This window comes from Paracoccus seriniphilus, assembly GCF_028553745.1.
Taxonomy (GTDB): Bacteria; Pseudomonadota; Alphaproteobacteria; order Rhodobacterales; family Rhodobacteraceae; genus Paracoccus; species Paracoccus seriniphilus.
This window is the reverse complement of record NZ_CP067131.1, coordinates 115344-173014: the sequence shown is the minus strand read 5'-3', so window position 1 is coordinate 173014 and position 57671 is coordinate 115344. Positions and strand designations below refer to the sequence as shown.

Here is a 57671-nt window from a genome sequence, read left to right as displayed (position 1 = left end):
TCTGCATCCTGACCGCCATATGTGCCCGCCGGAATGACAACCTGGATCACATACGGCTTTTCGGCCATCATCTCTTTGACGACGTCATCATCCCATGAAATGACCTTGGCGTCGCAGGTGCTGGTGGCTTCGAGGATCGAGGCCGCGCCGACTGCGGTCGGATAGACAAAAGCGTCGATCTTGCCATCACACAGCGCCTGAGACTGCTCTTTCGAGGTCAGCTTGGTCTCCTGCTTGAAGAAGCTGTCCGCCTCCACACCGTAATAGCCGAGCATTTCATGGACCTGCGCCTCGGTGCCCGAACCCGCGTTTCCGGTATTCACGACCTTGCCTTCAAGATCCGCAAAGGTTTCGATGCCGGCATCGGCTCGTGTGACGATATGTGCGGCATCGGCATGCAGCGAGAACAGGAAGCGCAGCTTTTCGTTCTTGCCGTCTTCGGTAAACTGGTCGGTGCCATTCCAGGAATGGAACTGCCAGGCGGACATGGCGATGCCCACTTCCAGATCACCGACCTGAATCGAGCGCATATTGGCCACCGAGCCACCTGTCGATTCCACCGTGCAGCGGATATTGTGACCGTTGGCCTTGCGGCTCTTGTTCAGCACATTGCAGATGAAGCCTCCGGTCGGATAATAGCCGCCCCCGATCCCGGCGGTGCCGATATTGACATACTGGCGCTCCTGCGCGGCAGCACCTGTCGCGACAGTTGCGACCAGACTGGCCGCTGCAGCGAATTTTGTCAGTTTTCCCATGTTGGAAGGTCCTTTTCTGTTTTCTTGAATCGGAAGGTCGGGTCGTTCAGGCGCCTCTTCTCAGAAAGGCTGCGACCTCTTTTTGTGATGCTTCGATATGTTGACGCAGCGCCTGCACGGCGCCCTGGACATCCTGCTGTTCGCAAGCCTCCAGAATGACGTCATGCTCGCGCATCGGGCGTTCAAGACCGCTGGCCGTGGACACCAGCAGGCGCAGATACTGCCCAAGTCGATCCTGAAGGTCATTGATCATCGCCAGCAATGGCGGATTCCCGCAGGGCTCGTAGAGCATGTGGTGGAAACGCGCATTCATCGCGCTCCATTCCTCGACTTCGGTCCGCTGCGCATAGTCAGCCAGCAATTTGCGCATGTCGCGAAAATCGGAATCGATCATGTTGGGGATGGCAAGTTCCAGCGCCCGGCTCTCCAGGGCGACACGGATATCCAACAGCTGCAGGATTTCCTTCTCGGAATACTGCCGCACGGACGCGCCCTTGTTCTTTTCGAAAGTGACAAGGTTTTCGACCTGCAGTCGCCGAAGCGCCTCACGCACCGGGATCTTGCTGACACCGAACCGCTTGGCAAGCTCGTCCTGGCGAAGCGGTGACCCCGGCTTGATCTCGCCAGACAGGATCAGGGCTCGAACCTCATCATAAATGGGATCTGCGGCACTTGAGGGCATGTAGGCTCCACGACAAAAGCGACAACTTCGGATTTCATCCTTGCAAATCGTATACTATTTTGTCAACTTATAATCCGAAGTGATTGCAGCCAATCCGCCTGACCCTTTGCGAACGGCCTGAAAAACCTGGGATAATTGTCCAATGAGCTCTCCATCCACCATCGTCATCGGCACCGGAATTGTCGGGATCGCCACCGCCTATTATCTTGCAAAAAACCATGGGCAGACCGCGATAACCCTGATCGACCGCGACCAGCCAATGGCGTTTACATCGGCTCAATCCGGGGAAAACTATCGCAACTGGTGGCCGCATCCGACGATGGTGGCCTTTACCAATCGCAGCACCGATCTGATGGAAGAGATCGCCCGCGACAGCGGCAATCGCATCAACATGAACCGCCGGGGCTATGCGCTGGCGACCCGCAGCGCTGATATTGATGAACTGGTGACCCAGTTGCATGACGGGCTGGGCGATCGTGCCAAAGACCTGCTGCGCTATCATACCGCCGATCATTCGGCGACCTATGCGCCCTTTGACAAATCCGACTGGGAAGAGGTGCCCGATGGGGTCGATATCGTTCAGAACCAGACCCTGATCCGTGAACGTTTTTCCAGCTATGATCCGGAAATCCGCAGTGTCATTCACATCCGGCGTGGCGGAGATATCAGCGGGCAACAATTGGGCATGTATATGCTGGACTACCTCAATTCGGTCGGCGTGAAGCGCGTCATCGGAGAGGTTCGCGATATTGCGCATCAGGACGGATATCAGGTCGAGCTGGCAACCCCTTCGGGGAACTCGACCCTGACAGCAGATCAGGTCGTCAATGCGGCCGGTCCATTTGCGGACAGGATTGCCAAGATGCTGGGCATCGATCTTCCGGTTAACAATGTCTTCCAGCAAAAGATCGCCTTTGAAGACCGAAAGGGCGTCATACCCCGTTCCATGCCGTTTTCCATCGATCTGGACGGCCAGAAGATCGACTGGACCGACACTGAACGCGACATGCTTCTGGAAGACCCGGATTTCGCCTGGTTGGCGGGCGACATGCCGGGCGCCATCCATTGCCGTCCCGACGGTGGTGACAATGGCAAATGGGTGAAGCTCGGCTGGGCCTATAATGAAACCCCGGCCACGGCCACCTGGGAGCAGCAGCTTGACGAGAACTTTCCCGATATCGTGTTGCGCGGCGCGGCGCGGCTGAACCCGGCGCTGAAGGCCTATTACGGTCAGTTGCCGCGCAACATGCATCATTACGGCGGCTGGTACACGATGACCGAGGAAAACTGGCCGCTGATCGGTCGCATGGGCCCCGAAGGAACCTTCATGAACTGTGCCCTGTCCGGATTTGGTACCATGGCAGCCTGCGCGGCGGGCGAGCTTTGTGCAGCTACCATTGCCGGGGCCGCCCTACCTGATTATGCGGCGGATTTTTCGATGGCCCGCTATGACGACAAAGATCTGATGACAGCCCTGCGTGCCGCCAACAAAGGGGTGCTGTGATGCAGGTGATCCTGCTTGCCGGTGCGGGTCGCATGGGCTCCGCCCTGTTGCGTGGCTGGATCGAGACCATGGGGGCCGGCTATCACTTTGTCGCCCTTGATCCCCATGCCGGCCCGTCCCTTGCCGATATCGGCGCAGAACCTGCGCCCGGCAGCCGTTTCAGCCATGCCTCTACAATTCGGGACCTGCCTTCCGGTTTGCGCCCGCAAGTGATCGTCCTGGCCACCAAACCGCAATCAATCGGCGATGTCATCGCAGATCTGAGAGACCGTATTGATGCCGAAACCGTCCTGGTTTCCATTGCAGCAGGCAGATCGATCCGGTCGATCAGCAAGGCCGCCGGGACGGGATCGCCGGTCATCCGTGTCATGCCCAATATCGGTGCATCGGTCGCCCGCGCCGTCTCGGCCGGTTTTGCATCGACAGGGACGACATCCCGGCAGAAGACACTTGTCGAAAGGCTCTTTACCTCGGTGGGCCAGATGACATGGCTTGAAAAGGAAGAGCATCTGCATCTGGTGACGGCGGTATCGGGCAGTGGTCCGGCCTATTATTTCGCCTTTTGCGAGGCCATGATCGCAGCGGCTGAAGCCGAAGGACTCTCATCCGAGACTGCCCGTGCGCTCGCCATCGGCACGGTGACTTCAGCGGGCCAATTGCTGGCCTGCCACCCCGACCCGGCGCATCTGAGGGCAACCGTCACCAGCCCGAACGGCACCACCGCTGCGGGATTGGCCAGCCTGCTGTCTCATGGAGTGCTGGAGAAGCTGTCACGAGATACGATCAGCGCCGCCGCCCGGCGCTCGCGAGAATTGTCCCAGGACCCTGAAAAAAGAGGAAACTGCGAATGAAGGTACTTGTACCGGTAAAGCGGGTCATTGATTACAACGTCAAGGCCCGTGTCAAGGCTGACGGATCGGGTGTTGATCTTGCGAATGTGAAGATGTCGATGAACCCGTTTGACGAGATTGCCGTGGAAGAGGCGATCCGTCTGAAGGAGAAGGGCGTCGCCACGGAGGTTGTCGCGGTCAGCATCGGCGTCAAGCAGGCGGCCGAGACCCTGCGCACGGCCCTTGCGATGGGGGCCGACCGTGCCATCCTGGTGATTGCGGCCGATGACGTGCATACCGATATCGAGCCTCTGGCGGTGGCCAAGATCCTCAAGGCGGTGATCGACGAAGAGGCACCGGGCCTGGTGATCGCCGGCAAGCAGGCGATCGACAACGACATGAACGCGACCGGCCAGATGCTGGCGGCGCTGCTGGGCTGGGGTCAGGCGACCTTTGCCAGCAAGCTGGAGATCGAGGGCGATGCCGCCAGGGTCACCCGCGAGGTCGATGGCGGCCTGCAGACCATCGAGGTCCGGCTTCCGGCCATCGTCACCGCCGACCTGCGCCTGAACGAGCCGCGCTATGCCAGCCTGCCCAACATCATGAAGGCCAAGAAGAAGCCGCTGGAGGAAAAGACCGCCGCGGATCTGGGCGTCGATGTGACCCCGCGCCTTGCCGTGGTCAACACGCGCGAGCCCGAGGGCCGCAAGGCCGGCATCAAGGTCGGCTCGGTCGATGAACTGGTATCGAAACTGAAAGAAGCGGGGGTTGTGTGATGGCTGTTCTGTTGCTGGGTGAAGTCACGAATGGCGAGCTGAACCGCGATGCCACCGCCAAGGCGGTCGGCGCGCTGAAATCCCTGGGCGATGTGACGGTGCTCTGCGCCGGGGCCTCGGCACAGGCCGCGGGCGAGGCGGCTGCCACGATCGAGGGCGTGGCAAAGGTCCTGGTGGCCGAGGATGCGCTCTATGGTCATCGCCTGGCCGAGCCCGCCGCCGCGCTGCTGGTCAGCCTTGCGGGTGATTACGACCATATCGCCGCACCGGCCACGACCGATGCCAAGAACATCATGCCCCGCGTCGCGGCGCTGCTGGACGTGATGGTGATCTCGGATGTCTCGGGCGTGGTGGATGGCGAGACCTTCGAGCGCCTGGTCTATGCCGGCAATGCCATCCAGACGGTGAAATCGGCGGATGCGAAGAAGGTTCTGACCGTGCGCACGGCCAGCTTTGACGCCGCCGGTGACGGCAGCGCGGCGCCGGTCGAAGCCGTGGCCGCGGCGGGCGATCCGGGCCTGTCCAACTGGGTTGCCGACGAGGTGGTCACCAGTGACCGCCCCGAGCTGACCTCGGCGGGTCGCGTGGTGTCGGGCGGTCGCGGCGTCGGCTCGAAAGAGGATTTCGCGATCATCGAGAAACTGGCCGACAAGCTGGGCGCGGCGGTCGGTGCCTCGCGCGCGGCGGTCGATTCCGGCTATGCGCCCAATGATTATCAGGTCGGCCAGACCGGCAAGGTCGTCGCCCCCGAGCTTTACGTCGCCGTGGGCATCTCGGGCGCGATCCAGCACCTGGCGGGCATGAAGGACAGCAAGGTCATCGTCGCCATCAACAAGGACGAAGAAGCCCCGATCTTCCAGGTCGCGGACTACGGACTCGTCGGTGACCTCTTCTCGACTGTCCCGGAACTGACCGACAAGCTGTAAACAGCCGATCAATCCGGCATTTCAACCGCCCCGATGTTTCGGGGCGGTTTTGCATTGCGACGACCCGCGCCCCGCCCACCCGACAACCGTCGGGAAAGCCGCAACAACTGATCAGTCCGGATGACCTTTGGATCTGCCGATGTCTGCAAATTCTCTCTGGATACCCGACTCTTCTTGCCACAAACGGGCAAGGATCGGGGCCAATGCCAACAGGCGACGACACGCGCCGCAGTGATACGCACCCGTCCTTCCGGCCGGGCATTTTTCCTGCGGCGGCCAGCGGTCACCTGCGCTGCACAAACAGTCCGGGCATGCGACAAGCCCCGATCATGAACTCCAGACGTCGAAACTTCCCTTTCACATGAACCGGGGCCCCATGCATGGGCTGCTTCACGATCGATATCTGGCTGGTATTTTGGTCCTGCAGTCCGCCTGCAGGACCAATTGGAGATCAATCCCACAGGGGAGCGAGCGTTTCAGGGTTGACCATCCTTCCATCAGGGGCGCCGAGGGCATCGATTCTGGAGACCTCGCCTGCGCTCAGCACGATTTCGGCGGCACGGAGGTTGCCGGCCAGCCGGTTCTTGTTGCTCGTCCGGGGAAGCGCGATGCTCATCGGGCGCGTCAGGATCCAGGCCAGGGCAATCTGGGCCGGGCTTGCATCATGCGCGGCGGCAATCTCGCGCAGGGTGCTGTTTTCCATGACCTTGCCTTGTGCCAGTGGCGAGTAGGCTTCGACCGGTATGCCCTTGCTGGCGAGGTGGGCGATCATCCGTGTCTGGTCGATCAGCGGATGCAGTTCGATCTGGTTGGCGGCCAGTGGCGTGTTCAAGGCAGTCTGCGCCTGATCGACCATGTCGATGGTGAAATTCGACACGCCCCCATGGCGGACCTTGCCCGCAGCGATCAGATCGTTCAGCGCGCCGATGGTGTCGGAAATCGGGACTTCTTTTGAGGGCCAGTGCAGGAGCAGCAGGTCCACATAGTCTGTTCCCAGTCGTTTCAGAGATGCATCGGCGGCAGCGATGAAAGCCTTCGGCGCAAAGTGCTCGGGCAGGATCTTGGTGGTGAGGAACACTTCATCGCGGCGGATATCGGCGCGGCGCAAACCTTCGCCGACCTGCGTTTCGTTGTCATAGGCTTGAGCGGTGTCGATATGGCGGAACCCTTCGGAAAGGGCCGCGGCGACCATGTCGGCCACGGTATCTTGCGCAAGTTGAAAGGTGCCGAAACCCATGGACGGTATCTTGGCGGGGCCGACAAGAGTGATACACATTGTGCTGTCTCCATTGTATTTTCTTGCGCGAACTCTGGCATGACCTGTTCGGACATCTCGGTCAGAACGTCTTCGATTTCGCGTTGCGATTGGCGCAGGTTGAAGGCGATGTGGGCGACCCCTGCAGCGTGCAGGGAACGCACGTGAGTAGTGAGAGCATTGCGGCCGATGCAGCCCCCGAACTGGATCGGCCGGAAGGGCGCGTCGGGATCAGGATCAAGGTCCAGATGCATGGCGGTCAGAACCGGCGCGGGGGGAAGGCCCGCATCGTTGCGGGCCTGACGCCACATCGACAGGCGGCGTTCGGCCTGATCAGGAGGACCGGGATAGGTGAACCAGCCGTCCAATGTGCGGGCGATCCATTGCAGGCTTTGCTGGCCCATTCCGGCCATGACCATCGGGATGCCCTCCGGCACATAGGGGCGCACGGTAACGGGGCCTTGCGGCCCTTGCAGTGCATTGCCTGCCCAGAGGTTGCGCATCTGGGCAACGCGATCGCGCAGGGTGGCTCCGCGGGCCTCATAGTCGAGCCCCATGAGCGGGTATTCCACCGGACGGTCGCCCGACGCGATACCAAGGATAAACCTCCCGCCAGACAGATGGTGCAGGCTGGCCGTCATCTTGGCCAGCAGGATCGGATCGCGCAGCGGCAGGACGATACCGGCAGTGCCAAGCGCAATGCGCCGCGTGCGGCCTGCAAGAAAGCCGAGATAGGGAAACGGGTCGAAAACCTGCCCTGCATCCCCGAAGCCCGGATCGTGAACCGGCACGTCCCGCAGCCAGACGGCATCAAAGCCAAGGCTCTCGGCCAGTTCCACGCCCTTGGCGGGGGCCGAGATGTCAGGCACGCCGAAGGGGCGGCCTTCGATGCGGGCGCGGCGTTGCCCGGCTTCAGTCCAGTCGCGATCCAGTGGCAATTCAATGCCAAAGCTCATGCGGTCTTTGCAGATCAATTTTAGCGCAGACATGATACGAACCTCCAGTTCAATGATTTGTCCCGCCGGACCAAAGATGCGGCGGGGCAAGCGAGGTCATTCAGCAGCGACTGCTTGGGGCACTGCCGCGTTCAGGCGACCTGAAAGGCGCACGAGGACGATCCCGACAACCACCACTCCGGCAGCGATGTAAGGGGCAGCGGCAAGGCCGATGCCTTCGACCACAAGTCCACCGACCCATGCGCCCCCGGCAATGCCAAGGTTGAAGGCACCGATGTTCAGACCCGAGGCCACATCGACCGCTCCGGGCGAGACTTCACGCGCGATTTGCACGACATAGGATTGCAGCGGCGGCACATTGGCGAAGGCAAAGCCACCCCAGAAGGCCGCAACCGCGATGGCCGCAATCGGACTGGTGAGAAACGCCCCGAGTGCAACAAGCGATACGGCCAGACCTGCAAAGATGATGGTTAGTGCAGGCACGGCACCGATACGATCGGAGAGCTTGCCACCCGCGATATTGCCCACGGCAACAGAAGCCCCATAGAGCAGCATCACAAAGCTGATGGCACCTGCGGAAAGGCCGGTGACTTCGCTCAGCATCGGCGCCAGGAAGGTAAAGGCGATGAAGTTGCCGCCATATCCGATAGCCGTGATCAGATAGACCAGCAGAAGCCGTGGCGAGGTCAGCACCTGCAACTGCGCTTTGATGCCTGCCGATGCGGCCTTGGTCAGATTGGCCGGCACCAGCACAGCAGAGGCGATGAAACCGATCACGCCAAGCGCGACAACGCCGAGGAAGGTCGATTGCCAACCGAAGTTCTGGCCGATGAATGTCCCCAGGGGCACACCAGTCACCAGCGCGACCGTCAGGCCCAGGAACACCAGCGCAATGGCCGAGCTTTCCTTCTCGGGCTCCACAAGATCGGTGGCAATCGTCGAGGCGATGGCAAAGAACACCCCATGCGCCAGGCCGGTGATGAAGCGTGCGGCGACAAGGCTGCCGTAGTCCGGCGCAAAGGCCGCATAGCCATTGCCGAGGATGAACAGCCCCAGCAATAGCAGCAAGAGCGTCTTGCGCGGTATCCGGTCGGCCATGGCCGTCAGCACCGGCGCACCAATGGTCACGCCAAGGGCATAAAGGCTGACCAGCAGGCCGGCCGAAGGGATCGACACGCCCAGATCGGCGGCGATGGTGGGAAGCAGACCGACGATAACGAACTCGGTTGTTCCGACGGCGAAAGCGCTGATGGTCAGCGCCCATAAGGCAAGTGGCATCGGTTCTCTCCATGAATTTGATGTCGACGCCGTATATGCCAGCCGCTATCTTTTGCGAGAACAGACAGGTTTGGAATGGATCATTGCAGAAACTGCACGAATTGCCGCGTATCGCAGATCTCGCTGCCTTTGTCGGGATTGTCGATGATGGCGGTTTTGCCGAATCCGCCCGGCGCAGGGGGGTGTCGGCCTCGACGCTCAGCCGGTCCGTCACGCGGCTGGAAGAGCAGTTGAAAGTCACTTTGCTGCGGCGCACAACGCGCTCCATCGAGATCACGCCCGAAGGCGCTGCCGTGCTGGCCGCGGCGCGCGAGATCCTGGACCGCAGCGAAGCCCTGCAAGAGATCGCAACCAGTGGACAGGCCCCCGCGGGACCTTTGCGCGTGAATGCGCCTGTGCCCTATGTCCTGCATGTCCTTGCGCCGCGCCTTGCCGAGTTCCGCGCGAAATACCCCGACATCCAGTTGTCCATCGACATGACCGATACGCTGGTGGATCTGATCGGAAGCCATGCGGATGTTGCCATCCGGCTGGGCCAGCTACCCGACAGCGACATGTTGCACCGCCACTTGGGGCGTGCGGCCTGGAAACTGGTGGCCTCTCCGGACTATCTGGATCGCAAGGGCTGGCCCAAAACGCCGGCCGACCTTGCACAGCTGGAGCAGGTGCGCTTCGCGGCACCAGATCATATCAACACGCTGCGCTTTGCTGGTCTGCCCACCCCCGTGACGGTGCCCCCCGCCGTAACCGCGAGCAATGGAGAGGCCGTGCGCCAAATGGTGCTGGGCGGCCTGGGCATCGCGCGGTTTTCCGATTTCATGATCGCAGACGACATCGAGGCCGGGCGTTTGGTTGAGCTGTTTCCCGGCCAGCTCGACGTTTCCCCTTTGAATATCTCAGCGCTGTACCTTACCCGCGTCTCGGGCCTTCGGCGACTGGGGGTCTTTCTTGATTGGATAAGGACGATTAGTAGAGGTTGAGTTAGGCGAGTGCCCTTTCAGCATGGGCATTGCCACATTGACACGGTCCCGTTGGAAGCGTTGGAGATTTTGCGCAGTTGCTGCGCATGAGCATGATCACCAGCGATAAGCGCCACCGTTTTCCACCAGAGATCATCGCGCACGGGGTTTGGCTGTACGTCCGTTTCAGCCCCTCCTTGCGCGAAGTCGAGGAAATTCTCCTGAAGCGTGGCATTGATGTTTCCTGCGAAACGATCCGGCGTTGGGTGGCGAAATTCGCCCCGCAGATCGCCCGAAACCTGCGCCGGCGGCAGGTGCCTCCGGGGGATGTCTGACATCTCGACGAAGTTGTGGCGATGATCTCGGGGCGGAAATCCTGGCTCTGGTGCGCGGTTGACCAAGAGGGGTTCGTTCTGGAGGAAATCCTGTAATCCAAGCGCGACAAGCGTGCCGCAAAGCGTCTGTTGAAAGCGCTGATCAAGCGGTTCGGCCTGCCCGAACGGATCGTCACGGCCAAGCTGCGCTCCTTCGGTGCGGCCAGACGCGAGATCGCGCCCGGACTTGAACATCGCTCCCACAAAGGCCTGAACAATCGGGCCGAGAACAGCCATTTGCCGTTTCGAAAACGAGCGCGGTGCATGCAAGGCTTACGCTCTCCGGGCGGGTTGCAACGGTTTGTGACATGCCAGTCTGCCGCCAGAAACCGCTTCTCAATGCCTGCCCGCCGCCGCTTCGCGATCTGCGACCCGAATTTGTCCACCCATGCCCGGATCGCCTCATAGCTCACCACGATATGGGGCATGATCGGCGAAAAGTTTGCAACACCACCTCACAAAGCCCGTATAGGATAGGTCTGTCACGAGCAAGAGGACGTCCGCTCAGACCCCGATTTGCGCAACAAGGTCATCGAACAATGATGTTACGGTGCGTATTCACTCCATCAAGGTCAATTCTTCCGCAAAGCGCTTCCAGTTTGAGACATAGTTGCTGGCTGGTTTCTTGAGAGCCTCCATGGCCCCGGGAGACAAGGGACGAATCACCTTTGCCGGGCTGCCCATGACCAGAGATCCGTCGGGAATTTCCTTTCCTTCGGTGACCAGAGCCCCCGCGCCGATCAGGCAGTTTTTCCCGATCCTTGCACCGTTCAAGACAATCGAGCCCATGCCTATCAACGTGCCGTCACCGATCGTGCAGCCATGAACGATTGCGCGATGACCTACTGTAACGCGGGTGCCGATGATGACGGGGAAACCGGGGTCGGCATGAACCATTGCATGTTCTTGAATGTTCGAGCCATCGCCGATGATCAGCGGTTCCTTGTCGCCGCGCAACACGGCGCCGAACCAGATGCCGACATCACGGCCCAGGCTGACATCGCCGATCACATGGGCTGACGGCGCGATCCAATATGTATCGGGACCGGCGGTGCGGGGACTTGTCTGTCCAAGGGAATATAGCGGCATCAGATCGGCTTCCTTTCGGTTGTTCCGAGGTTTGGGTCAGATGAATGCGGGTCAAGGCGCATGAATGCCGACAGGTCGGGGCGAGCCAGGCTTCGATTGATCACCTTGTCCTGCCCGTCGACGCGGGGGTTTGATAGCATGACACAGGAATATTATATTCAACATATATATGTTTATATTTCATCAATCCTTGGCATCGCCGGATGCATCCGGGTTGACCGGACGGCGCCCTGTCGGCTTTCGCCGTGCCGGCACATGGCAGAACAGCGCAATCAGGCCCTTGCTGGCCCATGCAACTGTCCCGCCAGGCGATATTTTCGAACTGTTCCGGCGATCAGTTGACGATCGTGGCCGTTGTTGCGTTGCGCAATTCTTCCTCGGTGACGCCATCGGCCAGTTCGACGATCTTCAGGCCGCCCTCGACGACATCCAGGACGCCCAGATTGGTGATGATGCGATCGACGACGCCCTTGCCGGTCAGCGGCAGGGTGCATTCCTTCAGCAGCTTGGATTCGCCGGCCTTGTTGGTGTGGTCCATCACCACGATCACGCGCTTGACGCCCGCGACCAGATCCATCGCGCCGCCCATGCCCTTGACCAGCTTGCCCGGGATCATCCAGTTCGCCAGATCACCGTTTTCGGCCACTTCCATCGCGCCCAGGATCGCCGCCGCGATCTTGCCGCCGCGGATCATGCCAAAGCTGGTGGCGCTGTCGAAATAGGAGGTGCGCGGCAGCTCGGTGATGGTCTGCTTGCCGGCATTGATCAGGTCGGGATCCTCTTCGCCCTCATAGGGAAAGGGCCCCATGCCCAGCATGCCGTTTTCCGACTGCAGGGTGATGTCCTTGTCGCCGGTATAATTGGCCACCAGCGTCGGAATGCCGATGCCCAGGTTCACATACATGCCGTCTTCAAGTTCCTCGGCGGCGCGGGCCGCCATCTGGTCACGATCCCATGCCATATCAGGCCTCCTCACGCTTGCGGGTGGTGACTTTCTCGATCCGCTTCTCATGCTCGCCCTGAATGATGCGATGCACATAGATGCCGGGCAGATGGATGTGGTCGGGGTCAAGGCTGCCGGGCTTGACGATCTCTTCGACCTCGACCACGCAGACCTTGCCGGACATCGCGGCGGGCGGGTTGAAGTTGCGCGCGGTCTTGCGGAACACCAGGTTGCCGGTCTCATCGGCCTTCCAGGCCTTGACGATGGCCAGATCGGCGACGATCCCGCGTTCAAGGATATATTCCTCGCCGTCGAAGATCTTGACTTCCTTGCCCTCGGCGATCTGCGTGCCGACGCCGGTCTTGGTGTAGAAACCGGGGATGCCGCAGCCGCCGGCGCGCATGCGTTCGGCCAGAGTGCCCTGGGGGTTGAATTCCAGCTCCAGCTCGCCCGAAAGATACTGGCGCATGAATTCGGCGTTCTCACCCACATAGGACGAGATCATCTTCTTGATCTGCTTGGTGTCCAGCAGCTTGCCCAGTCCGAAACCGTCAACACCACAGTTGTTGCTGGCGATCGTCAGATCCTTCACGCCGCTGTCGACAATGGCATCGATCAGCAATTCCGGGATGCCACAAAGGCCGAACCCTCCGGCCGAGATGAACATCCCGTCCTTCAAGAGACCATCAAGGGCCGTATCAGGACTTGCGTAAATCTTGTTCATGCGATTTCTTTTCCTTCAGTTTCAGTCATTGGTCTTTTCGCGTTGATCGGCTCGACCGGGGCATATCGCGCTGTCCGATATCCTCCGTCGGGCGCATGGAGATGTTGCCGGTGGCCTAGAGGCCGGACGTGTCCATGACGACGTCTGCAAGATCCGATGCCTATCGGTATGGAATTGTATCGCCATCCTATCCTGCGCCCCGCCCCTGAGATCCATGCGGGCCGCCCGGGCCGAATCAGACATATGCTGCGCAGGGGTTGCCGTCGTGGCAAACAAGGACCTATATATATATAGGTTTTGATCTTTCCTGAACTGAGCGAGGTATGCGGTGGTGTCCCTGCAATCCATGCGACGGGCGAATGTGCCCCTGCACGTCGAGGTCGCGTCGCTGTTGCGACACAGGATCCTCAGCGGTGAATTGACGGCCGGAGAAAGGCTGCCGTCGCTGGTCGAGCTTGCCAAGACCTTTGGCGTGACCAGCCTGACGGTGCGGCAAGCCATGAACACGCTGGACGAAGAGGGGCTGATCGAACGCGCCTCGGGCCGTGGCACCTTCGTCAAGAAGGTCGAGATCAAGCCGCGACGGGTCTTTTCGGTCAAGTCGGATCTGTCACAGCTGATGGGTGGAGACAAACCCCTGGAGGTCGTGCTGAGCACAGATACCAGTTTCGATGACGATGTCATCGTCGATGGCACCCGCTTCAAGCGCCTGAAACGGCGGCATGAGGTTGGCGGAAAGCCCTTCTGCATGCTGGATGTGCATCTGAACAAGGACATTTACGAAATTGCTCCCGAGCGGTTCGACAAGGAATTGATTGTCCTTGCACTGAAAGATCTTGGCATTGCCCTTGGCTCGGCCACCCAGACGGTCGCACTGTCGTCTGCCGATCTGGAAATGGCCGAGGGCCTGGACGTCGATGTGAACTCTCCGGTGTTCAAGGTCGTCCGAAAGGTGAATGATCAAGAAGGTCGGCTGATCTATTTCGCCGATCTGATCTACCCCGGTGATGCATTGGAGTTCCGGATCGACTTCACCGGACAATGACCGGCGGCGTCATGACACAGTCATGCCGCCATCAATCACAATCGTCTGGCCGGTGATCATCGGAGCGCCTGTCAGCAAATAGACGATGGTCTGGGCGACATCTTCGGCCTGAACGTGCCGCTTGATCAGCATCTTGTTCAGCGCCGCCTGCTTGCGCTCTTCGGGCCAGTTCTGGGTCCAGGGGGTCGCGACCTGCCCCGGCGCGACGGCATTCACGCGCACATCCGGTGCCAGTCCCCGCGCCAGCGACCGCGTCACGCTCACCACGCCCGACTTGCTGGCGGCATAGGGGGTGCTGCTGCCCTGCAGGCCCATCCCGGCGGTCGAGGCGGTGTTGACGATGGCACCGCCCGCCGCACGCAACGCAGGGGCCGCCGCCTTGGCACAGCGAAAGACCCCGATCAGATTTGTGTTCAGCAGTGCCATCCACAAGCCTTCGCTGATCTGGTCCAGATCGGACGGTGGAATCGGGTCACGGGTGCCCGAGATCCCGGCATTGTTCACCAGATAGTCCAGCCGCCCCAGTTCCTTTACCGCGGCATGCACCATGTCTTCGGCACCGCCCGGCTCCGAAACATTGCCCGGTGCCGAGATCACGTCCAGACCTTGATCGCGCAGGCGCTGAACCTGTTCAGGTCCCTGAGGGTCTTCCTCAAGGTGGTTCATCGCCACCCGGATTCCCATTCGCGCCAGCCTGGTGACCGTGGCCAGGCCGATGCCGGACGCCCCCCCGGTGACCAGGGCGGTCCGTCCGGTTTCTACTAGATTGGTCATCGTCTTCTCCCATTTTCGGAATGCAGTGGAACCAGCCGGGCCAGAGGGCGGTGCGCGGCAAAAACATGCGGTTCGCCCGTCTGCCCGTTTGACAAACATTAAAACATATAGTAGTTTATAACAACAACAATTTGAAGGCTGTGCAGATCTTCAGGATCTGCGCCACCCCAACCAAGGACGCCGGCGCATGCGCGGCGAAGAAAAGGACGAACGTCTTGGCCAAGAAAACCATTATGACCTGCGCCGTGACCGGAAATGGCACCATGCCGTCCCAGAACGAGAACCTGCCGGTCACTCCGGTCGGCATCGCGCAAGCCGCCATCGACGCGGGCAAGGCCGGGGCCGCGATCGCGCACATCCATGTGCGCGACCCGGAAACCGCGAAAGGCTCGATGGATCTGAACCTTTACCGCGAAGTTGTGGGCCGCATCCGCGACGCGGGATCTGACATCGTGATCAACCTGACCACCGGCGAGGGCCAGCGCTTTGTTCCCAGCGAAGAAGACCCCAGCATTGCCGGGCCGGGCACCACGCTGTGTCACCCCAGCCTGCGATCCGCACATGTAAAGGCGCTGCGACCCGAAATCTGCACGCTGGATTTCAACACCATGGTCAACAAGACCTGGACCGTCATCAACACACCCCCGACGCTGAAGGTGATGGCCGATATCGCAAATGAAGCCGGCACCAAGCCCGAGATCGAAATCTTCGATTCAGGCGACCTGAACATGGCCAAGGATTTCATCGCCAAGGGCATCCTGAAATCACCCGCCATGTTTCAGTTCGTCATGGGCATCAATTTCGGCGCGGCGGCGAATTATCAGACCCTTGCCTATCTGATCTCGCAACTGCCCGAGAACAGCGAATGGGCTGCCTTCGGCATCGGCAAGAACGCCTTTCGCATGATGGCGCTGTCCTATCTGATGGGCGGGCATGTCCGCGTCGGCATGGAGGACACGGTCTATATCGACAAGGGCGAGCTGTGCAAAAGCAATGCGCAACTGGTCGAAAAGGGAATCGGCATCGTCGAATCCCTTGGCGGCACGATGGCGACTCCCGCCGAGGCGCGCGAGATCCTTGGGCTGAAACAGCTTTGAGATTGGCGGGCCCCGCCTGACATGGGGCCCATCATTTTCCAATCAGCTTCGGGGAGAGCATATGGAAGCGGATTTCATCATCGTCGGCGCGGGATCTTCGGGCTGCGTTCTGGCCAATCGTCTGAGTCAGAACCCCAACAACAAGGTCCTGTTGGTAGAGGCGGGCGGGCGCGACAGCTATCCCTGGATTCACGTGCCTGCAGGATATTTCAAGACCATGAACAACCCCGGCTATGACTGGTGCTACAAGACCGAGCCCGTGCCGGGCCTGAAGCGCAAGGTCATCAACTGGCCGCGCGGCAAGGTGCTGGGCGGATCCTCGGCGCTGAACGGTCTGCTGTATGTGCGCGGGCAGGCACAGGATTACGACCGCTGGCGGCAGATGGGCAATATCGGCTGGGGCTGGGACGATGTTCTGCCCTATTTCAAGCGCGCCGAGGGCAACGAACGTGGCGGTGATGCGCTGCATGGTGGCGATGGGCCACTGGCGGTGTCCGACCCGCGCTATACCCATCCGATCTGTGACGCCTGGATCGCAGCGGCGCAACAGGCGGGCTATCGGGCGAATGACGACATCAACGGCATCACGCAGGAAGGTGTCGGCTATTACCAGCTGACCGTCCGCAACGGGCGTCGTTGCAGTGCCGCCGTCGCCTATCTGCAACCGATCCGGCGCCGCCCCAATCTGAACATTCTGACCCGCGCCCAGGTGCACAAGATCGTGCTCGAGGGCAAGCGCGCCGTCGGTGTTGAAATCACTGATCGGGCGGGGCAGGTCCAAACGCTGACGGCACGCCGCGAGGTGATCCTGTCATCGGGTGCTGTCGGCTCGCCCCAGATCCTGATGCTGTCGGGAATCGGCGATGACGCGGAACTGCGCAAGGCTGGCGTCCGGCCCCACCATCACCTGCCGGGCGTCGGCAAGAACCTGCAGGACCATCTGCAGGCCCGCACGACCTTCAAGACCCGCAACAAGACCGTCAATGACGAGGTGCGCAGCCTTGTCGCCAAGATGAAGACGGCGGCGCGATACGGGTTGAAGCGGAACGGCCCGATGACAATGGGCGCCAGCATGGTCGCAGGCTTCCTGCGCAGTTCGCCCGATGAAGAGACGCCCGATATCCAGTTCCACATCAACCCATGGTCGGCCGACAGCCCCGCCGAGGGCGTGCATCCCTTTTCGGCATTCACTGCCACGGTCTGCGTGCTGCGCCCGAGCAGCAAGGGCGAGATCACGTTGGCCGGCCCCGATCCGCTGGCCGCGCCAAAGATTCAGCCAAACTATCTGGCGACCGAGGATGACTGCCGCCGCACTGTCGAGGGGGTGCGCATCTCCCGCAGGATCGCCCGGCAGGCAGCGCTGGCATCGGAGATCATCGAGGAATTCCGTCCGCCGCAGGATTTGGACCTGGACGATTACGACGCGGCACTGGACTGGGTGCGCGGGAATTCGACCACCGTTTATCACCCTGCAGGCACCTGCAAGATGGGCAAGGACCAGACCTCCGTCGTCGATGAACGCCTGCGGGTGCATGGCATCCAGGGGCTTCGCGTCGTCGATTGCTCGATCATGCCGGAGATCGTGTCGGGGAACACCAACGCTCCGGCGGTGATGGTCGCCGAGAAGGCCAGCGACATGATCCTCGATGATGCCCGCCAGACGGGCGGCAGAAAGTGTATAGGATGACCGATTTAACCAATACTGAACTGCAAGTTGAGCTGACGGCGGTCGAGGTGCGCCTTGTCCGCACTCCGGTATCGACCCCGGTGCGGACCTCGTTCGGGATCATGCATGACCGCCCCACCCTGCTGGTCCGCGTGACCGATGCCTCGGGCGTTCAAGGCTATGGCGAGGTCTGGTGCAATTTTCCCGTCTGCGGGGCGGAGCACCGCGCCAAGCTGGTCGAAACCGAAGTCGGGCCGCGCATCATTGGGCAGGAATTCCCGGAACCTCAGACTTGCTATGCCGCAATGAATGCCAAGCTGCATATCCTGCGCCTGCAAACCGGAGAGCCGGGCCCGATCGCCCAAGCCATCGCGGGTGTCGATATCGCGATCTGGGACATGGTCGCCAAACGGGCAGGCCTTCCACTCTACAAGCTGCTTGGCGCAGAGACTGACCGGATTCCCGCCTATGCCAGCGGCATCAATCCGGTCGGGGTGCTGGATACCGTCACCCGCGCCCGCAAGGCGGGACATCGCAATTTCAAGCTGAAGGTCGGCTTTGGCGATCAGACCGACCGAACCAATGTCTCCGCGCTTGCCGCCGATCTGCGCCCCGGTGAGGGGTTCATGCTGGACGCCAATCAGGGTTGGTCACCCGATCAGGCTGCGGAGGCGCTGCGCTGGATCGAGGGCTACAAACCGCGCTGGATCGAAGAGCCCATGCCCGTCGATACCGACATCACCGTCTGGGACGCGCTGAAGGCGGGCACAGCGGTCCCGATTGCGGGCGGCGAGAATTTTCTGACCCGCGCGGAATATGATCGGGTCACCGACGGAAAATGGCTGGATTTCGTCCAGCCTGACATCGCCAAATGGGGCGGCTTTTCCGAATGCCTGCCGGTCGCACGCAGCCTTGTGCGGGCGGGGCTGACCTATTGCCCGCATTCTCTGGGTGGAGGTATTGCGCTGGCGGCCTCGGCGCATCTGCTGGCCGCAGCGGGCGGAGCTGGCCTGCTGGAATGCGATGCGAATGAGAACGATTTTCGCGACGAAGTCTTTGCACCGGACCTGCAGGAGGGTTGGGTCACCCTGCCCGATCTGCCCGGACTTGGCGTCAACGAGACGGCTCTGGAACGGCAATTCGCCTGAACTGATCCAGACCACGCATGGAGAGGGGGGCCGATTGTTCGGCCCCCTTGCCTGTTGGTCAGATCCGTGTTGCAGGTTTGCAAGGGCCTTTCCGTCGGCAACCCGCCGACGGCAGGACCATCAGGCCTTGATTGCTCCGTCGACGACAAATTCATGTCCGCTGCAATAGCTGGAATCCTCTGACGCCAGGAACAGGACCATCCGCGCGACCTCGATCACATCGGCGGTGCGGCCCATCGGCACCTTGGCCACCAGTTCTTCGCGCGGCACGCCATGACCGTCCAGCATCGGCGTGTCGATAAAGCCGGGGTGCACCGAATTGACGCGGATATTGCTGGGGCCCAGTTCGACCGCGGCCGATCTGGTCATGCCGCGCACCGCCCATTTCGTTGCACAATAGGCATGCGCCTTGGCCGAGGTCAGCCCCGCGATCGACGAGATATTGACGATGCTGCCTGCTTGCCTCTCTTTCATGGCAGGGGCCACGGCACGCATGCCAAGGAAAACGCCTGTCTGGTTGATCGCGACGGACTGGTTCCAGACTGACAGATCTGTTTCCTCCAGCGTAAGCACGCGAAATATCCCGGCATTGTTCACCAGGACGTCGATCCGGCCATGGAGCTGCAAGGTGGTCTCGACGACGCGCGCCCAGTCCTGCTCTAGGCTGACATCATGGGGCAGAAAGGTGCAATCCCTGCCCAGCCGCGCGGCGGTCGCCTGCCCGGCCTCGGCGTTGATATCGGTGATGACGACCTTCGCGCCCGCCTTGATGAAAAGCTCTGCCTCGACGGCCCCCTGTCCGTTTGCGCCGCCGGTGATGATGGCGACCTTGTTGTCCAACCTGTTCATGAAGCTTCCCTTTTGCTGGCAAGGTTGACGCCCGGATGGTCGGTCTGTGTCTGGACCATCACCGGACGTTGAATTGACGGATTCGCAGTTCTGACCTAGTCCGGCAGACCGGAGATCAGGCAGAAGGCGGACCCGATGGCGCGAAAATATGACTGGCGAACCGGCAGCAATGTCGAGGCAACCCTCAGCGTGATCGGCGGCCGCTGGAAGCCTGTGATCCTGTGCAACCTGCTGGTGAGCCGCCTGCGCTTTGGCGAACTGTGCCGCAACATGCCAAATGCCACCCAGCGCATGATCACCCTGCAACTGCGCGAATTGGAGGCCGATGGCGTGATCCGACGCCATGTCTATGCCGAGGTGCCGCCCCGCGTGGAATACGAGCTGACAGAATTCGGTCGGTCACTGGAGCCGGTCCTTTCGGTGATGCGCGAATGGGGCATGGCCTTCAAGAAACGCAAGCTGAGCGAGGCCGTAGACAACGCTCCGGCCTCGTGATGCGCCGCCTGCCCGGATGACCGGACCGGCGGGCCAAAGTCTCACTCGCCGGTAAAGCTGCTGCGTTCGGCGGCGATTTCCGCCTCGGCACGGTCCACAGCGGCCCGTACCAGATCATAATATTCGCTGCCATATTTATCGACGAACCAGTCGATCACCGGCTGCTGGCCGGGCAGGAAGCTGGCCTTTTCTTCTTCGGTGGGGATATGCACCTCGCCGCCGGATTCGACGAATTTCTCGTATTTCTCGAGATAGAGCGCACCGGGAAGACCGTTGCAGGTCTTGCTCAACTCATGGAAACCATCGGCGACGACCACCTGCAGATCCTCGGGCAGTGACTTCAGCCAGGGGTCCGACATCCACCAGAAGATCAGGTTATGTGTGTGGTGATCTGCGACGGCGTGTTTGACGTAATCGTTCAGCGACGTATCCACCACATCCGACAGCGCGTTCTTCGTGCCGTTGACGACGCCGGTCGCCAGCGATGTATACAGTTCCGGCCATGGCACCGGCGTGGGGTTCATGCCAAGCGCGCTGGCAAATTCCATCGCCACCGGGGATTCCACGGTCCGCATCTTGACCCCTTCCAGATCGGCGGCGGTCTTGACCGGCACATTGGCGAAGAAATCACGCCAGCCGACACCGCCGGTCATGCCCATCAGACGGACCGTGCCCGTTGCTTCCAGGACATCGGCACGCAGGCGCTCGGTCAGTTCGCGGTCGGCCATGACCTTGTCCATCACCTGATCGTCGGCGAACAGATAGGGGATATCGAAAGCCTGGATCGGGCCAAAGAAGTTGGCGATTCCGCCGCCCGAGGTCAGCGTCATTTCCAGCGTGCCCAGCTGCACCGCCTCGACATTCTCGCGAAAGGTGCCCAGCTGTCCGGCGGGGTAGTGCTGCACTTCAATCCGGCCGTTGGAATAGCGCTCGACATAGGATTTCATGACTTCGGCGCAGGTCGACAGCGGTTGCGTGGTTGCCGAGACATGGGCGATCTTCATCGTGAATTCGGCAGCCTGAGCCGAGGACGTGATGGCAAGCACGCTGCAAAGTCCGACGGCCAGCGGGCCTGGTCTGATGGTGACGGTCATGGTGGATCCTCCCATATTGATCCGTATGTTGTGGCTCACAAGAAGCCGAAAAGACGTGGAATGGTCAGCGTCAACGCGGGGATCATCGAGATCAGTACGATCACGAAGAAATGCACCGCCAGATAGGGCCACAGCTCCTTCGAGATGACCTCGATCCCCGTCCGCGTCAGCCCCGAGGCGACGAACAGGATCATTCCCATAGGAGGGGTCACCAGGCCCACGGTCACATTGACGCACATGATGATCGCAAAGTGGACCGGATCGACCCCGACCTGCGCCAGTGCGGGTGCAAATATCGGTCCAAGGATCAGGATCGCCGGAACGGCATCCAGAAACATCCCGATGACCAGCAGCAGCACATTGATCAGCAACAGCAGCAGGAACGGGTTTTCGGTGATGGTGAACAGGAAGCGGCCCAGAGCCTGGGGCACGCCGGATACGGTCGCCGCCCAGCCAAAGATGGTCGCGGAACCGACGATCAGAAGGATCGACGAAGACACCAGACCGGTACGATAGAGAATGCCCACCAGATCGCGGGGTTTCACCGTGCGGGTAATCAGCATCGACAGGATCAGCGCGTAAAGCACGGCAGCACCGGCGGCCTCGGTCGGGGTGACGATGCCCGATATGATCCCACCCATGATGATAACCGGCGTCATCAACGGAAGCGCGGCGGGTTTGAACGCGGCCCAGATCTCGCCCGTCGTCGCGCGGCGATGGGCCTTGGGATAATTGCGCTTCTTGCCGATGATCGCGGTCACGACCATCAGTCCGACGCCAATCAGAACGCCCGGCACGATCCCGGCAAGAAACAGCGCCGCGACGGACACATTCATCACATATGCATAGATCACCATGATGATCGAGGGCGGGATGATCGGCCCGATGACCGAACTGGCCGCCGTCACCGCCGCCGAGAAAGCGCGGGAATAGCCGTCCTTCTCCATCGCCGGGATGAAGATCGACCCCAGTGCCGAGGTATCGGCCACGGCCGAACCCGACAGACCCGCGAACATGATCGATGCGACGATATTGGCCTGCGCCAGACCGGCCCGCACATGCCCGATCAGGACATTGGCGAATTTGACGAGGCTTTGGGTGATGCCCGATACGTTCATCACCTCGCCCGCCAGGATGAACAGTGGAATCGCAAGGATCGGAAACTGCGCGATCCCGCCGAACATCCGCTGCGGCAGCATTTTCATGAACGCGGCCTGATCGGCCAGCAGAAAGCCCGCCAGAGGGCCCGCCGCCAGGGCGAAGACGATCGGGATCCCCGAAACCATCAGAACAAGAAAGACCCAGAAAAACGTCAATGGCATCTCATATCTCCTCCCGAATATCCCGATGCGGGTTTTTCGGATTTCTTTGCGCTGCAGCCATCGCCGTCAGGACAGTGAGTTGTCGATCATGCTGCCCGGTTCCAGATCGACCTCGTCGGGACGAAATATTCCCAGCAATGCGCTTAGTGAAAATTCCAGCGAAATCAGCGCCATGACCGCGCCCCCAAAGGGGATGGCGAAGTAGATCCAGAAGAACGAAAGTTCGAAGGATGACGGCTGCTGTTTGCGCGCGACCCATGCGATGCTGGAGCCCTGCCAGACAAAGACACACATCAACCCAAAGACCACCAGGTAGATGATCAGGTAGTTCAAGTTGCGAATGCGCGGTGGCAGAAGGTTGGGAATGATGTCCAGCGCAATCTGCCCACGGTTTTTCAGAACGATCGGCGCGGCGACAAAGACCAGCCAGAACATCATGTATTTGCCTGCCTCTTCATACCAGGGCAGCGAACTGTTCATGACATAGCGCCAGAAGACGCCCGCAAAGACATTCAGCGTGATCGCTGCCATCAGCAGGATCGTCAGCCAGCGCAGGCCGGCGCAGATATTGACATTGGTCCAGTTTAGGATCGCAATTAGTTTTCTCATCGCCTGCCCCCTCCCGACAGTCGCGCGGCCTCGACCCTGACCGAAGACCGGCAGGGTATCCTCAACTGACCGCGTGAAGATTGATCAAAGCGGGCGACGCGCAAGCGAGAAGCTCTGCCCCGTCGGGCCGCCAATGGGTCGTGTAGCCATGTAGAGTGCCAGATCACCCACTTCGTCGGGGTGTTTTAGCCGCTCCCATTCCGGGAATCCTGGCGGCAGGCCTTCCGAGAACCGCTCCAGCACCTCTTCGGGGGCGGTGCGCCGTTCACCGGGCTTGTCCTTGTTCAGCATGCTGGTCGCGACCGGGCCGGGAATCAGGTTGTTCACGTCGATCTTGCGCGGCCAGAGTTCATTGGCCAGCGCATCGGTCAGCATGTTCATTGCGGCCTTTGAGACGTGGTAAGAGCTGTTGCTATTGCCCGCGCGCATCCCCATGCCCGAAGAGACATTGATGATCTTGGCACCTTCCGACAACCCCTCCAACAGGAAGCGTGTCACCATGTAGGGGCCGCGGACATTGATCTCCAGCGTTTTCCACCAATTGGTCGGGTCCGAGCTTTCGATGCGCCCGGTCTCCATTTCTGCCCCGGCATTGTTCACCAGGATGTCGACCTTGCCGAAATCCTGCAGAACGGCAGCACAGAATTTCTGCGTGGCGTCCTGATCCGACAGATCGACCGCCGCGATGGTGCAGCGCACGCCAAGCGCCTCGGTCTCGGCCTTCACCGCCTCCAGCTCGGCCAGGGTGCGCGAACAGATTGCCAGATCGCCCCCCGCCTTGGCAAAGGCCAGCGCAATCGAGCGGCCAACTCCACGACCCGCGCCGGTGACGACCGCTGTTTTTCCGGCAAGTTGCTTTGCTTCTGACATTCCGTTCCTCCGTAGCGATCACGGGCAGCCTGACTTGGCTGGGCGATGACCCAACCATGCGGGGCGGCACGCGATTGCGTTCCTTTGCGCGAGACATTCCGGCTTCACCTTCGTAAACTCAAGTACCCACAATTTTGTAAGTATTGGCAAAATCGGCCAAAGGTCTCGCTGCTCACCTATTACATTAAAACATATAGACGTTTATATCAATAATAATTTGATAGTATGATGAAGACAAACGTCATGCCAGCGCGCAGCAGCAGGCCCGCCGCACGGGGCGGCGGGCGCAAGAATCAAAGAATCGGTTTCAGCGCAATGGATTTCGGAACGACATAATGGTCCAGGCTTTCCGGCCCACCCTCGACGCCATAACCACTTTCCTTGACGCCCCCGAAAGGCGTTTCGGGTATCGCCACGCCGACCGTGTTGATTCCGACCATGCCTGCCTGCAGCGCGTCGGAAATACGGGTGGCGCGGTCCAGGGAATTCGTCACCGCATAGGACGCCAGCCCCTGCTCCAGCGCATTGGCGCGGGACGCCACTTCGTCGATTGAACCGAACCGTGTCATCGGCGCCATGGGGCCAAAGGGCTCTTCGGTCATTACCAGACAATCGTCGGGGGCATCCTTGATCACGGTCGGGGCATAGAAATACCCCTTGTTGCCGACACGCTGACCACCTGTGGTGATGGTTGCGCCCCGCGCCCGGGCGTCATCGACAAAGCTGTCCATGGCGGCCAGTCTGCGAGAATTGGCCAAAGGCCCCATCATCGTATCGCTCGCCATGCCACTGCCCAGCTTGATGGCCGCTGTGCGTTCAGTGAAGGCATCGACGAAATCCGAATAGATCGCATCCTGCACGAAAAACCGGGTGGGCGATATACAGATCTGCCCGGCATTGCGGAACTTGCCCGGCACCAGCAGATCGACCGCCTTGCCGATATCCACGTCGTCAAAGACCACCACCGGCGCGTGACCGCCCAGCTCCATCGTCAGCCGCTGCATCCGTTCGGCCGCCAGAACGGCCAGTTGCTTGCCCACGGGGACAGAGCCGGTCAGCGAGACCTTGCGCAGGATGTTCGACGCCATCAGATGCGAGGTCACCTGTGCAGAGGGGCCGAACACCACATTGACCACACCGGCGGGCAGACCAGCATCGATCAGGGCCTGAACAAGAAGGATGGCCGAGGCAGGCGTTTCGTTCGACGCCTTCAGAATGACCGAACATCCCGCCCCCAGAGCCGCGCCGATCTTCTTTGCGACAGTGTTGATCGGGAAGTTCCATGGCGTGATCGCAAGACAGACGCCGACCGGCTCCTTCACGACGTGATGGCGAACGCCGGCGGCGCGGCCTTCGACGATGCGGCCATGCAGGCGCTTGCCCTCTTCGGCACTGAATTCGAGAATGTCGACGACGGTGCCGACCTCCATCCGCGCCTCGGCCAGCGGCTTGCCGTTTTCCAGAGTGACGGCCGTGGCGATACCCTCGGCGCGTTCGCGGATCAGCCCCGCGGCCCCAGTCATGATCGCCGCCCGCGCATAGGGGGACATGGCACGCCATGTTTCAAATCCTCGCTGCGCGGAAGCCAGCGCCGCATCCAGATCGTCGGGCGCGGCGGCGGGCAGATACGCCAGCACCTCTTCGGTGGCGGGATTGATGACCTCTTGGGTCGCGCCAGTGGCACCGTCACGCCATGCGCCATCGATCAACATCTTCAGAACGGGATAATCGTTCATGGGGTCTTGTCCTTTCATCTTTTCTGGAATGACGGTGCCAATCGGCCACCTTATTCGCGAAATCTCATTCCGCGGGTGCCAAGCGCATCGACGACCGGGGGCTTGCTGTCTGAATTGATCCCCGGAGGTGCCGGTTTGCCCGCACATTCAACGAAGGCGCGGATCCGGCAGGTCGCACAGATATTCGGGTCGACCCGGTCCATGACGGCAGCGATTGCCTCGGCTTTGTTGGGATGGATGTTTGCCTTGTCCACGACGGCGAACAGCTTCATGCGACGCAGCGCCACCAGGGTTTCCTTGTAGGCGATGACGATATGCAGATCGCCCCGCGCCTTGCGTGCACGCAGGTATTCCGAAACCAGCAGGTCGACCCCGGCAAGGTCGATCTTGCCCATGCCCTTCAGTGCAAGGATCCTGAAATTCCGACCGGGATACATGGCCTCGGACCGCCGGAACGCGGCTTCGACGTGCTCGATAGATCCGAAAAACAGTGCGCCTTCCAACCTCAGGACGCTGATTTGAGGGCACTGGTCCAGATCGTGATATTCGACGCCACGCAGCAACCTGCGGCCGCGATAGACAATCGGTGATATTGCCGCGACATGCGGCCGCGCGCTGCGATGAAGAAAGACCGCCAGTGAGGTGACGACGCCGACGAAGATCGCGTTTTCCAGCTGAGTCGCCACGCCCGACAGGAAAGTCAGCGTGAAGATCAGCGTTTCACTACGGCTGCTGGTCAGGATGTGGCGGATCTCGGCAAAGCTGAACAGGCGCCAGGCGACATAGATGATGATCCCCGCCATGGCAGGCTTCGGGATATGATCGACATAGGGCGCCAGCAAGAACAGCAGCACGAACAAGAGGGGCGCCGCAAGGATCGCGGCCATCGGCGTCTGGGCCCCGCTTTCCACATTCAACGCCGATCGTGTGAATGAGCCGGATCCGGCATGCCCCTGCACGAAGCCGGCCAGAAAATTGGACAGCCCCTGTCCGATGATTTCCTGGTTGGAGTCGTAGCGCTCCTGTCGGCGCATCGCGAAGGACCGGCCGATGCCGATGGCTTCCAGCAGGCCCACGAAGGCCACCGAAACCGCGCCCGGCAGCACTTGCAGGATCTGGGAGATCGTGACGTCGGGCACTGCAAAGGCCGGAACGATCGCGGGGAGTTTCTGAAACATCTCGACACCGTAATCGGCCGCACCGGTCAACTCGCCCAGGATCGAGCCGACGATCAGCGCGATCAGATAGGATGGCAAACGCGGGCTGATCCATCGCATCAGGATCAAGGTGAGCAACGTGGTCAGGGCGATCACCAGCGCAAGCGGGTTTGCCTGGCTCGACTGCGCGATCACCCGATCAAGGCGTTCGATCACGCCGCCCCCACCCTCGACAGCCAACCCGAAGGCATCGCCCAGTTGGGATGCCCCGATCAGCAGGGCAGCTGCAGCGGTGAATCCCACCATGACCGAATGCGAGATGAAGGCAATCAACCCTCCCAGACGGCACACCCCCGCCAACAGCTGCGCCAGCCCGGCCACGATGGTCATGGTCAGGGCAAGCTGAATGTAGAGCGGCGTGCCCGGCGGGGCCAGTTGCGACAGCGACGCGAACAGCACCGCCGAAATGGCGGTTGCCGGACCCGAGACCATCACCATCGAAGCCCCCCACATGGCAGCAATGATGGGAGTCAGCATTGCAGTATACAGCCCGTATTCGGGTGGCAGACCCGCGATGACCGCAAAGGCCACACCTTGCGGCAGTGCGATCGCGGCCCCCGTCAGCGCGGCAAGCATATCGGCACGCAGGCTGATCGGGTTGACGGCGGCAAACCACTCGCGCGGCAGGGCTACATATTTCAGAACGCCTTTTTCGGTCATCGCCCTGCGAACCTGCTGTCTGTCGACCCCGCGCAGCACGGGGCCAGCGCAGGGGCGCTGCCTGAACTGTATTGCAACTCCTCACCCCTCCTCCGAGGCTATCCGCGACGGATGAATGTGCCGGAAGGTGCATTGGCATTCGCGGCAACGTGTCAATTCACCTGCCCGGAATGCCGAGAGCCCGCCGAGCTCATGCTCATCACAAGGCGATGGGAAAACCACCGCGAATCCATAGAACATATCAACATATATATGTTTAAATGTATGCATGCAAGGAATATAGAGATGTCGAGCAATTCGACATTGGAACGGCGTCGTTGCCCCCTATGTCGGGGAAGTTGTCCGCAGCTCCACTTTTCCTCTATTCCTCAGGTGGGCGGGATAGGACAATGATTTGGGACACTCGACCTTGTTGCACATATCAGTGATGAGGATTCATTGCGCGAATCCAGTTCGTTAGGTCATGTTGACAAATGACGCAGCCAGAGCCGGATCGACGTGATGTCTATGAAGCCCAAGAAGCTCTCGGCAGCGCACAGCCACCTTCGACCCCGGGCAACAACCTGGCGATTCCACGTTCTATCACGTCCACTGTGGCGGCGTCCGGCATCCATGTTGAGATGGTTCGCCTTACCGGATCAGCTTACAATCCGAGGGCCGCCTCCATCCTCTCATGTTCAAAGGCTGGCGCGCATCTTCTATGCGCGGCCCCGGTAATGCCATGCTGGCGGCGCGTTTCGCCCCAGATCTCGGCTACCGTATTGGCCATTTCCCTAGCCATAGTCCTGGCATCAGCTGCCTCAATACCAAAGAAGGGCGCGGCATCTATCACCGCTTCCACGGAAGGCTCAAAGCCATGAATGTCGCTGATCCCCGTTTCCAATGTGGGTTGCCTGCGTGACTGCGGGTTTACGTCAAACATCGGTGACAGGCGCCAACGGTTGTCGCGCACATAGAGCAATCCATGATTTTTCAGGTGATCATCGGTGTTTGTGATCAGCACGGTGAACAACAGACGCCGCCAAAGCTCCGGAATGTCCATGTCAGGAAGAACAGACATTTGACGAAGAGCATCTGCAATGTCGGTGTAATAACCGTGAGCAGTTCCTTTTTCCCCAGAGCCGTTCGGGCTGACACATAGGGCAGACGACCACCTTTGCGGCGATCAAAGCGTCTGATGAGCCCCACAGGATGCCTGCTGGCTGCCAGTTCAAGTCGGACCTCCGGTGTTCGAATACCTACCGCGCGCGCCATCTTGAGAGTCGCGATTTCCAACCGCTCAACGGGCCATGTATCATCGATTGAGGTGAATTTGGCGATCCAAAGCTCCTGGCCATCCATGACATTGGCTTTGGGGCGCGCACCACCAAGCGACCCCGCAGCACCGACAAGATCTCGCGCTTCAGCTTCAGCCCCATCCGGATCCCGCTCATACCGTGCGGCGATCGCACGAAGCTCTTCAATATTTGCCAGGCGCGGCACAGGGGACTGATCCGGGTGGAACACCTCACCCTTTTCATTCAAGAACCGCAAAGCCCCCTGGCGGGCCCTGTCATCTGCGGCAACCAGATAATCAAATTCTGTCGGCCCCTCGCCATGCACCCTGCGTATGAGCTTACGCCCCCAGCTATCAGGTGATGTGTCCGTAAAGGGCCCCGCCAGAACATCTCGACGACGGCTTTCTCGTCCTTCTGCCGAAAAATGGAAAGGCGCACGACTGCGCGGGATATCCGGAGCGAGATCAAATCCTATCGGGTTTCAAGCCATCTTTCATCATAGATGAAAGTGGAGTGAGACCGACGTCCATCGATTTCAAAAATCAAACGACCGACGGGGATACAGGCACCCCCAAGAACAACAAAGGCCTCAGGCATCAAAATGCTGTCCCTTCGTCATCATCCAGCACCGTCGGCCCCTGTGACGCGTCACTTTGGTTGACGGGGACGGTCTTCTTGTCCTTGTGCCCTCGCTCCCGGATGCGTTTTGGGAGTTTCTCCCGGTCCAGTCCGATGCCGGTGGAATCCAAAGATGGGTCTGCGATCTCGGCCAACCGATCCAGCATTCCCAGAGCCAGAAGCGCCATGGCAAATGTCTCAAGCCGGACGCCACCATCGCCCCGCTCAAGCTTTGCAAGAGTCTTGTCGCTGACACCAATCCGGCTACAAGAATCCGCAACCGACATGCGGCGCCTTTCACGCGGCCATGCTGTTTTCGCAGTCGTTCCAGCGCTCGAACGCGGTGGCGAGGTTCTGACAGTATGCCGAGGCGGTCATCTTGTGGCGGCGAGGGCGGAACTCCGTCTTCGACAAGCACCAGCGCGTCGCACGCGGCGATCACCAAGAACAAGCATCTCAGCGCGGTGCTGGAGCATATCAAGGCAGAACAGGACAAGGCGCCGCCTAAACCGCAGCGTGGGGGCAAGCAGGCGACGGTCTACGTCCCGAACGGCCGACGCAATACCGAAGGCTGGAACTCGAAACTCGCTAGGCCCAACACATTGGCAGCCGTGACGGCTGTCATCGCGCCGCGTGTCACTTGGCTCAGGACTTCAATGCTGTTCAGTTCGCGCTTGCTCATGATCATCAATCCCACGGCCGCACTCCAATCCTGCTTGATCGACAGAAAAGTGAGACATTTCAACTTTGTGCGCACATCGATCAAACCGGCAATCCATCTTATGGGACTGGATTGCATGACCTCATATGCTGGCCAATTCGTCAGTTGCGGATCCGCGATTCTGGCCTCGTGGCGCAGGTTTGCACAAAAGTCAGTTGACTCTAAACATCTGATGTTTCAATTTCACCGACATGAATGAAATTCTTTACTATGACCTGAAGGACTCACCGTCCTTGTCCCCCAGCCTTGCCACTCAGCTGTGCCGAGAGATGGGCCGCAGGATCGTCGGAGGGCATCTGCCCGAGGGCGAGTTGATCGAAGATGAAACCAAGCTTGCGACACGTTTCGGGGTCAGCAAATCCGTGGTTCGCGAAGCGGTCAAATTGCTTGTCGGGAAAGGCCTGCTGGAGGTACGGCGCGGCGATGGCACAAGGGTGCGCCGCAGGAATCAATGGGCACTGCTGGATGATGACGTCCTCGCCTGGCATCTGGCCTCGACCCCAAAGCCGGAATTCCTCAGCCAACTGATGGATATGCGCCGCATTGTGGAACCGAAGGCAGCAGCCTGGGCGGCCCGACACGGCTCTGATGCCCAACTGGAGGAGATTTCCGCGGCACAGCGCAAGATGGAGGAGGACAGCCGTTCCATCGAGGATTTCGTGATCGCAGATGCCTTGTTCCATCGCGCAATTCTGCGGGCTGCCAATAACGAGTTCTTGCGAGCAATGGAGGGGGTGATCTTTTCGGCACTACTCAGTTCAATCCGGCTGACAAATGCCGATCCGCGACAGAACAAAAGCTCGATCCCGTTCCACCAGAACTTGCTGCAGGCCATCACCTCGCGCAACCCAGAGGAAGCCGAGCGTGCCATGGAGCGGCATCTCGACGATACCAGCAGCCGGCTGGCGCAGGTCATCGATGGCTTTGAATGTCAGGGCGGCATGACCGCCCCCTGACCTTACCCGACCGAACACATGCCCGTCTGGCGGCGGGCAGGTAACGCGGCACGCGCGGCCGCGGCCGATGCCTCATGGCACCAACCCGCCAGAATCAAGGCGTTTGAAAACGTCACTTTTGGGAGGAGAGAACATGTTTTCATTGAACAAGATGCATCTGCTGGCGGCCAGCACGGCGGCCTTCACGATTGCCGGGGCAATCGGGGCGCAGGCAGAGGGAATGGTTGCGTTTCTATTGCCGGAAAACGTGAACCCACGCTGGGAACAGCAGGATGCCGCCGCTTTCGTGGCCAAGATGAAAGAGATTGCCCCCGACACCAAGGTCGAGGTGTTCAACGCCGGAAATGATACTTCGGTGCAACAACGGCAGGCCGAACAGGCCCTGACCCAGGGCGCTGATGTGCTGGTGGTCATTCCGATCGATGGCGAAAGCTCGGCAATCATCGCCGACACGGCTGCCGAAGAAGGTGTCCCGACGATCGCATATGACCGGATGATCAATTCGGAGAACACCAAGTTCTGGGTGCAGGCCGACATGTATGCCACCGGTGCGGCCCAGGCCCAGCATGTCGTCGACAATACAGCCAAGGGCGATACGCTGGTGATGCTGAAAGGCTCTCCGACGGATCCCAATGCCGCTGTCATCGCCGAAGGGCAGATGTCGGTTCTGGAACCTCTGTTCGCTTCGGGAGAGCGGGTTCTTGGCTATGAAAACTGGACGCAGGGCTGGGATCCGGCCATCGCGCGCCGGTCGATGGATCAGGCCTTGACGCAGCTCAACAACAACGTGCAGGGCGTTGTCTCGTCAAATGACGGAAACGCCGGTGCCGCCATCGCGGCGATGGAAGAACAGGGCATGGCGGGCAAGGTTCCGGTCTCGGGACTGGACTGCACGGTGCAGGCGCAGCAACTGATGCTGCTGGGCAAGCAGACCCAATGTGGCTGGCGCCCGCTGCATGAAATGGCCGCAGCAGCGGCCGAGGTCGCCGTGCGCCTGATGAACGATCAGGACTATAGCGATCTGGCCACCCGGACGGTCACGAACGGCGTCGGTGCCGAGGTCAACTTCGTGCCCGTCGACAGCTATTCCGCCGTGGGTCCCGAAGGTGTGGCCTATGTGATCGAACATGACCCCTCGATCACCAAGGATATGGTTTGCCAGGGCGAAGCCGCTTCGACCGATTTCTGCAAGTGATTGCGCGATATGACAACTGACAATCTGACGGCGGGGTCCAGGACCCCGCCCCCTCACCTGCGGGTCACCGGGATTCACAAACGTTTTGGCGGGCTTCACGCCCTGCGTGGTGTCGATTTCGAGGTCGCGCGCGGCGAGGTCATGGCCCTCGTGGGGGACAACGGGGCCGGGAAATCAACCCTGATGAAGGTTCTGGCCGGAGCCTATCTGGCCGATGAAGGCGAATTCTGGCTGGACGGAGAGCAGGTCCTTGTTGGCGGCCCGACCGATGCAGCGGATCTGGGTATCCAGATCGTCTATCAGGATCTGGCACTATGCGAAAATCTGGACGTCGCGGCCAATCTTTCCCTGGGGGCCGAACCGGTCAAGCCAGGCTGGGGTTTTCTGCCCCGCTTTCTGCGCCCCATTGATGAAATGGAAATGGAGGTCAAGGCGCAGAAGGCCATCGACCGTCTGGAGGTGCGGACGCTGAAATCGGTTCGCGCTCTGGTTGGCGGACTGTCCGGCGGACAACGGCAGGCCATCGCGATTGCCCGCGCTGTCGGGGCGGAAAGTTCAGTCGTGATGCTGGACGAACCGACCGCGGCACTGGGCGTTGCACAAACCCGGCAGGTTCTGAATGTGGTGCGCCGTCTGCGCGATACCAATCATGCCGTTGTCTATATCTCGCACAACATGCGCGACATTTTCGAGGTCGCGGACCGCATCTGCATCCTGCGTCACGGTGCCAATGTGGGAACATGGCGCACGGCAGAGACCACCCCGGATGAAATCGTCGTGGCGATGACCCGGGGCCTGGACGAGGGCCAGACACATGCAGCATGAACTCCGTCTTTCGCTGGCCGATCGCATGCGGATCATGCGCCAGACCCGGTTCGGGGCCTTCGTGCCGGTGCTGCTGGCGCTGGCCGCGATCTGGGGCTATTTCGGTCTTGCAGCGCCTTTGCTGGAATATTGGTCCGACCCGGATGCAGACAGCCTGCGACTGATCTTTCTCAGCCCCCGCAACATCTACAACCTGTTCATGCAATCTGCGGTAATCGCCACGCTTGCGGTGGGCATCACGATCGTATTGCTGCTGGGCGATATCGATCTGTCTGCGGCAGCCACTGCCGGGGTATGTGCGGCCTTGCTGGGCGTGCTGGTTCTTGCGGGCGTTCCAGGCTGGCTGGCCTGTCTGATGGTCATGGCCGTCGGTGTGGTGATGGGGGCGGCACAGGGCCTGTTGATCGCCTATGTGGGCATACCTTCCTTTGTGGTCACCCTGGCGGGGTTGCTGGGCTATCAGGGCCTGATGCAAAAGATCCTGCCGACCGGCAACCTGAATGTCGATGATCCCTTCATCCGCGCAATTGCCCGCATTCTGATCCCCGACATGTTGGGCTTGGCGATGGCCGTCGGACTGGTTGTCCTGGTCATGCTGGCCGCCCTGCGCCGCCAGGCACAGCGGCGGCAGCGCGGGCTGGAACTGGACAGCAGCCTGGCTCTTTGGGGACAGGTCGGTTTCTTCGCCGTCATCACCTTTGCTGCCGTGCTGACACTGAACAGCTATCGTTCGGTTCCGCTGATGATTGTCCTTCTGGTGGCAATCACCGCCCTGCTCGGCTGGATCACCACATCAACCCCTTTTGGTCGGTCGATCTTTGCGGTCGGCGGCAACACCGAAAGCGCCCGTCGCGTCGGCATGAAGGTCAACCGCATTCGCGTCGCGGCCTTTGGCATCGTCGGACTGATGGCGGCCATCGGCGGAATATTCGGGGCTTCACGCTATGGATCGGTCTCTTACACCGCCTTTGCCGGAGGAAGCCTGCTGCTCGAAAGCATTGGCGCGGCGGTCATCGGAGGCACATCGCTGTTTGGCGGGCGCGGTTCGGTCTGGAACGCCATACTTGGTGCATTGGTCATCGGTTCGCTTGGCAATGGGCTGGACCTGTCCGGCGCAAGCTCTGCCGACAAGCTGATGTTCTCGGGCGCGATCCTGTTGCTTGCCGTGGCAATTGATGCCGTGTCCCGCCCAGCCGATGCCTCGAGCCGATAAAGGAGAGACGAGATGTTGACCGGGCATCAGGCCGAAATTCTTGATCTGATCCTTGACGAGGTGATCCCCCCCTCTGCGGATGGACTTGTGCCCGGTGCGGCAGCGGCGGGCGTCGCAAGTTTTTTTGAACGTGCCGCACCCTATGACCCTGATCCGACGACTGTCGTCTTGGCAATCATTGCTGCCGCCGAACATATGGCCGGCGATTTTCGTGACCTTGCGCATGCAGGCCGAATTCGCATCCTGCAACAGATCGAGACTGCGCAGCCCGCCATCTTCACGCGATTCCTGCGACTGACCTATATGGGCTATTACAGCCAGCCCCGACTGCGACCACTCTTCGGGGTAGCCGCCCATCCCGTTCACCCACGCGGCTACGAGATCTCTCCCGAGGACCCTGCCCTGCTGGACGAACTGACCGCGCCGGTGCGTGCACGCGGCCCGATCTATCGCGGGAATGACGCGGCAGAGGAGACACGGGATGACATGTGAGCCGGTGGATGTCCTGATCATCGGGGCGGGCGCGTCCGGGGCGGCAATCGCCTGGTCGCTGCTGGAAACACGGATGCGCATTCTTTGTCTGGAACAGGGAAGGCATCTGCCGCATTCGGAGTTTCCCAGCCGCCGCGACGACTATGAATTGGCGCGCTATGGTGATTTTTCCTGCGATCCCAATGTCAGGAAAAATCCGCAGGATTACCCGATCAATGTCGATGACAGTTGTATCGCACCGGTGAACTGGAACGGAGTCGGTGGCTCGACCGTCAACTTCCTGGGCCATTGGCCACGCATGAAACCTTCGGATTTCCGCAGCCGCACCCTGGACGGCGTTGGCGAGGACTGGCCTGTGGATTACACCACGCTGGAGCCATTCTTTGCAATGAATGACCGCAACACCGGCGTCTCGGGCCTGCCGGGCAATCCGGCCTACCCCGATTACGCACCCGAGCTGCCACCGATACCAATTGGAACGTTGGGGCAAACCCTTGCAAAGGGGTTCAACGCCCTGGGATGGCACTGGTGGCCCTCGGATGTCGCCATTCTCAGCAAGGATCACGATGGTCGTCAGAAATGCGTGAACGCCGGAACATGCGATCTTGGCTGCGCGGCGGGCGCCAAGGGTGGCACGAATTTCACCTTTTGGCCGATGCTGGAACGTGCCGGAGTCGAATTGCGCACCGAGTCACGGGTGCGCGAGATCCTGATTGACCCTGTCAGCGGACTTGCTACTGGCGTCCTGTATCACGGCGCGGACGGGCAATTGCATCGCCAAGAGGCCGAACTTGTCATCCTCGCCTGCAATGGCATCGGCACCCCGCGTCTCTTGCTGAATTCAACCTCGGCCCAATTCCCTGACGGCCTGGCAAACCGGTCGGGCCTGGTTGGCAGGAATCTGATGTTCCATCCCCTTACCGGTGTCTCGGGCGTGTTTGACCGGCCGATGAAGGGCCATGAGGGGCCAATGGCCTGTGCGATCCTCAGCCAGCAGTTCTATGAAAGCGACGCCTCGCGCGGGTTTCTGCGCGGATATGGTCTGCATTCGGGGCGCTCGACGACGCCGATGACATTTGCCCTTGGCGGATATGGCATTGATCGGCCCATTCCCTGGGGGGACGCCCATCGCGACATCATGGACAATATCTATCCCAACCTCGCCAGTCTGACCGTCGTGGCCGAGGATCTGCCTGAAGAGGAAAACCGTGTCACGCTGGACCCGGAGCTGACCGACAGCGACGGCATCCCTGCCCCGAAAATCACCTATCGGCTGGGTGAGAACAGCCGCAGGATGCTGGAACACGGCAAGGCCCGTGCCACCGAGGTGCTGCTGGCTGCCGGAGCGCGGCAAATCCTGTCCAAGAGTGAGGACGAGGTCTGGTGGCGTGCCGGATGGCACCAACTGGGCACATGCCGCATGGGCAATGACCCGGATAGCTCGGTCGTCAACAGCTGGGGGCGCAGCCATGACGTCAGGAATCTGTTCATCGTCGATGGATCGATCTTCGTGACCGCGGGCGCCGTGAACCCGACATCCACGATTCAGGCGCTGGCGCTGTATATCGGCGACCGGATCAAGACCAATATCGCAACCTTGTTCGATTGAGGAAAACCATGAAATTTCCGACCAGAATGTATCTCTGTGGCGAATTGCGCGAGGCTGCGACCACGCTGCCGGTGGAAAACCCTGCCACCGAACAGCATGTCGTCACGGTGGCGACTGCCGCCGGGGATGAGGTGAGGCAGGCCCTGAACTGCGCCCGCGACGCCTTTCCGACATGGTCACGAACATCCATTGCCGAGCGGCAAGCCTGGATGCGAAAGCTGCGCGCCGAAGTCATCGCGAACGAAGACTACCTGCGCCTGTGCATTCACCAAGAAATGGGCAAGTCGTGGGCCTCGACCCAAGAGGATTTCGACAGCCTCAAGAACTCTCTGGCGTTCTATGCCGAGGAGATCGCGCGCCTCCATGACTACGGGCTGGCGGATCGGCCCGGCACGCATTGTCACCGGATGGTTCATGAACCGGCAGGCGTTGCAGTGGCCTTTCTGGCATGGAATTTTCCGCTTCTGAACCTGGCTTTCAAGATTGGCCCGGCCATGGCGGCGGGCTGTCCGATCATCATACGACCCTCGAACGACACACCGATCTCGGCATATGCGGTGGGCGAATTGTGCCATCGCATCGGCCTGCCCAAAGGCGTGGTCCAGATCATCGCAACCGCAAGCCATGAGGACGCGGATATGCTGTCGGCCTCGACCATCCCCGCAGTGCTGACACTGATCGGCTCGACCGAGACAGGCCGGCACATCATGCGAACGGGGTCAACCAGCATCAAGAAATACTCGATGGAACTGGGCGGAAACGCCCCTGCCCTTGTCTTCGATGATGCCGATGTCGATCAGGCCGTTGCTACCCTCTGCGGTGTGAAGTTCAGCAACGCCGGACAGATCTGCGTATCGCCCAACCGGGTCTTTGTACATCGCAGGGTTCTGGACAGTTTCACTGCCAAGGCCGTGGCGCATGCCAAGGGGGCGACTGTGGGCTGGGACCGGGAAGCCGATATCACCACCGGCCCCCTGATCAATCGCAAGGCGTTCCTGAGAAACAAGACCCTCGTTGATGACGCGGTAGAGAAAGGCGCGCGTCTTCTTGCAGGTGGCGACCGCCCCGCCAGCCTGAGCCGGGGTCACTATCTGGCACCGACAGTCCTGGCAGATGTCGATGACAGGATGAAGGTCTATCGCCAGGAAAGCTTTGGCCCGATCATTTCGATCATCCCCTTCGACGATGATACACCTCTGGCGGAAATGGCCAATGATGGCGAGGAAGGCGGGCTGACGGCCTATGTCTTTACCCGCGATCTCGCCCGCGCCGAACATTACGCCAGCTTGCTGCGATATGGAGAAATCCAGATCAACGGCGTCAAATATGACATCGACCTGCCCCATGGCGGCATCGGGCAATCGGGGATCGGGCATGACTGCTCGGCTCTCGCCTTGCATGACTACCTTGTGCTGAAGCGCGTGACGCGCGCCCTGCCCTCGGTCTCGGCATCAGGAGACATGGCATGAAGATCACCCAAGTCATCAGCCATGTGCTGCAATATGACCTGCCTTCGGAACTGGGCTATTCCCAGCAATATTATCACAAACGCACCGCCCATCTGGTCGAGGTGCGAACAGATGAGGGCGTCACCGGATGGGGCGAATGTTTCGGGCCCGGCAATATCGCCATCGCCAACAAGGGCATCGTGGAAAAGGTGATCCAGCCCATGATCCTGGGCGATGACCCGCTGGATCGGGATGTCATCTGGCACAAGGTCTATAACCTGATGCGCGACCACGGTCAGAAAGGCATGCCGATGCAATCGCTGTCGGGCGTCGATATCGCGCTGTGGGACATTGCCGGCAAGATCGTAGGACTGCCGCTGCACAAGCTGATCGGCGGCGCCCATCGCAGCAAGGTGGCTGCCTATGGCTATGGCATGATGCTCAAGCGCGAAAGCACGGATGATCACGTCGCACGTTTTCGCGACGAAGCCGCCGCCATTCGCGAAATGGGATTTGCCGCAACCAAGATGAAGGTCGGCCTTGGTCCTCGTGATGATATCCGCCTGGCCCAGGCAGTGCGCGAAGGGGTTGGCGAGGGTTTTCGCTTCATGGTCGATGCGAACCATTGCTACACGACGCCCGATGCTTTCCATGTCGGACGCGCGCTGGAAGAACTGGACGTCTATTGGTTCGAAGAGCCTGTCGCGCCCGAGGATCTGGATGGCTATCGCGAGTTGCGCGCAGGGCTGAGGGTCAATATTTCCGGCGGTGAGGCTGAATTCAACCGCTGGGGATGGCGACACATTCTTGAAAATCGAGGTCTCGATATCGCCCAGCCCGAAGTCTGCGCAGTCGGCGGCATCAGCGAATATCTGCGCATTCTTGCCCTGTGCCACGCGCATTTCACGCCGGTCATCAATCATGTCTGGGGCTCGGCCGTGGCCGTGGCCACCAATCTGCATCTTCTGGCGGCCATGCCCACACTACCCGGAGGGCTGTTTCCGTGGGAGCCGATGCTGGAATTCGACACGACCGACAACAGGTTCCGCGACGAACTGCTGTGTGATCCGCTCGACATTCAGGGACAGGTCAGAAGAGGCAACGGTCTTGTCGCCGTCCCGACCGGGCCGGGGTTGGGAATCGAGCCCGATACGGACTTCATCAAACGCTTCGAAATTGACCTGTAAATCAGGAGCAAAGAATGAAGAATGGCCCGTACAAAGTTGTGCGGGCCACCCTGTTTCAGTCCGCCTGAATCCCCGTCAGCTGCGCGGCTTCAGGTTTTGCGGATCGTAAAGCGGGGCATAGCCGACCCCCGCGACCTCGGCGGGATAGATCTCGTCGAAATAGGACAGGTTCAGCTTGCGACCCACCTGGCAATAGTCCCATGGCAGATAGGCCAGCGCGATATTCTTGCCGATGCTGGGCCCGTAGGCGATCGAACTGGTGTAGGACCGCCGTCCCAGTTCGTCGATCAGGGTTTCCCCCGTCTCGGGATCCATGACCGGCAGCGTTCCCACCGGATAGCGTGCGACGCCCTGGCTGTCGGTATTGTCGGTCATGACCAGCGTGCACAGCATGGCTGGCTGATGCTCGCGGGCGCGATATTCCAGATGTTTCGCCTTGCCCCGGAAATCGGCCTCTTTCACCTTGGGTCGCGCCAGATCCGCCTCATAGAGGTTATATTGCGTGTGCAGATCGGCATTCTGAAGGCGCAGGGATTTTTCCAGCCGCCGGGAGTTGGCATAGGTTTCCACCCCGACCGCGATCACGCCCGTCTCGCGCAGCGCATCCCAGACCGCCAACCCGTCCTCATAGGCCATGTGCAATTCCCAGCCCTGTTCACCGACATAGGAAATGCGGAAGGCCGTGACCGTTTTGCCGGCAATCCTGATCTGCCTGATTGCGGCAAAGGGGAAATTCTCGACCGAAAGCGCCTCGGGATCTTCGACCACCTTTTGCAGGTTCTTGCGGGCATTGGGCCCCCAGATACCGATGGTCGTGTAATCTTCGCTGACATCACGGATGGTGACGTCCAGCCCTCTGTCCTGCGCGACGCGACGCATATACTGCAGATCACGCGGGCCGGCGTCGGCACCGTTCACCAGGCGACAGCGGTCCTCCATGCGGAACACGGTGAAATCGGCGCGCACCATGCCCTCGTCGTCCAGCATATGGGTATAGATGCCCTTGCCGATATTGCCATCCCCGCCAATCTTGGCAGCACATAGCCATTCCATCAGCGCCAGATGATCCGGCCCGGAGATATCGGTCATGTGGAAATGCGACAGGTTGATGATGCCGCAATCGGCGCTCATTTCCAGCTGCTCGGCATTCGAGACCCGCCAGAAATGCCGGCTGTCCCATTCATTCTCGCGCAGCGGCACCTGATCGGCATATTTCTCCAGCAGGTGATTGTTGGCCGCATATCCATGCGCACGCTCCCAGCCGCCCAGTTCCATGAAGTGACCGCCAAGCTCGACCTCACGTTCATAGAAGGGCGAACGGCGGATGCCACGAGCATTGCCAAAGGGTTCGCGCGGATGAACCGGCGGATTATAGATCTTGGCCGCCGTTTCCTCGCAACGGCCATAGATATAGTCTTCGTTCAGCTGGAAATCATTGAAGCGCGCGTAATCAATGCCCGCGTGATCGATATGCGTACGGCCATCGGTCATCCAGTCGGCCAACAGCTTGCCCATGCCCGGCCCATCCTTGACCCAGATGGCCACGGCATACCACAGGCCCCGCAACTTGCGGCTTTCGCCCATCGATGGCGCACCATCGGTGGTGGTCTGCAGCAGCCCGTTGAAGGAATGGCTTTCATTGAAGCCCAGTTCCGCCAGAATGGGCGTCAGCTCCATCGCGCGTTCCAGAGGCTCGATCACGTCATCAAGTTCAAGGTCACGTTGCGAGGGCGACAGGCGCGCCTGGTCCTTTTCAAGAATCTCGCGCGGGTGAACCAGACGCGGGTTCTTTTCGTAATAATAGCCCCATTCGATCTGCCCGCCCTCGGTGCTTTTCGGGTCGCCAGTGTCGCGCAGATAGGCCGAATTGCCCTGATCGCGCAGCAGCGGGCGGCCGATTTCCAGCCCGGTGCCGGCGAATTCGTCATAGGGGCCAAAGAAGGTCAGCGGATGGTCAACCGGCATGACCGGCAAATCCTCTCCGGCCAGTTCCGCAATCAGCCGCCCCCACAGACCCGCACAGACCACGACGTGATCCGCATGGATCGTGCCACGCGATGTCCTTACACCGGTGACCCGGCCATTTTCCTGCAGCAGCTCCAGGGCGGGCGTATTGGCAAACGCCTTCAGCCTGCCGGTCTTGACCGCGTTGTCGACCAGCTTGCCGGCCACGGTCTGCGAGCGGGGCACGACCAGACCAGCATCGGGATCCCACATGGCCCCCTGAATCTGGTCTTCCTCGAGGAGCGGGAACTTTTCCTTGGCCTCGGCGGCCGAGATGATCTTCACATTGGTGCCGAATGCGCGACCGGAGTCGACGCGTCGCTTCAGTTCGGCCATGCGTTCATCATCGCCGACACGGGCCACTTCCAACCCGCCGATACGCGAATAATGACCCATCTTTTCATAGAAATCGACGGAATACATGGTGCACCATGTCGACAGCAGATCATGGCTGGTGCAATAGCAGAAATCCGATGCATGGGCTGTCGAGCCGATATCGGTCGGGATCCCGGACTTGTCGATTCCGACGATATCATCCCAACCGCGTTCAATCAGATGATGCGCGACGGACGCGCCGACAATACCGCCCAGACCGACGATAACGACCTTGGCCCTTTCAGGAAATGCGGACATCGTTGATTCCTTTTGTACCCGTTTCTTTTGCGTGCCCCATGCCGGCTGTCACGGTGCCCCTGCGCGGCAGGACGGCGCAAACCCCGCCCCGTTCTGCGCAATATTGCGACAAGCAACATCGAGAAATAGAACGAATGCGTCAAATTGAGTGATCGCAACGACATCCATGCGTTTCCCGATCGCACGTGCGGGCCGCGTCAGGCCGGATTCTTCCGATTTTCCGCAACAGGTGACGCCGGAATCGGCTCAATCCCCATCGGGAATGTCGCTGGCGACGCGGAATCCGCAGTTGCCGGTCGAACTGTCGGGATCGTTCCGCGTCCGCGAATGCACGTGATAGCGATCACAATAGCTGGCGTGGCACAGATAGGATCCGCCACGCTGGACACGGGCATAGCCGCTGTCGGCCCCGCGCGGATCGAAGTCGGGCAAGCGCCCTGCCGGTGGCCGCGGCCCGAAGAGATCAGCGACCCATTCCCAGACATTGCCGGTCATATTGTACATGCCATAGCCATTCGGGCGGAAGGCATCAACCGGTGCGGTGCCGATCCAGCCATCTTCGCCGGTATTGCGCATCGGGAATTCGCCCTGAAAGGTGTTCATGGCAAATTCACCGCCGGGCTTCATCTCGTCCCCCCAGGGGAATTTGCGCTTGGCCAGGCCACCACGCGCCGCGCGTTCCCATTCGGCTTCCGTGGGCAAGCGCAGCCCAGACCAGTTGCAATAGGCCAGCGCGTCATACCATGCGACATGGGTGACCGGGTGATCTTCACGCCCGGATATATCCGTGCCCGGACCTTCAGGGGCGGACCAGCAGGCTCCGTCGACCCGCCGCCACCAATGCAGCCCCGGAGGGCTTTCGGGCCATGCCGAGGGATCGGGAAGCAACAGGTGAAAGACAAAGGTCCAGCCCTCCTGCTCGGCCACTGTGCGATAGCCGGTGGCTTCGACGAACCGCGCGTAATCGGCATTGGTGACACTGAAGGGCGACATCAGAAAGGGGCGCAGCTTGACCTTGCGCCGCGGGCTGTCCAGATCGGCGGGATAGGTCGATTTGCGCGCGCCCATCTCATAGATACCGCCGGGAATGGGCTTCAGGCGTTCGCGCAACTGCGCCGTCACCTCGGGAGCGGCAGGTTGGACCGCCTGTGCCAGACGCAGGAATTCCGCATCTCGATGCTGGCTGGCGCCGCCCATTTCCGCGCGGGTGCTGCCGCAGCATGCCTTGGGTCTACAATCCTCGGTCATGCGATATCCCCTTGTGTCTTCTGGCGCGCCCATTGCAGGGGCGCGATCGTGATGGTCTCTTGCACAATGCGGGATACACCCATTCATCAGAGAAAGAAAAGCCGTGTGCAATCATGGCAATCCCCGTTCGGAGAAGCCCTCGAAAAGCCGAACAATTGCTGCAACGGGGCAAAAACTGCCGGAATGATTTCCCGATTTCACGATTTTGATGCCGCTGGGGGTGGTCATCTTGCGCTGCATGGGCGAATGGGGCAATCCCCGCGGGATCTCAGCAGGTTATTTGGACAATGACTCGGACTGCAACAACCGGTGCCTCCATTCATTTCGAGCGCGTCGGAAAATCCTTTGCCGGCGCAGACGGCACCACTGTCACCGCACTGCAAGATGTGTCGCTGGACGTCGAAGCCGGTGCGATCTGCGGTATCATCGGTCGATCCGGGGCCGGCAAATCGACACTGCTGCGCATGGTGAACGGGCTGGAACGGCCGACCAGCGGAACCGTCACGGTCGATGGCCAGGATGTCGGGCGCGCCAAGGGCGCAAAATTGCGGGCCATCCGGCGCGATGTCGGGATGATCTTCCAGCATTTCAACCTGATGGCGCAGCGAACCGTCTTTGACAATATTGCGCTGCCGCTGGAAATCGCCGGTGTTCAGACATCGGAAATCCGCCCGCGCGTCAGCGAGTTGATCCAGCGCGTCGGCTTAGAAACCCATCGCGACCGCTATCCGGCCGAACTTTCCGGCGGCCAGAAGCAACGGGTCGGCATTGCGCGGGCACTTGCCACGCGGCCCAAGGTGCTGCTGTCGGATGAGGCGACTTCGGCGCTCGACCCGGAAACCACCCAGACTGTCCTGACGCTGCTGCGCGACATCAATCGCGATCTTGGCCTGACCATCGTGCTGATTACCCACGAAATGGGGGTCGTGCGCGATATTGCCAGTCAGATGGCAGTGATTGATGGCGGGCGGATCGTCGAGGCCGGCCCCACATATGATGTGTTTGTTCGTTCGGCCCATCCCACGACACGTTCGTTCCTGTCCGGTGTTACCGGTGTCAAGCTGCCGGCGTTTCTGTCAGGGCGGATTCAGGATGCGCCGTCGGGCGCGGATGAACAGGAAGTCATTCGCGTCACCTTCGCGGGTCGCCATGCGACCGATCCGATGCTGGCGCGTCTTGGCACGGATCTGGGCATTGATGTCAATATTCTTGCCGGTGCCATCGAGGAAATCGGCACGCATCCCTTCGGCAACCTGCTGATTTCCCTGAATGCGGCGCGCGGTGCCGAAGCGCGCGCCTATCTTGAACGCCACGGCCTGCTGACGGAGGTGCTGGGCTATGTCCGCTAACGTGATTTCCCTGCTGATCGAAGCCACATTGCAAACCGGCTACATGGTGCTGATCTCGACCATCCTTGGCACCCTGTTCGGCCTGCCGCTGGGGGTGTTTCTGGCCACCTCGCAACGTGGCGAATTGCTGTCGGCCCCGCTGATCAACAAGGTCCTTGGGCTGATCGTCAACGCCGCGCGTTCGGTCCCCTTCATCATTCTGGTCGTTGCAATCATCCCCTTCACGCGTGCGCTGGTGGGGACCTCGATCGGAACCAATGCCGCCATCGTGCCGCTGACGATTGCGGCAACGCCCTTCATCGCCCGACTGGTCGAGAACGCGATCCGCGAGGTGGATTCGGGATTGATCGAGGCCTCGCGCGCCATGGGGGCGACGCCTTTGCAGATCATCCGCAAGGTTCTGATCCGCGAAGCCCTGCCCGGCATCATGCTGGGCCTCACGCTAGCTGTCGTCAGCCTGATCGGTTATTCCGCGATGGTCGGGGCGGTCGGCGGCGAAGGCCTTGGCGATCTGGGCATTCGCTATGGCTATCAGCGCTTCATGCCCGATGTGATGCTGGCCGTCGTCATCATCTTGATCGTCATGGTGCAACTGGTGCAATCCGCCGGTGAGTGGATTGCCGCCCGTGTCGACAAACGTGCGTCGCGCAATCGCGGCAACTGATTTCAACGCAGACAAGAAAGGAGCCATCCGATGCTGCGCATTGCAACTCTGATTTCCGTATTCGCCCTCTCGGCGACTTCGGCGCTGGCCGAAGATATCAAGGTTGGTGTTTCGCCGGGCGAACATGCCGAGATCATGGAAGAGGTCGCCAAGATCGCCAAACCCCGCGGGCTGAACATCGAAGTCATCGAATTTTCGGATTACGTCGTTCCCAATCAGGCCGTCGCCGACGGCGACCTTGAGGCCAACAGCTTCCAGCACCGGCCCTATCTGGAAAACCAGATGAAGGATCGCGGTTTTGAACTGGTCGAGGTCGGCACGACGATCACCACGCCGATGGGAATCTATTCCGACAAGATCACCGACATGGCCGATCTGCCAGAAGGTGCCCAGGTCGCCATCCCGAACGATCCCACCAATGGCGGACGCGCACTGCTGCTGCTTCAGGATCTGGGCCTGATCACGCTGGCCGAGGATACCGGCCTGGTGCCCAGCCCGCTGGACGTGACCGAGAACCCCCATGACCTGTCCTTCCTGGAACTTGATGCGGCACAACTGCCCCGCGCCCTCGCCGATGCAGATATCGCCATCATCAATACCAATTACGCCCTGGCTTCGGGGCTGAGCCCCAAGGACGACTCCATCGCGATGGAAAAGGCCGACAGCCCCTATGTGAACATCATCGTTGTTCGCAAGGGTGATGAAGACCAGCCCTGGGTCAAGGATCTGCTCGCCGCCTATCACAGCGACGAGGTCAAAGCCTTCATCGAGGACAAGTATCAGGGGGCCGTGCTGACCAGCTGGTAAGCGCATCCCGAAAGATCAAGGCCGCAGCGATCACCCGCTGCGGCCTTTTCCATGTCCGTTGCTCCGGGCCCCCTGCCGTCGCTCAGGCGCGAAAGGCCTTGACCGTGTCGATGGCCTCGCTGAAATCATAATGATGATTGCCGATGAAGAAGCCATTGCGGTCGATATTGTCGGCATTGGTCATCTGACCGTGCAGGCTGTGATCCATCATCTGCAGAACCGGGTTCTTGGTGAAATTGCCACTGACAATAGGTCGCGTTTCGAAACCCAGCTCATCGAAACGATCAATGACCTGTCGACGCGTCAGCCCCGGTTCAGGGCGAATGATCAGCGCGAAACCGAACCAGCTGCTGTTGCCGGTCTCTTGCTGGACGCGAAAGACCGGGTGGTCTCGCATGGCCTCGACGAAACGCTGGCCATTGGCCTGACGCCCCTTGATCAGTTCCGGCAGTTTCTTCAGCTGCTCCAGTCCCAGCGCACCCGACATCTCCAGCGGGCGCAGGTTGTAGCCCGGCAGGACAAAGCGGAAACTTTCCTCGAAGGGATCGTCGCTTTTCTCGCCCGTCACATGGTTGTTCTTGGGCAGATTGCGCGTCCAGCCATGGGCGCGCAGGGCCAGAAGAACGTGATACAGTTCTTCATCATCGGTCACGACCAATCCGCCTTCCATGGTCGAGATATGGTGCGAGAAGAAGCTGGAGTAGGTGCCCATTACCCCGAAAGTGCCGGCCTGACGGCCCTGGAAAGTCGCGCCCATGGATTCACAATTGTCTTCGATCAGAACGATATCGCGTTCCCCGATGATCGCACGGATACGGTCGAAGTCATTGGGGTTGCCCAACAGATTCACCGCCATGATGGCGCGCGTGCGGTCGGTCACCGCCTCTTCCAGCGCCTTCAGATCATAATTCAGCGTATCGAGATCGATATCGACGAACTTCATCTTCAGCCCGTATTGGTGCAACGGATAGAAGGTCGTGGACCATGACACCGCGGGCACGATGACCTCGTCACCGGGTTCAAGGCGCAGTTCCTTGTTTTGCGTATAGCGCAGCGCCGCGACCATGACGAGATTGGCCGAGGACCCCGAATTGACCATGACGGCAAAGCGGCTGCCGGTATAGGCGGCAAATTCGCGCTCGAAACGCGCGACTTCCTGTCCCATCGAATACCGATCCGAAGCGATCACCCGCTGAAGCGCTGCAAGCTCGGCGTCGTCCCATGAGGATGTGGCCAAGGGGAAACGAACGGTCATTGCGAATGCTCCTGCAGGTAAAAGTCATATGTGGCGCGGATACCGTCCTCCAGAGAGGTTGGTGCCGACCAGCCCCAATCGGTCTGGGCGCTGATATCCAGAAGTTTCTGTTTCATCCCGACAGGGCGTGTCAGGTCATGGGTGAACTGCCCGTCCCAGCCGATGACCTTGGCGATGATGGCATAGTAATCATTGATCGAATGGTCATGCCCCAGCCCGATATTCAATGTGTCGGGCAAGGATGCCGGATCGGCCAGCGCCCGCAGGACGGCATCGGCCAGATCACCGGCATACATGAATTCACGCCGCGCGGTGCCATCGCCCCAGATCTCGACCGCGGACAATCCCTGCTGCTTTGCACTGTGCACCTTGTGAATGATCGCGGGCACCAGATGCGAATGTCGCGGATCGAACTTGTCCCAGCGCCCATAGAGATTGCAGGGGATCAGGGTCTTGTAGTTCAGATCGGGATTTTCGCGCATGGCATATTCGCACAGACGCATCGTCGTGATCTTGGCCAGTGCATATCCTTCATTGGTCGGCTCCAGCGGACCTGTCAGGATGCAATCTTCACGCAACCCGCTGCCAATATCCTTGGGGTAGATGCAGCTTGACCCCAGATTGATCAGGGTCGGAATGCCTGCGGCCAGTGCAGCGGTCACCACATTGACGCCAATCAGCGTATTGTCCGCCAGAAAGCGGACCGGCTCGGCCATATTGGCATGGATTCCGCCGACAACCCCGGCAGCATGGACAATCGCATCCGGGCGATGATCACGCATCCAGTCATCAACGGCGGCGCGATCGCGCAGATCCAGTTCGGCCGAGCCGGGGGCCTGAATCTGCCACTCGGCCGCCTTTGGATGGGCAAGAATATTCTGCCCGACCATGCCATTGGCACCGGTGACAAGCAAAACCGGCTTTTGCGTATTCTGGGACATGGCGTCCTTGTTTCCTTCCTGGGGCCGTAGCAACTCAGCCGTGATCCTCGACTGAAACGGCAAGCGCCATTCCATGCTCGGTCAGCAAGGCTTGACGCTTGGCGGTAATCAGATCCGCAGCCACCATTTCAGCACACATTTCCCTTGCCGTGATCTGCGGCTCCCAGCCCAAGCGCTCACGTGCCTTGGTCGGGTCGCCCAGCAGCGTCTCGACCTCGGCGGGGCGGAAATAGCGCGGGTCGATCCGCAGGATGACATCACCGGGGGACAGCGCCGGGGCCTTGTCTCCACTCACCGACGCGACAACGGCGATCTCGTCGATTCCACTGCCACGGAACTCCAGTTCAATGCCCAGATCCTCGGCCGCCCAGGTGATGAACTCGCGGACCGAATATTGTTTCCCGGTCGCAATGACGAAATCCTCGGGCGTGTCGCACTGCAGCATCATCCACTGCATGCGGACATAATCCTTGGCGTGGCCCCAGTCACGCAGCGCATCAAGGTTGCCCATATACAGACAGGGTTCCAGCCCCTGCGCGATATTGGCAAGCCCGCGCGTGATCTTGCGCGTCACGAAAGTCTCGCCGCGGCGTGGGCTTTCATGGTTGAACAAGATGCCGTTGCAGGCAAACATGCCATAGGCTTCACGGTAATTGACCGTGATCCAATAGGCATACATCTTCGCCACGGCATAGGGCGAACGCGGGTGGAAGGGCGTTGTCTCACGCTGCGGTGTTTCCTGTACCAGGCCGTAAAGCTCGGATGTCGAAGCCTGATAGAAACGTGTCTTCTTTTCCAGCTTCAGAAAGCGAATTGCCTCAAGCATCCGCAGGGTGCCAATCGCATCGACATCGGCCGTGTATTCCGGCGCCTCGAAACTGACGGCAACATGTGATTGCGCGCCCAGGTTGTAAACCTCATCCGGTTCGATCTGTGCCAACAACCGGGTCAGGTTGGACGAGTCACTGAGGTCACCATAATGCAGGCGCAGCCGGGACTGTTCGTTGTGCATGTCCTGGAAAATATGGTCGATCCGCTGCGTATTGAAGGAAGACGCGCGTCGCTTGATGCCGTGGACTTCATATCCCTTTTCAAGCAAAAATTCGGCAAGGTAAGAGCCATCCTGCCCGGTGATGCCCGTAATCAATGCCTTTTTCATGTCGCTTCGCTTTCTTCTTGGTAACCCCGTATCGCGAGCGGACAACACCATTTTACGGCGAGCGGTGCAACTCATGAATCGCCAAGATTGCGCCAATCGGGCCATACAGGACAGCACAGGAGGTCCATCTGCTTTCACGATGAACAACTTGCTTCATTGAGAGTTCAGCGGAGACGATTCGGCAAATGCTCTTGCCGCAGTTCAGTTCCCGTCTCTTTCGAACAATATTTGCCATGAGGTGAACTGATCCGCTGATCGCCATACCTGCCCGCTGCCTTTGAACGTGCCCCACATCAAGGCCTGGCAGAAGGACGCACTCGATCATGCTTCAACAGGTTCGGAAACTTCTTGATTGCGGGCGGCAACCACAAAACCAGCATGTTGGGTTGTGCCCGAGCGACGGCGGCGCTATCCGTTCCAGCCTGAGGAGAGATTTCATGCGATTTGCTTGCCACGTGGGGTTCGGGTCATCTCATACATCGCGGCGGTGACCTTCGAGCAACTGCCACGAACCCTTCAGATGCTACTGGATTGTATTTCCTTCACTATGACTAGGATGAAATATAATGGAAATATTCTGCTACGGCGACTCACACACTCGGTTCTTTAAGAGAAGCAATATGCTTTCTTGGACAGGTGCCATAACTTCAACCTCCCCAAAGTTACATGTATTCGACTACGTTGCCGCATCAGCTAAAGGGTTTTCAGCAGGTGAGAAATCTCGATTTGCATATAAGAAATTCATGAAGGATTTCACGACCCATGATCCCAATTTCATTTGCCTAAACTACGGACAAGTTGATGCCGAAGTTGGATATTACTTCAGGAAGTATGTTACCGGATCCGCATCCTCCCCAGAAGAGGATTTGCACGAAGTCTACCGCGCGTACGTAAATAAAGTCCGACATGTGCTGTCTGACAAGTCTATCGTCTTCAAGGGGCTCAACCCATCGACGTTAAGGAACGAGACGCAGCTTCGGAACTATGTTTATCGCCGCCTCACAGCACGAATGACGACGGAGGACGAACGCGCGAAAGTTTGGCGTAATATATCAGATTCCGAAATCTCCGTAGAATCTCATGCAAAGATCAATTGTCTTGCAAATGATATTCTTCGAGAAGCCGCTTCATCAGCGGGATTTTCATTCTTCGATATTCGTGAGATCGCCGGTGACGCTAGTACGCCAGGTCTCGCACGCTGGGAGTTCATACCAGCGGAGAGTGATGTACATCTAATTGACTGCCTTTCGATCAGGAAAGCTTACCACTCCACCTTATTCAAAGTTATTCAAACATAGCGAAAGGCTTGCCCTCCACCGTGGACCGCGTGTCGTAAAAAGGTGCAGTGCAGCAGCATCTCCTTGGTCGACGGATCGCCCCCGATCCGGCGGCCCGTGGCGTCGAACAGGCCGAAGTTGGTGCCGGTCGGGCTGATCAGCAACCCGCCATCCTCGGCGCGAGCCGAGACATTACCCGAAGAACCTCCGGTAAGTACACGATCAAAAATGGATTTTTCTAATAGACATATTTGCTCTTGCAGCGCATTCTCGCTCATGGCTGCAAACTTTCCAGCGCATGGGAAAAGAAACTCTCCGCGCCGAAATTTCCGTAACCACCCTATTGGCACAGCGGGCTAAGCCGCAGCAGCGTTGCGGTGTTCAGTGCTCCAATTCCATGGAAGCAATTCATCGAGCCTGTTCATCTTGGCGGCTTCGATCAGCGTCATGGCGCGGGCCAGTGTTTCCCCACCGGTGTCAGCTCCGGTGAAAAGCCAGTTTTTCCGACCGATGCCGATGGGGCGCATTCCCCTTTCAGCAGCGTTGTTGTCGATGGCAACGCGACCATCCAGTCGGGAAACTCCCGCCAATATCGGCCGGAGGTTCGGGGCCTGATCAGCCGAGCTATGCTGACCCCAGTATATCCCGCGCGATACGTTCAAAGATTGCGCATCCGATGGGGATGAGATCATCGGGAAAATCATAGTCCGGATTATGCAATGCCGCATGGTCCTCGCCCGGCCCCAAAAACAACATTGCGGCCCGGGCGTTCCAGCCGAATACGCCGAAATCCTCTGATGCGCGCATGGGAACACCGGCACGGCCATAAGGGACATTCAGGGAATCAATCGCTTGAGTTGCCACGCGACAAGCGTCCCGATCATTCACAGAGGCCGCGAAATTGTCGCAGACCTCAAAATCTGCAGCGAGGCCGAACTCCGCAGCGACGGAACGGGCCAAGTGGCGGGCCGCAGCTTCAAGGCTTGCCATGCCTTCGTCACTCGCTGTCCGCAAAGTGGCGTAAATCTCGCCCTCACCCGGGGCGACGCCGAATGATGGCTCACCAATATTCACATGGGTGATCGTCACCAGTCTGAAATTCTCATTCTGCGGCCCCCCATCTCCCTGTCCAAGCGCATCCAATGCAGGGATCAGTCTGGCCACGGCCTGCGCGGGTGAAATGCCATCCTCTGGAGTGGCGGCATGAGCGGTCCTGCCGACAAGCTTGATCTTCAGCCCCAGCGAGGCGCAATTGATCAGCCCGGCACAGGTAGAGACAAATCCGAACGGGCTGCCGGGTTTGACATGGATGGCAAAGGCCCAATCCGCCTTGATGTCCTGATATGCCGGATCGGAAACCACGGCTTTTGCGCCGCTGCCGTCTTCCTCGGCGGGCTGGAACATCAGAACGACACGGCCTCGCGCGACGGGCTGGCGCGAAATCATGCGCCCCAGTCCAAGCAACATGGTCATATGACCGTCATGACCGCAGACATGGCTTTTCCCCGGTGTCAGCGACTGCCACGCGATATCATCGTTTCTTTCCTGAATCGGCAAGGCGTCAAGCTCGGCACGAAACAGAACCGTCGGACCTTCCTTGCCGCTGTCAAAGATTGCTGCCACACCATGACCGCCAAGTCCGGTCAGGATACGGGTTGGAGACATCGGTTTCAGCGCTGCGACAATTCTTGCGGCAGTCTGCACCTCTTCCCCGGACAATTCGGGATGGCGGTGCAGATCACGTCGAAACTCTGTCAGTTCGATCTGATCAATATTCGTCAGCATATTCTGTATCCCTATCAGCTCGGCCGCTAAGGGGTACAGAACAGAAAACGGGACCCTCGCCAAGCGCTGAACAGTAGTCTGTAGCCTGTTCCACCCCATGATCGGGTTTGAAACGCGTACCGTGATTCTTCGGCCTGATGACGGCCAAACGCGGGGCATATTGCAGGCGCTACCCCTGCGGATCAGAACAGCGGGGAATGCCCCGAACAATGTTGAAAATCGGCTCCAGCGGCGCCGAGGATTTCGTCCGATTGTTGCCCTTGGCTTGTCCGGTCAGTGGCTGGCCGCGTTTGCCCTTGCGGTGGATGTGGTTCTTCAGCATCCACGCGCGCAACTATGCCTCCGTCTTCACGAACCGATAGGCCGCAGCTGTCTGTTCCTCGGATGCCTCACCAATCTTGATCGCCTTGTTTTCTTCGTGCGTATTGTGGTTCTGCGGCACCGGCAGGATGGCCGCCCCGCGCGATATGGCCCTGCCTCACCAGATGACCGCAGACGAAAGGAACTCCACCGTGCCCGCCCGAGCCAGCGCCTTGAATATCATCACGGCGTCCATCGGCTTGCGCCGGGCCCGCGACTTGCGCCATGCCCGTTCCGGCAGCGGGCGGAATTCTTCCCAAGGCACGACGACATCAACCATGAACAACGGGTCATTCTTGGCATCCAGGTTCGCGTAGCATTTTGAAAGATCAAAGAAACCCATCTACACCATTGTCACACTACAAGTGGACAAATGCCCTCTGCTTCATACCGCGGCGGCCCGCTCAGAGCAATTTTTCGGGCTGCCCCTAGATCATCACCCCATGATCAGCCAGGCGATCCCAATGGCGCGGCTACTATCAAACCTCTACTTGGCGGCAGATTTCGACGCCGCCCCTCCGACAGATCGCGAGGACGAACGCCCCCCGTTGAATTTCGACAAGCGACGCACGCGGCTTTCACGCAACGCCCCGATCTCATCGAGCACCGAATAGGCCGGCGTGGCAAGATGAGCGTTGATGCGTTTCAGATCGCGCAGAATGTCGAGATGTATCGACGAGGTTTCCAGCGCTTCGGGCTTGCGATCTTCGATCCGCGCCAGATGATGCAGGCTGGAATCCTGTTCCATCTTACGGATCTCGACCTTCGCAGCCATCAGTTGCATTGCCAGCTTTGGATCGCGCGACAGAAACACCGATTGCGCCAGCTGAAGGTTTTCAACCGTTTCCTGATATATGGATCTGATTTCCTTCAACCCTTCAGGGGAAAAACTGACCTGACGCTCGTTGAGTTTTTCCGCAGCAACGCACAAGTGGCTCTCGACAATATCTCCGACATGCTCGAGGTTGATCGCATAGGACAGGATTTCATCACATCGGCGCGTCTCGGATTCAGAGAGATCCAGTTTCCGCAGGCGCAGCAGGAACAGCTTGATCGCCCGCAGCCGGAAGTCGATTGAATCGTCAAGCCTTGCAATCTTGTCTGGGGTCTCGGCACGGTTGTGCAGCAAGGCATCAAGGTTGACCTCGAGCATTTCACAGACCTCATCGCCCATACGCAATGCCTCGCGCGATGCCCCCGCAAGGGCCAAGGCGGGCGTCGCAAGGCTGGCCTCGTCCAGATAGCCTATCTCTCCGGTCCCGCTTTCGGGCGCAGGCACCAAGCGCTTGACCAGCTTTTCGAGGCCCCCGACCCAGGGCAGGAACACAAGCAACAGGGCAAGGTTGAACAGAAGATGGACCTCGAGCCCAAGAGGCAACGGCCCATCCAATGCCGCGCTCCACAGGACAACATCAGCGGCAAACAGCGACATCACGATTCCACCAAAGGCGCGCACAGCCAGGTTGGCCACCGTCAATCGACGTGCTGCAAGGCCCTCTTGCATCGCCGCCAGAACGGGCGGAATAGCCCCCCCGATATTTGCCCCGGCCACGAAGACGACGACAAGCGATGGCGGCACCTGGCCGGTCTGGGAAAGAAAGGCAATAAAGACGACGGCGGCAAGGCTGGAAGTCGCAGCAGCCGCCAATCCGATCGCAAAGATGAGCGCAAAGATTGGCGCTGCAGCCAGTCCGGCAACGATATTTGCAAACAGCACGGAATCGCGAAGCGGTTCGGTCACGCCAGACATCATATGCAAGGCCAGCAACATGATCCCCAGCCCGAAGACGGCCTTGCCCATTCCTTGACCGCGTGACGTCTTGCCGCGGCTCATGGCAACGACGCCCGTCAGCACGAATACCGATGCCAGCCAGTGGATATCCATCGACAGGATCACCGCTGCCAAGGCGGTTCCCAGGTTGGCGCCCAGCATGACAGCCTGGGCCATCTTGCCGCGGATCATCCCGCGATCGGCAAATGTCGAGGCAATCAGCGCGGTGGCGGTACTCGACTGCATGGAGATCGTCACGACGAGACCGGACAGTGCTGCATGAAAGCGCGTTCTGGTTCCTGCGGCGAGCAGGCTGCGCAGCGACGCCCCAAGCCCGGACAGCACGCCGGATTTCAGTTGTTTCAGGCCCCATACGAGCAAGGCGCCCGCCGCAAGCAGATCTATCAACAGTATCGTCGGCTCCATGACGCCTCCTGGTTTTCAGATGAAATGGCCTGCAGTCCGGGCCATTTCTCTGTGAAACATATTATATTTGTCCAAACGATGCGCAAGCTGATCGCCCAGGGCGCGGCATCAGGAATTTGTGGGCAATTTCCCTGTGATCGATGCCGGCATGAAAGATACATGATGAAATCAAGTGTTTATTGCGCCATTAGAGGAGACTAGCAAAATAAGTCGTGGGGCATTCAAACATATAAATCATCAGACAATAATTTCTATCTCGTCGAAAGTTCCGACAATGCGAATTGCGGAGCCAGATTCGATTTATTTCAGTTTGAATTCATGGCGAATCTTGAATATCTAATATTTATTCACCCTTCATTTTTATTCGATTTTTGGATAAGTTTAATGCGGCTGTTCGGGGCGCCCCAACGCATTTTCCCTGTGCGTCAGGACGACCGTGAAGGGCTTTGTCCACAACAAGCGCAATGCTTGTCAATCGGCTGCGCGAGCGGTTGGCTGCGATATCGCCGCCGATATCATGCATAAGTCAGGCATTGCCCGATCAGCATCGCTTGTAGCTGATCCAAACCCTTCAAACAACATGGGAAAACAGCATGGCTGCCATGATGTTCAAGTTATCAATGGGTTAACCCTGGCCTGTTCCGCCGTTGCGTGATTTGCTGATTGCTGCTCGCGTGGCCTCATGCAGCTTGGAGTTCGAAGCGAGCACCGGACCACCCCGGTCGATGAACTCTGCATAGGGAGGATAGTCCACACTGCCGCCTGCCTCTTCGACCAGAAGGATCCCGGCGACTGCATCCCAAGGGTTCAGATGGGCCTCGAAAAATGCATCAACACGTCCGGCCGCCAGAGTGAGCAGGCTGTATGCCGCTGATCCATTCCGGCGATACTCCATTCCGATGTCGATGAGATTTTGAACCTGTTGCGGATAGGCATCGCCACCATCGCGGGCAGAACGACCAAGCAGGACCAGCGCTTCTTCGACATGCCGGCAATCCGAAACCCTGGCTTCCCGAGAGTTCACTGCAGCCCCGCAACCGGCCTGCGCTGCCCCGAGAAGATCCATATCAGGCGCGTAGACAACCGCGCATTCGATTCTGGCGTCGCGGCAGTATCCGATCGAAACAGCCCAGTCCGGCAAGCCGCGCATGAAGTTGCTGGTGCCGTCGATCGGGTCGATGATCCAGACGGATCCCCCCGCACCGGTAGCCCCCTTTTCCTCACCCAGGATCGCATCCTCGGGGTAGCGTTCACCGATGCGCTGCCGGATCAGATCTTCGACCGCAAGATCTGCCGCAGTGACGAAATCCTGATGGGATTTGCGCTGCGCAAATCTGTCAGGACGCGATGTCCGCATTCGCACGGCAAGCTGCCCTGCTTCGACGGCGACAGCCTGCGCCCATTCCAAGCGGTTGTTCATCTTTCCCGACATTACTTGATACCCCCGCCGAAACCACGAGTCAGCCCTTTTTGCACGAACCCCACCATCAGCAGGATCGGCAGGGACGCCATCAATCCGACAGCCGACAGCTTGCCCCAAAAGGTTTCGTCTTCGGTGATGAGCGTCGCAATGAATGTCGGCAGCGTGAAATTGTCGGGCGATTGAATGAACAAGAGCGCATAGGCAAATTCATTCCAGCTGAGGATGACGAGAAACACGGACGTGGCGATCAGGCCCGGCGTCATGACGGGCAGCACAATGGAGCGCAAACGCCGCATCAGAGAGGCACCATCGACCAGGGCGGCTTCCTCATACTCTACGGGAACATCGCGCACGAATCCCAGCAGCATCCAGATCGCAAAAGGCAGCGCATAGACCTGATAGACGATGATCAGGCCCAGCAGCGCGTCGAGAAGACCCAATGTGCGCAGCACCTGATACAGCGGAATGGCCAGAGAGATCGGGGGCGTCAGCTTCACCAGCAGGACGAACATCAGGAATACGAGGTCCAGTTTCGCCGGAAAACGGATCCGGACCAACGCATAGGCTGCGGGAAATGCAGCCCCCAAGGCCAGGATCGTTGTCCCGGCCGCGACGATGGCGCTGTTCAGGGCCTTGCCCAGCAAATCACCACGGATCAGCTCACGATAATGCTCAAGCGTGACCTGCGACGGTATGAGCGAGATCGAATTGGATACATAATCGATCGGAGGCCGGAGAGAGGTAGAGATCATCCACAGAATGGGCATCAGGAAGATCGCGGTTGTCAGATAGGCCAGTGCGATGCGAACGGTATCACGGCGTTTCTGGATCATGATTTGTTTCCAGCGAGTTTGAAGGCGTAAATCAGGGCCAGAAGACCGGAGATTGCAACCATGATGATTGCAGCGGCCGAGGCCGCGCCAACGTCATAGAACTTGAACCCCAGTCGATAGACATACATCGACAGGGTTTCCGTCGCCTGCCCCGGGCCGCCACCGGTAAGGGCGAAGACCTTGTCGAAGATCTTGAAGGCATCCACGCTGCGCAACAATGCCGCCAGGAACAGATAGGGCATCAGGAGTGGCAGGGTTATCCCAAAGAAGACATGCCGCGGTCCAGCGCCATCGACATCGGCGGCTTCATAGATTTCACCGGGTACCGATTGCAGCCCTGCGAGAATGATCAGAAAAGTCAACGGAGCGGTTTGCCATGTATCCACCAGAACCAGTGAAAGCATCGCAATGTCGGGATCGAACAACCATTCGACAGCGGGCAGATCCACGCTACGAAGCAGATTGTTCAAATAGCCGAAATCATAGTGGAACCATGCCCGCCAGATCGCGGTGACCACCATGGTGGACAGGACATAGGGCATCAACAACGCGGGAACGACGA

At 59.8% G+C, this 57671-nt stretch carries 51 protein-coding genes and 5 pseudogenes (2 of these 56 cut by a window edge); 23 read left to right on the top strand and 33 right to left on the bottom strand.

All coding sequences use genetic code 11. The features are described 5' to 3' along the window. Both JHW44_RS17180 and JHW44_RS17175 read right to left on the bottom strand, forming a co-directional pair. Window positions 1-755, bottom strand: partial view of a TAXI family TRAP transporter solute-binding subunit gene (locus tag JHW44_RS17180; protein WP_089346158.1) — the 5' portion only. The gene continues 226 nt to the left of window position 1, outside the view; 755 of the gene's 981 nt are visible here — the first part of the coding sequence; the start codon lies at window positions 753-755; its stop codon lies beyond the left edge, outside the window. A gap of 46 nt (window positions 756-801) precedes the next feature. Next, window positions 802-1437, bottom strand: a complete 636-nt coding sequence (locus tag JHW44_RS17175) for a GntR family transcriptional regulator (RefSeq protein WP_089346159.1) — start codon at window positions 1435-1437, stop codon at window positions 802-804. A 142-nt stretch (window positions 1438-1579) separates the two neighbouring features. Between JHW44_RS17175 and JHW44_RS17170 the strand changes: the two genes are divergently transcribed. Genes JHW44_RS17170 through JHW44_RS17155 form a run of 4 tightly spaced genes read left to right on the top strand, consistent with a single transcriptional unit; the run spans window position 1580 to window position 5473 of the window. After that, entirely contained in the window at window positions 1580-2941 is a 1362-nt protein-coding gene (locus JHW44_RS17170; protein ID WP_089346160.1) for an NAD(P)/FAD-dependent oxidoreductase, read from the top strand. Continuing rightward, the gene (gene proC / locus JHW44_RS17165; protein ID WP_089346161.1) at window positions 2941-3792 is read left to right on the top strand and encodes a pyrroline-5-carboxylate reductase; all 852 of its coding nucleotides are present in this window, start codon (window positions 2941-2943) and stop codon (window positions 3790-3792) included. Before JHW44_RS17170 ends, proC begins: the two co-directional genes overlap by 1 nt. Next, a complete protein-coding gene (locus JHW44_RS17160) occupies window positions 3789-4547 on the top strand; it encodes an electron transfer flavoprotein subunit beta/FixA family protein (RefSeq protein ID WP_272850295.1) in 759 nt (252 codons plus the stop codon). The genes proC and JHW44_RS17160 overlap by 4 nt, the downstream gene beginning before the upstream one ends. After that, entirely contained in the window at window positions 4547-5473 is a 927-nt protein-coding gene (locus JHW44_RS17155) for an electron transfer flavoprotein subunit alpha/FixB family protein (protein WP_272850361.1), read from the top strand. The genes JHW44_RS17160 and JHW44_RS17155 overlap by 1 nt, the downstream gene beginning before the upstream one ends. 451 nt (window positions 5474-5924) lie before the next feature. Here JHW44_RS17155 and JHW44_RS17150 read toward each other — a convergent pair whose 3' ends face one another. The 3 genes and pseudogenes from JHW44_RS17150 to JHW44_RS17140 form a co-directional block, all read right to left on the bottom strand. Further along, entirely contained in the window at window positions 5925-6710 is a 786-nt protein-coding gene (locus JHW44_RS17150; protein ID WP_245847496.1) for an aldo/keto reductase, read from the bottom strand. Window positions 6711-6838: 128 nt separating this feature from the next. After that, window positions 6839-7684: pseudogene (locus tag JHW44_RS17145) on the bottom strand (LLM class flavin-dependent oxidoreductase); the annotation flags it as partial. Between the two features lie 96 nt (window positions 7685-7780). Further along, window positions 7781-8962: an MFS transporter gene (locus JHW44_RS17140; RefSeq protein WP_089346187.1), complete on the bottom strand. Its 1182-nt coding sequence runs from the start codon at window positions 8960-8962 to the stop codon at window positions 7781-7783. 83 nt (window positions 8963-9045) lie between these two features. Between JHW44_RS17140 and JHW44_RS17135 the strand changes: the two genes are divergently transcribed. Both JHW44_RS17135 and JHW44_RS17130 read left to right on the top strand, forming a co-directional pair. Beyond that, window positions 9046-9942: a LysR family transcriptional regulator gene (locus JHW44_RS17135; RefSeq protein ID WP_089346188.1), complete on the top strand. Its 897-nt coding sequence runs from the start codon at window positions 9046-9048 to the stop codon at window positions 9940-9942. A 92-nt stretch (window positions 9943-10034) separates the two neighbouring features. Continuing rightward, a pseudogene (locus JHW44_RS17130) lies at window positions 10035-10703 on the top strand (IS6 family transposase). A gap of 150 nt (window positions 10704-10853) precedes the next feature. Here the strand turns inward: JHW44_RS17130 and JHW44_RS17125 are convergent. The 3 genes from JHW44_RS17125 to JHW44_RS17115 all read right to left on the bottom strand — a co-directional run bounded on the left by JHW44_RS17125 (window position 10854) and on the right by JHW44_RS17115 (window position 13051). Continuing rightward, window positions 10854-11384 (bottom strand): gamma carbonic anhydrase family protein, encoded by a 531-nt coding sequence (locus JHW44_RS17125; protein WP_089346189.1) that lies wholly within the window; start codon window positions 11382-11384, stop codon window positions 10854-10856. A 334-nt stretch (window positions 11385-11718) separates the two neighbouring features. Continuing rightward, complete coding sequence (locus JHW44_RS17120) at window positions 11719-12345, bottom strand: CoA transferase subunit B (protein ID WP_272850360.1); 627 nt, start codon at window positions 12343-12345, stop codon at window positions 11719-11721. A gap of 1 nt (window position 12346) precedes the next feature. Beyond that, the gene (locus tag JHW44_RS17115; protein ID WP_272850359.1) at window positions 12347-13051 is read right to left on the bottom strand and encodes a CoA transferase subunit A; all 705 of its coding nucleotides are present in this window, start codon (window positions 13049-13051) and stop codon (window positions 12347-12349) included. 331 nt (window positions 13052-13382) lie between these two features. Between JHW44_RS17115 and JHW44_RS17110 the strand changes: the two genes are divergently transcribed. Next, on the top strand, window positions 13383-14096 hold the full coding sequence (locus JHW44_RS17110; protein ID WP_143811484.1) for a GntR family transcriptional regulator: 714 nt from the start codon (window positions 13383-13385) through the stop codon (window positions 14094-14096). A gap of 9 nt (window positions 14097-14105) precedes the next feature. On the opposite strand, the gene JHW44_RS17105 is transcribed toward JHW44_RS17110, so the two are convergent. After that, window positions 14106-14870, bottom strand: a complete 765-nt coding sequence (locus tag JHW44_RS17105) for an SDR family NAD(P)-dependent oxidoreductase (protein WP_089345548.1) — start codon at window positions 14868-14870, stop codon at window positions 14106-14108. Window positions 14871-15085: 215 nt separating this feature from the next. Between JHW44_RS17105 and JHW44_RS17100 the strand changes: the two genes are divergently transcribed. The 3 genes from JHW44_RS17100 to JHW44_RS17090 all read left to right on the top strand — a co-directional run bounded on the left by JHW44_RS17100 (window position 15086) and on the right by JHW44_RS17090 (window position 18781). Then, window positions 15086-15967, top strand: coding sequence for a beta-keto acid cleavage family enzyme (locus tag JHW44_RS17100; protein ID WP_218822608.1), 882 nt, complete (start codon window positions 15086-15088; stop codon window positions 15965-15967). Window positions 15968-16028: 61 nt separating this feature from the next. Further along, window positions 16029-17654, top strand: coding sequence for a GMC family oxidoreductase (locus tag JHW44_RS17095; RefSeq protein WP_089345550.1), 1626 nt, complete (start codon window positions 16029-16031; stop codon window positions 17652-17654). Then, the gene (locus JHW44_RS17090) at window positions 17651-18781 is read left to right on the top strand and encodes a mandelate racemase/muconate lactonizing enzyme family protein (RefSeq protein WP_089345551.1); all 1131 of its coding nucleotides are present in this window, start codon (window positions 17651-17653) and stop codon (window positions 18779-18781) included. Before JHW44_RS17095 ends, JHW44_RS17090 begins: the two co-directional genes overlap by 4 nt. 120 nt (window positions 18782-18901) lie before the next feature. Here JHW44_RS17090 and JHW44_RS17085 read toward each other — a convergent pair whose 3' ends face one another. Then, window positions 18902-19630, bottom strand: a complete 729-nt coding sequence (locus JHW44_RS17085) for an SDR family NAD(P)-dependent oxidoreductase (protein ID WP_089345552.1) — start codon at window positions 19628-19630, stop codon at window positions 18902-18904. A 135-nt stretch (window positions 19631-19765) separates the two neighbouring features. Here JHW44_RS17085 and JHW44_RS17080 point away from each other — a divergent pair, with 135 nt between their 5' ends. Continuing rightward, window positions 19766-20125: a winged helix-turn-helix transcriptional regulator gene (locus JHW44_RS17080; protein ID WP_089345553.1), complete on the top strand. Its 360-nt coding sequence runs from the start codon at window positions 19766-19768 to the stop codon at window positions 20123-20125. A gap of 41 nt (window positions 20126-20166) precedes the next feature. Here JHW44_RS17080 and dctP read toward each other — a convergent pair whose 3' ends face one another. The 10 genes from dctP to JHW44_RS17030 form a co-directional block, all read right to left on the bottom strand. Continuing rightward, the gene (gene dctP / locus JHW44_RS17075; RefSeq protein ID WP_179217779.1) at window positions 20167-21219 is read right to left on the bottom strand and encodes a TRAP transporter substrate-binding protein DctP; all 1053 of its coding nucleotides are present in this window, start codon (window positions 21217-21219) and stop codon (window positions 20167-20169) included. Between the two features lie 35 nt (window positions 21220-21254). Continuing rightward, a complete protein-coding gene (locus tag JHW44_RS17070) occupies window positions 21255-22541 on the bottom strand; it encodes a TRAP transporter large permease (protein WP_089345555.1) in 1287 nt (428 codons plus the stop codon). 66 nt (window positions 22542-22607) lie between these two features. After that, on the bottom strand, window positions 22608-23150 hold the full coding sequence (locus JHW44_RS17065) for a TRAP transporter small permease (protein ID WP_089345556.1): 543 nt from the start codon (window positions 23148-23150) through the stop codon (window positions 22608-22610). 84 nt (window positions 23151-23234) lie between these two features. Next, window positions 23235-24020 (bottom strand): SDR family NAD(P)-dependent oxidoreductase, encoded by a 786-nt coding sequence (locus JHW44_RS17060; protein WP_089345557.1) that lies wholly within the window; start codon window positions 24018-24020, stop codon window positions 23235-23237. Between the two features lie 293 nt (window positions 24021-24313). Continuing rightward, complete coding sequence (locus tag JHW44_RS17055; RefSeq protein ID WP_089345558.1) at window positions 24314-25756, bottom strand: NAD-dependent succinate-semialdehyde dehydrogenase; 1443 nt, start codon at window positions 25754-25756, stop codon at window positions 24314-24316. Between the two features lie 50 nt (window positions 25757-25806). Continuing rightward, window positions 25807-27633 carry a SulP family inorganic anion transporter gene (locus JHW44_RS17050; RefSeq protein WP_089345559.1) on the bottom strand — a complete coding sequence of 609 codons (1827 nt, stop codon included), beginning with the start codon at window positions 27631-27633 and terminating at the stop codon, window positions 25807-25809. Window positions 27634-28276: 643 nt separating this feature from the next. Continuing rightward, window positions 28277-28675 (bottom strand): HipA domain-containing protein, encoded by a 399-nt coding sequence (locus JHW44_RS17045; protein ID WP_272850358.1) that lies wholly within the window; start codon window positions 28673-28675, stop codon window positions 28277-28279. Then, window positions 28630-29157, bottom strand: coding sequence for a HipA domain-containing protein (locus JHW44_RS17040; protein ID WP_218822610.1), 528 nt, complete (start codon window positions 29155-29157; stop codon window positions 28630-28632). The genes JHW44_RS17045 and JHW44_RS17040 overlap by 46 nt, the downstream gene beginning before the upstream one ends. A gap of 349 nt (window positions 29158-29506) precedes the next feature. Continuing rightward, window positions 29507-29716 (bottom strand): hypothetical protein, encoded by a 210-nt coding sequence (locus tag JHW44_RS17035; RefSeq protein WP_143811485.1) that lies wholly within the window; start codon window positions 29714-29716, stop codon window positions 29507-29509. Between the two features lie 350 nt (window positions 29717-30066). Then, window positions 30067-30294: a hypothetical protein gene (locus tag JHW44_RS17030; RefSeq protein ID WP_272850357.1), complete on the bottom strand. Its 228-nt coding sequence runs from the start codon at window positions 30292-30294 to the stop codon at window positions 30067-30069. A gap of 188 nt (window positions 30295-30482) precedes the next feature. Between JHW44_RS17030 and JHW44_RS17025 the strand changes: the two genes are divergently transcribed. The 8 genes from JHW44_RS17025 (at window position 30483) to JHW44_RS16990 (ending at window position 39174) form a co-directional block, all read left to right on the top strand. After that, window positions 30483-31205: a FadR/GntR family transcriptional regulator gene (locus JHW44_RS17025; protein ID WP_245847362.1), complete on the top strand. Its 723-nt coding sequence runs from the start codon at window positions 30483-30485 to the stop codon at window positions 31203-31205. Between the two features lie 133 nt (window positions 31206-31338). Continuing rightward, the gene (locus JHW44_RS17020; RefSeq protein WP_089345563.1) at window positions 31339-32400 is read left to right on the top strand and encodes an ABC transporter substrate-binding protein; all 1062 of its coding nucleotides are present in this window, start codon (window positions 31339-31341) and stop codon (window positions 32398-32400) included. A 9-nt stretch (window positions 32401-32409) separates the two neighbouring features. After that, entirely contained in the window at window positions 32410-33225 is an 816-nt protein-coding gene (locus JHW44_RS17015) for an ATP-binding cassette domain-containing protein (protein WP_089345609.1), read from the top strand. Further along, entirely contained in the window at window positions 33215-34438 is a 1224-nt protein-coding gene (locus JHW44_RS17010) for a sugar ABC transporter permease (protein ID WP_089345564.1), read from the top strand. The genes JHW44_RS17015 and JHW44_RS17010 overlap by 11 nt, the downstream gene beginning before the upstream one ends. 12 nt (window positions 34439-34450) lie before the next feature. Continuing rightward, entirely contained in the window at window positions 34451-34930 is a 480-nt protein-coding gene (locus tag JHW44_RS17005) for a gluconate 2-dehydrogenase subunit 3 family protein (protein WP_089345565.1), read from the top strand. Beyond that, window positions 34920-36539: a GMC family oxidoreductase gene (locus tag JHW44_RS17000; protein ID WP_089345566.1), complete on the top strand. Its 1620-nt coding sequence runs from the start codon at window positions 34920-34922 to the stop codon at window positions 36537-36539. Before JHW44_RS17005 ends, JHW44_RS17000 begins: the two co-directional genes overlap by 11 nt. A gap of 8 nt (window positions 36540-36547) precedes the next feature. Continuing rightward, a complete protein-coding gene (locus JHW44_RS16995; protein ID WP_089345567.1) occupies window positions 36548-38008 on the top strand; it encodes an aldehyde dehydrogenase family protein in 1461 nt (486 codons plus the stop codon). Further along, on the top strand, window positions 38005-39174 hold the full coding sequence (locus JHW44_RS16990; protein ID WP_089345568.1) for a mandelate racemase/muconate lactonizing enzyme family protein: 1170 nt from the start codon (window positions 38005-38007) through the stop codon (window positions 39172-39174). Before JHW44_RS16995 ends, JHW44_RS16990 begins: the two co-directional genes overlap by 4 nt. 75 nt (window positions 39175-39249) lie before the next feature. On the opposite strand, the gene JHW44_RS16985 is transcribed toward JHW44_RS16990, so the two are convergent. Further along, the gene (locus JHW44_RS16985; RefSeq protein ID WP_089345569.1) at window positions 39250-41811 is read right to left on the bottom strand and encodes a GcvT family protein; all 2562 of its coding nucleotides are present in this window, start codon (window positions 41809-41811) and stop codon (window positions 39250-39252) included. Window positions 41812-42057: 246 nt separating this feature from the next. Further along, window positions 42058-43008: a formylglycine-generating enzyme family protein gene (locus tag JHW44_RS16980; protein WP_218822611.1), complete on the bottom strand. Its 951-nt coding sequence runs from the start codon at window positions 43006-43008 to the stop codon at window positions 42058-42060. A 338-nt stretch (window positions 43009-43346) separates the two neighbouring features. Between JHW44_RS16980 and JHW44_RS16975 the strand changes: the two genes are divergently transcribed. From JHW44_RS16975 to JHW44_RS16965, 3 genes are read left to right on the top strand one after another with little or no spacing between them, the layout of a single operon-like run. After that, window positions 43347-44408 carry a methionine ABC transporter ATP-binding protein gene (locus JHW44_RS16975; protein WP_089345571.1) on the top strand — a complete coding sequence of 354 codons (1062 nt, stop codon included), beginning with the start codon at window positions 43347-43349 and terminating at the stop codon, window positions 44406-44408. Continuing rightward, complete coding sequence (locus JHW44_RS16970) at window positions 44398-45072, top strand: methionine ABC transporter permease (RefSeq protein WP_089345572.1); 675 nt, start codon at window positions 44398-44400, stop codon at window positions 45070-45072. The genes JHW44_RS16975 and JHW44_RS16970 overlap by 11 nt, the downstream gene beginning before the upstream one ends. 30 nt (window positions 45073-45102) lie before the next feature. Continuing rightward, window positions 45103-45879 (top strand): MetQ/NlpA family ABC transporter substrate-binding protein, encoded by a 777-nt coding sequence (locus JHW44_RS16965; protein WP_089345573.1) that lies wholly within the window; start codon window positions 45103-45105, stop codon window positions 45877-45879. Between the two features lie 82 nt (window positions 45880-45961). On the opposite strand, the gene JHW44_RS16960 is transcribed toward JHW44_RS16965, so the two are convergent. From JHW44_RS16960 to gmd, 3 genes are read right to left on the bottom strand one after another with little or no spacing between them, the layout of a single operon-like run. After that, window positions 45962-47134 (bottom strand): DegT/DnrJ/EryC1/StrS family aminotransferase, encoded by a 1173-nt coding sequence (locus JHW44_RS16960; RefSeq protein ID WP_089345574.1) that lies wholly within the window; start codon window positions 47132-47134, stop codon window positions 45962-45964. Further along, entirely contained in the window at window positions 47131-48075 is a 945-nt protein-coding gene (locus tag JHW44_RS16955) for a GDP-L-fucose synthase family protein (protein WP_089345575.1), read from the bottom strand. The genes JHW44_RS16960 and JHW44_RS16955 overlap by 4 nt, the downstream gene beginning before the upstream one ends. Window positions 48076-48109: 34 nt before the next feature. Next, the gene (gene gmd, locus JHW44_RS16950) at window positions 48110-49234 is read right to left on the bottom strand and encodes a GDP-mannose 4,6-dehydratase (protein ID WP_089345576.1); all 1125 of its coding nucleotides are present in this window, start codon (window positions 49232-49234) and stop codon (window positions 48110-48112) included. A 743-nt stretch (window positions 49235-49977) separates the two neighbouring features. Here gmd and JHW44_RS16945 point away from each other — a divergent pair. Continuing rightward, entirely contained in the window at window positions 49978-50532 is a 555-nt protein-coding gene (locus JHW44_RS16945; protein ID WP_272850356.1) for a hypothetical protein, read from the top strand. A 19-nt stretch (window positions 50533-50551) separates the two neighbouring features. Here the strand turns inward: JHW44_RS16945 and JHW44_RS16940 are convergent. The 8 genes and pseudogenes from JHW44_RS16940 to JHW44_RS16905 form a co-directional block, all read right to left on the bottom strand. Continuing rightward, a pseudogene (locus JHW44_RS16940) lies at window positions 50552-50789 on the bottom strand (class II aldolase/adducin family protein); the annotation flags it as partial. A gap of 78 nt (window positions 50790-50867) precedes the next feature. Next, window positions 50868-51080, bottom strand: a pseudogene (locus JHW44_RS16935) (IS66 family transposase); the annotation flags it as partial. Between the two features lie 55 nt (window positions 51081-51135). Then, window positions 51136-52296: an amidohydrolase gene (locus tag JHW44_RS16930; RefSeq protein WP_089345577.1), complete on the bottom strand. Its 1161-nt coding sequence runs from the start codon at window positions 52294-52296 to the stop codon at window positions 51136-51138. Between the two features lie 214 nt (window positions 52297-52510). Next, window positions 52511-52999: pseudogene (locus JHW44_RS16925) on the bottom strand (hypothetical protein); the annotation flags it as partial. 144 nt (window positions 53000-53143) lie between these two features. Beyond that, complete coding sequence (locus JHW44_RS16920) at window positions 53144-54853, bottom strand: Na/Pi cotransporter family protein (protein WP_089345579.1); 1710 nt, start codon at window positions 54851-54853, stop codon at window positions 53144-53146. A 625-nt stretch (window positions 54854-55478) separates the two neighbouring features. Next, window positions 55479-56273, bottom strand: a complete 795-nt coding sequence (locus JHW44_RS16915; protein WP_179217781.1) for an inositol monophosphatase family protein — start codon at window positions 56271-56273, stop codon at window positions 55479-55481. 11 nt (window positions 56274-56284) lie between these two features. Then, complete coding sequence (locus JHW44_RS16910; RefSeq protein ID WP_089345581.1) at window positions 56285-57109, bottom strand: carbohydrate ABC transporter permease; 825 nt, start codon at window positions 57107-57109, stop codon at window positions 56285-56287. Then, window positions 57106-57671, bottom strand: the 3' portion of a protein-coding gene (locus tag JHW44_RS16905; protein WP_089345582.1) for a carbohydrate ABC transporter permease. 301 nt of this gene lie beyond the right edge of the window; the window shows 566 of its 867 coding nt (coding positions 302-867); the start codon falls outside the window, past its right edge — the gene reads right to left on this strand; its stop codon occupies window positions 57106-57108. The genes JHW44_RS16910 and JHW44_RS16905 overlap by 4 nt, the downstream gene beginning before the upstream one ends.

Excerpts from the sequence above, each read along its gene's own strand:
- JHW44_RS17175 (WP_089346159.1), bottom strand. The coding sequence starts at position 1,437 with ATGCCCTCAAGTGCCGCAGATCCCATTTATGATGAGGTTCGAGCCCTG.
- JHW44_RS17170 (WP_089346160.1), top strand. The coding sequence starts at position 1,580 with ATGAGCTCTCCATCCACCATCGTCATCGGCACCGGAATTGTCGGGATC.
- proC (WP_089346161.1), top strand. The coding sequence starts at position 2,941 with ATGCAGGTGATCCTGCTTGCCGGTGCGGGTCGCATGGGCTCCGCCCTG.
- JHW44_RS17160 (WP_272850295.1), top strand. The coding sequence starts at position 3,789 with ATGAAGGTACTTGTACCGGTAAAGCGGGTCATTGATTACAACGTCAAG.
- JHW44_RS17155 (WP_272850361.1), top strand. The coding sequence starts at position 4,547 with ATGGCTGTTCTGTTGCTGGGTGAAGTCACGAATGGCGAGCTGAACCGC.
- JHW44_RS17150 (WP_245847496.1), bottom strand. The coding sequence starts at position 6,710 with ATGGGTTTCGGCACCTTTCAACTTGCGCAAGATACCGTGGCCGACATG.
- JHW44_RS17140 (WP_089346187.1), bottom strand. The coding sequence starts at position 8,962 with ATGCCACTTGCCTTATGGGCGCTGACCATCAGCGCTTTCGCCGTCGGA.
- JHW44_RS17125 (WP_089346189.1), bottom strand. The coding sequence starts at position 11,384 with ATGCCGCTATATTCCCTTGGACAGACAAGTCCCCGCACCGCCGGTCCC.
- JHW44_RS17120 (WP_272850360.1), bottom strand. The coding sequence starts at position 12,345 with ATGGCATGGGATCGTGACCAGATGGCGGCCCGCGCCGCCGAGGAACTT.
- JHW44_RS17115 (WP_272850359.1), bottom strand. The coding sequence starts at position 13,051 with ATGAACAAGATTTACGCAAGTCCTGATACGGCCCTTGATGGTCTCTTG.
- JHW44_RS17105 (WP_089345548.1), bottom strand. The coding sequence starts at position 14,870 with ATGACCAATCTAGTAGAAACCGGACGGACCGCCCTGGTCACCGGGGGG.
- JHW44_RS17095 (WP_089345550.1), top strand. The coding sequence starts at position 16,029 with ATGGAAGCGGATTTCATCATCGTCGGCGCGGGATCTTCGGGCTGCGTT.
- JHW44_RS17090 (WP_089345551.1), top strand. The coding sequence starts at position 17,651 with ATGACCGATTTAACCAATACTGAACTGCAAGTTGAGCTGACGGCGGTC.
- JHW44_RS17085 (WP_089345552.1), bottom strand. The coding sequence starts at position 19,630 with ATGAACAGGTTGGACAACAAGGTCGCCATCATCACCGGCGGCGCAAAC.
- JHW44_RS17080 (WP_089345553.1), top strand. The coding sequence starts at position 19,766 with ATGGCGCGAAAATATGACTGGCGAACCGGCAGCAATGTCGAGGCAACC.
- dctP (WP_179217779.1), bottom strand. The coding sequence starts at position 21,219 with ATGACCGTCACCATCAGACCAGGCCCGCTGGCCGTCGGACTTTGCAGC.
- JHW44_RS17070 (WP_089345555.1), bottom strand. The coding sequence starts at position 22,541 with ATGCCATTGACGTTTTTCTGGGTCTTTCTTGTTCTGATGGTTTCGGGG.
- JHW44_RS17065 (WP_089345556.1), bottom strand. The coding sequence starts at position 23,150 with ATGAGAAAACTAATTGCGATCCTAAACTGGACCAATGTCAATATCTGC.
- JHW44_RS17060 (WP_089345557.1), bottom strand. The coding sequence starts at position 24,020 with ATGTCAGAAGCAAAGCAACTTGCCGGAAAAACAGCGGTCGTCACCGGC.
- JHW44_RS17055 (WP_089345558.1), bottom strand. The coding sequence starts at position 25,756 with ATGAACGATTATCCCGTTCTGAAGATGTTGATCGATGGCGCATGGCGT.
- JHW44_RS17050 (WP_089345559.1), bottom strand. The coding sequence starts at position 27,633 with ATGACCGAAAAAGGCGTTCTGAAATATGTAGCCCTGCCGCGCGAGTGG.
- JHW44_RS17045 (WP_272850358.1), bottom strand. The coding sequence starts at position 28,675 with ATGGACATTCCGGAGCTTTGGCGGCGTCTGTTGTTCACCGTGCTGATC.
- JHW44_RS17035 (WP_143811485.1), bottom strand. The coding sequence starts at position 29,716 with ATGGCGCTTCTGGCTCTGGGAATGCTGGATCGGTTGGCCGAGATCGCA.
- JHW44_RS17020 (WP_089345563.1), top strand. The coding sequence starts at position 31,339 with ATGTTTTCATTGAACAAGATGCATCTGCTGGCGGCCAGCACGGCGGCC.
- JHW44_RS17015 (WP_089345609.1), top strand. The coding sequence starts at position 32,410 with ATGACAACTGACAATCTGACGGCGGGGTCCAGGACCCCGCCCCCTCAC.
- JHW44_RS17010 (WP_089345564.1), top strand. The coding sequence starts at position 33,215 with ATGCAGCATGAACTCCGTCTTTCGCTGGCCGATCGCATGCGGATCATG.
- JHW44_RS17005 (WP_089345565.1), top strand. The coding sequence starts at position 34,451 with ATGTTGACCGGGCATCAGGCCGAAATTCTTGATCTGATCCTTGACGAG.
- JHW44_RS17000 (WP_089345566.1), top strand. The coding sequence starts at position 34,920 with ATGACATGTGAGCCGGTGGATGTCCTGATCATCGGGGCGGGCGCGTCC.
- JHW44_RS16995 (WP_089345567.1), top strand. The coding sequence starts at position 36,548 with ATGAAATTTCCGACCAGAATGTATCTCTGTGGCGAATTGCGCGAGGCT.
- JHW44_RS16990 (WP_089345568.1), top strand. The coding sequence starts at position 38,005 with ATGAAGATCACCCAAGTCATCAGCCATGTGCTGCAATATGACCTGCCT.
- JHW44_RS16985 (WP_089345569.1), bottom strand. The coding sequence starts at position 41,811 with ATGTCCGCATTTCCTGAAAGGGCCAAGGTCGTTATCGTCGGTCTGGGC.
- JHW44_RS16980 (WP_218822611.1), bottom strand. The coding sequence starts at position 43,008 with ATGGGCGGCGCCAGCCAGCATCGAGATGCGGAATTCCTGCGTCTGGCA.
- JHW44_RS16975 (WP_089345571.1), top strand. The coding sequence starts at position 43,347 with ATGACTCGGACTGCAACAACCGGTGCCTCCATTCATTTCGAGCGCGTC.
- JHW44_RS16970 (WP_089345572.1), top strand. The coding sequence starts at position 44,398 with ATGTCCGCTAACGTGATTTCCCTGCTGATCGAAGCCACATTGCAAACC.
- JHW44_RS16965 (WP_089345573.1), top strand. The coding sequence starts at position 45,103 with ATGCTGCGCATTGCAACTCTGATTTCCGTATTCGCCCTCTCGGCGACT.
- JHW44_RS16960 (WP_089345574.1), bottom strand. The coding sequence starts at position 47,134 with ATGACCGTTCGTTTCCCCTTGGCCACATCCTCATGGGACGACGCCGAG.
- JHW44_RS16955 (WP_089345575.1), bottom strand. The coding sequence starts at position 48,075 with ATGTCCCAGAATACGCAAAAGCCGGTTTTGCTTGTCACCGGTGCCAAT.
- gmd (WP_089345576.1), bottom strand. The coding sequence starts at position 49,234 with ATGAAAAAGGCATTGATTACGGGCATCACCGGGCAGGATGGCTCTTAC.
- JHW44_RS16945 (WP_272850356.1), top strand. The coding sequence starts at position 49,978 with ATGAAGGATTTCACGACCCATGATCCCAATTTCATTTGCCTAAACTAC.
- JHW44_RS16930 (WP_089345577.1), bottom strand. The coding sequence starts at position 52,296 with ATGCTGACGAATATTGATCAGATCGAACTGACAGAGTTTCGACGTGAT.
- JHW44_RS16920 (WP_089345579.1), bottom strand. The coding sequence starts at position 54,853 with ATGGAGCCGACGATACTGTTGATAGATCTGCTTGCGGCGGGCGCCTTG.
- JHW44_RS16915 (WP_179217781.1), bottom strand. The coding sequence starts at position 56,273 with ATGAACAACCGCTTGGAATGGGCGCAGGCTGTCGCCGTCGAAGCAGGG.
- JHW44_RS16910 (WP_089345581.1), bottom strand. The coding sequence starts at position 57,109 with ATGATCCAGAAACGCCGTGATACCGTTCGCATCGCACTGGCCTATCTG.